This is a genomic window from Vibrio sp. 1151_11 (genome assembly GCF_029478525.1).
In the GTDB taxonomy this organism is placed as follows: Bacteria; Pseudomonadota; Gammaproteobacteria; order Enterobacterales; family Vibrionaceae; genus Vibrio; species Vibrio anguillarum.
In genome coordinates this window covers 1-57,671 of the sequence record NZ_SHMN01000022.1, presented here as the reverse complement: position 1 = coordinate 57,671, position 57,671 = coordinate 1, and the positions used below count along the sequence as shown (strand labels likewise).

Sequence of the window (57,671 nt, the reverse complement as noted above, 5' to 3'; positions counted from 1 at the left end):
GTCTGATGGTGATGTTCGTACTCTTGTGAACAACCTTCGTGGTGGTTTACCGATTGCAACTCCAGTATTTGATGGTGCGTCAGAAGCATCAATCAAAGAACTATTAAGCCTAGCCGACCTACCAACTTCTGGTCAGCTAACACTGTTTGATGGTCGTACTGGTGATGCATTCGAGCGTCCTGTAACTGTCGGTTACATGTACATGCTCAAACTGAACCACCTTGTTGATGACAAGATGCACGCTCGTTCAACAGGTTCGTACAGCCTAGTAACTCAGCAACCACTTGGTGGTAAAGCTCAGTTCGGTGGTCAGCGTTTCGGTGAGATGGAAGTGTGGGCACTAGAAGCATACGGTGCTGCATATACACTACAAGAAATGCTTACTGTTAAGTCAGATGACGTTAACGGTCGTACGAAGATGTATAAGAACATCGTTGATGGTAACCATAGCATGGAACCTGGCATGCCAGAGTCTTTCAACGTATTGCTGAAAGAGATCCGCTCGCTAGGTATCAACATCGAGCTAGAAGACGAAGAGTAATCTTGGCGGTAAACCCTCTGGATTATCCTGGTAGAAAGGCGCTCGCCGAGCGCCTTTTAACTCCTTACAGGAGCTGATTGTGAAAGACTTATTAAACTTTCTAAAAGCACAGCATAAGACCGAAGAATTTGATGCAATCAAAATCGGTCTATCTTCACCTGACATGATTCGTTCATGGTCTTTTGGTGAAGTTAAAAAACCTGAAACGATCAACTATCGTACGTTCAAGCCTGAACGTGATGGTCTGTTCTGTGCGCGTATTTTTGGTCCAGTCAAAGACTACGAATGTCTTTGTGGTAAATATAAGCGTCTGAAACACCGTGGCGTGATCTGTGAAAAATGTGGCGTTGAAGTTACACAAACTAAAGTTCGTCGTGACCGTATGGGCCACATCGAGCTTGCATCACCGGTTGCTCACATCTGGTTCCTAAAATCGCTACCGTCTCGTATCGGTCTGCTAATGGATATCCCTCTACGTGATATCGAACGTGTTCTTTACTTCGAAATGTATGTAGTAACAGAGCCGGGTATGACGGATCTAGAAAAGAGTCAGATGCTTACTGAAGAAGAGTATCTTGACCGTCTAGAAGAGTGGGGCGATGAGTTCACGGCGAAGATGGGCGCAGAAGCGATCAAAGACCTATTGGGTTCAATGGATCTTGTCGCTGAAACAGAGATGATGCGTGAGGAGTTACAAACCACTAACTCTGAAACTAAACGCAAAAAACTGACTAAGCGTCTGAAGCTTGTTGAAGCGTTTATCAGCTCAGGTAATAACCCTGAGTGGATGATCCTGACTGTGCTTCCGGTACTTCCGCCAGATCTACGTCCTCTAGTACCACTAGATGGCGGTCGTTTTGCGACATCTGATCTGAACGATTTGTACCGCCGTGTGATCAACCGTAACAACCGTTTGAAGCGCCTTCTAGAGCTAGCAGCTCCGGACATCATCGTACGCAACGAAAAGCGTATGCTGCAAGAGTCTGTTGATGCGCTACTTGATAACGGTCGTCGCGGTCGTGCGATCACAGGTTCTAACAAGCGTCCTCTGAAATCTCTTGCTGATATGATCAAGGGTAAACAAGGTCGTTTCCGTCAGAACCTACTTGGTAAACGTGTAGACTACTCAGGCCGTTCTGTAATCACAGTAGGTCCATATTTACGTCTGCACCAGTGTGGTCTTCCTAAGAAGATGGCACTTGAGCTATTTAAACCATTTATCTACAGCAAGTTAGAAACTCGCGGCATGGCCACGACGATCAAAGCAGCTAAGAAAATGGTTGAGCGTGAAGAAGCGGTTGTTTGGGATATCCTAGACGAAGTGATTCGTGAACACCCAGTACTACTAAACCGTGCACCAACACTGCACCGCCTTGGTATTCAAGCGTTCGAACCTGTACTGATTGAAGGTAAAGCGATTCAACTGCACCCACTTGTGTGTGCGGCGTATAACGCGGACTTCGATGGTGACCAAATGGCGGTTCACGTGCCTCTAACTTTAGAAGCACAGCTTGAAGCTCGTACACTGATGATGTCGACGAACAACATTCTGTCGCCAGCATCAGGTGATCCGATCATCGTACCTTCACAGGACGTGGTCTTGGGTCTGTACTACATGACTCGCGAAAAAATCAACGCGCAAGGTGAAGGTATGTACCTGGCTGGCCCTAAAGAGGCTGAGAAGGCATACCGTACTAAGACAGCGGCGCTACACGCACGCGTTAAAGTACGTATCACTGAAACCGTTGTTGATGAAGATGGTTACAGCACGACTGAGACTAAGATGGTCGATACGACTGTCGGTCGTGCCATGCTATGGCAAATCGTGCCTAAAGGCCTGCCATACAGCATCGTGAACCAGAAGCTTGGTAAGAAACAGATCTCAAATCTATTAAACGAAGCGTATCGTAAGCTTGGTTTGAAAGATACGGTCGTATTTGCTGACCAAATCATGTACACCGGTTTTGCTTATGCAGCACTGTCAGGCGTGTCAGTTGGTATCGACGACATGGTTGTACCAGCAGCAAAATACACTGAAATTGCTGAAGCTGAAGAAGAAGTACGCGAAATCCAAGAACAGTTCCAATCAGGTCTTGTTACGGCGGGTGAGCGTTACAACAAAGTTATCGATATCTGGGCGTCTACCAACGACCGTGTTGCGAAAGCGATGATGGATAACCTATCTTCTGAAACCGTGATCAACCGTGATGGTGTAGAAGAACAACAAGAATCGTTTAACAGCATCTATATGATGGCTGACTCGGGTGCTCGTGGTTCTGCTGCTCAGATTCGTCAGCTTGCAGGTATGCGTGGTCTGATGGCGCGTCCAGATGGTTCAATCATCGAAACGCCTATCACAGCAAACTTTAAAGAAGGCCTGAACGTACTACAGTACTTTATCTCTACCCACGGTGCACGTAAGGGTCTAGCCGATACTGCACTTAAAACAGCGAACTCAGGTTACCTGACTCGTCGTTTAGTAGACGTTGCACAAGACGTTGTGGTGACAGAGCATGACTGTGGCACTCAAGAAGGTGTCGACATGATGCCTCATATCGAGGGTGGTGACGTTAAAGTTTCTTTAACTGAACTGGCTCTTGGTCGTGTGGTGGCTGAGGATGTGATGAAGCCAGGCACTGAAGAAGTACTTATTCCACGTAATACTCTGATTGATGAGAAGTGGTGTCAGATTATCGATGAGAACTCTGTCGATAATATGAAAGTACGCTCAGTGGTAACCTGTGATGCGGACTTCGGCTGTTGTGCGCTATGTTACGGTCGTGACCTTGCTCGTGGTCACCTAGTGAACCAAGGTGAGGCAGTCGGTGTTATTGCTGCTCAATCTATCGGTGAGCCGGGTACACAGTTAACGATGCGTACGTTCCACATCGGTGGTGCGGCTTCTACTGCTGCGGCAGAGAACAGCATCCAAGCGAAGAACAAAGGTTCTGTGAAACTTCACAACGCTAAGTTCGTTATCAACAAAGATAAGAAGCTGGTTATCACATCTCGTGCATCAGAGCTGACTATCATTGACGAATTTGGTCGCACGAAAGAAAAACACAAACTGCCTTACGGCTCTGTGTTGAGTAAAGGTGATAACGACGCGGTTGAAGCTGGTCAAACAGTGGCTAACTGGGAAGCGCACACCATGCCAATCATCACTGAAGTGGCTGGTCGCATCCAATTCGTTGATATGATTGATGGTGTAACGGTTTCTCGCCAAACAGATGACCTAACGGGTCTATCTTCAAGCGAAGTAACCGAAGCTGCCGCTCGTCCAGCAGCAGGTAAAGATATGCGTCCAGCTATCAAACTTGTTGATGCGAAAGGTAAAGATGTCATGATCCCTGGTACTGATATGCCAGCTCAATACTTCTTACCGGGTAAAGCGATCGTTAACATCGAAGATGGTGCTGAAGTTGGTATTGGTGACACATTAGCGCGTATTCCACAAAAATCTGGCGGTAACCGAGACATCACGGGTGGTCTACCTCGCGTAGCTGACTTGTTTGAAGCTCGTCGACCAAAAGAGCCTGCGATTCTTGCTGAGCACACAGGTACTGTGAGCTTTGGTAAAGAAACCAAAGGTAAACGTCGTCTAATCATCACTCGTGAGGGTGACGAAACTTATGAAGAAATGATTCCTAAGCATCGTCAACTTAACGTGTTTGAAGGTGAGAAGATCGAACGTGGTGACGTTATTGCTGATGGTCCTGAGACTCCGCACGATATCCTACGTTTACGTGGTATCCATGCTGTAACGTCTTACATCGCTAACGAAGTTCAAGAAGTTTACCGTCTGCAAGGCGTTAAGATTAACGATAAGCACATTGAAACTATCGTTCGTCAAATGCTACGTAAGTGTACGATTACTCATGCTGGCGACTCTGAGTTCCTAGCGGGTGAGCAAGTTGAATACTCACAAGTGAAAGTTGCAAACCGTAACCTAGAAGCCGAAGGCAAACAGCCTGCTCGTTTCGAGCGTGAGCTACTAGGTATTACTAAAGCATCTCTAGCGACTGAATCGTTCATCTCTGCGGCATCGTTCCAAGAGACAACTCGCGTACTAACAGAAGCGGCTGTTTCTGGTAAACGAGATGATCTTCGCGGTCTGAAAGAAAACGTAATCGTTGGTCGTCTGATCCCAGCGGGTACAGGTTTCGCTTACCACCAAGAGCGTCAAGCTAAACGTGCGGCACAGCTAAAAGGCCCGTCTGCTGAACAAGCGACAGATAACCTAGCGGCACTGCTAAACGCAGGTTTCTCTTCTGAAGAGTAATCTCAGCGCTGATTAAAAAAGGCACCTTCGGGTGCCTTTTTTGTTGCGCTTAATTAATCTACGCGAATGATTACAGCAAAATATTCAATATTAAGCACCAGGAGGGATAGCCAAGCTGTCCGCGATAAGTTGAATCAAACTATCTTCCACTCCAAAACGCACCTCAATAATTTCACCAATTAGCGAAAGGTCGTTGTCAAAGTTTTCGAGATCATCCTCATCACTCACTGCCGCGTATTTATCTGTAAAATTGAGTAACGGCTCGGTAGTAACAATAATTTTTCCATAAGTCTGATTAATTTCATCGGTGGCTTCAAAGCCAGTTGCACGCCACCTATCCATCACCATATCGTAGATTTTGAAGTGACCTTCGGAAATATAATCCACCAGTTGTTGGCAAAAACGTTGCAGCTCTTCTGGCGAGGGAAGCCCGTTAACATTCGTTTTGGCGGTGCAAGGTTGCAGCGCGGCTAATTTGCAATACTCTACAATTAAGGTTTGTCGCGTGTTTAACCAGTGATCAATAACGTCACTGTAACCGCCCCATTGCTCTTGTGTGCGTTTTAGTTTTTTTAGCATGACCATGCCCTCATGATCGGGTCACAAAGCTGGTGACCGTTTCCTTTGCGTAGGGTTGCACTTCGTAGATACAACTCATTGTCCTTACTAGAATTTATAGAACTAAATTTGGAACGTTACAAATTCTGGTATGAATTTAGATTGCCAGTAAAATGGGGTAACTGCAAGAAGAGAGGTCGCAACATGTTGAAAAATAGTGATACAAAAATCGCTTATTGGTGTGTAGTTTCCGGAAGTGAGATCTGGACCATAAATGGTGAGTTACCGCTAGGATCTGCGGGCGAATATTCCCTGCCTTTAGAAAAAGCGGTGGTGGTAGATAGTTGTGATGGTTACCCAGTGATGTGGGTTAATGATGCCGATCTTGATGGCGAGCGAGAAATGACTTCATTACGCGAATTGTTGCATCTCAAACCAGAACTGTTTTTGGCGATCAGCAAGGCGCTTCAATATGGTCACATGAGCCAAACGTTACGTTTTTGTCCACAATGTGGCGGGCGAAATTACCTAAACCATAACCAATTGGCGATGCAATGTTCTGAGTGTCGAACGTTACATTATCCGCGTATCTTTCCTTGCATTATTGTCGCGGTACGAAATCAGGATAAAATTTTATTGGCCCAGCACCCAAGGCATCGTAACGGCATGTATACCGTTATTGCTGGTTTTTTAGAGGTCGGGGAGACGTTAGAGCAGTGCGTGGCACGTGAAGTGCTTGAAGAAACGGGGATTCATGTGAAAAATATTCACTATTTTGGTAGCCAGCCTTGGGCATTTCCATCGAGTATGATGATGGGCTTTGTGGCGGAATATGACTCTGGCACGATAAAACCCGACTATAGTGAATTGAGTGATGCGCAATGGTTTTTAGCAAGTGCTTTGCCTCCCGTTGCGCCCGAAGGGACGATAGCCAGAGCATTAATAGAGCACACGTTAAGCGAAATCGAGAAAGATTCACTGCCGCATTGCTAAAAAAAACCCTCCGGTGAAGGAGGGGGTAAGTAAGATGTCGTTATGAGATGCCGAGTACAGAGTACTCAGTTTATAATTATAGTTTTCGCTAGCGAACAAATTTTTAACACCGTTAAAGGTTGCTTGCAAATTAACCATTGATTTAAAAGTTAATAACATGATCTCGCTTGCAAAGCACACCGTTTTTGGCGCTTATTCAGTGCTAGAATAACGCCACAAAAAATAACAAGCTTTAAATTGGAAGACGGAATGACTGAATTAAAAAATGATCGCTACTTGCGTGCACTGTTAAAACAACCTGTCGATTGCACCCCTGTATGGATGATGCGCCAAGCAGGACGTTACCTGCCAGAGTATCGCGCAACGCGTGCCGAAGCAGGCGATTTTATGGCGCTGTGTAAAAATGCTGAGCTAGCTTCTGAAGTGACATTACAGCCATTACGTCGCTTTCCATTAGATGCCGCTATTTTATTTTCTGATATTTTAACCATTCCTGACGCCATGGGATTGGGTTTGTATTTTGAAGCGGGAGAAGGGCCAAAGTTTGAACGCCCGATCACTTGTAAAGCCGATGTCGATAAAATTGGCTTACCGGATCCGGAAGGCGAACTGCAATATGTGATGAATGCCGTACGCCAGATCCGCAAAGATCTACAAGGTGAAGTTCCATTGATCGGTTTTTCAGGCAGCCCATGGACACTCGCGACTTATATGGTGGAAGGTGGCAGCTCAAAAGCCTTCACTAAGATCAAAAAAATGATGTACGCCGATCCTAGCGTGCTGCACGCCTTGCTCGATAAACTGGCAGACAGTGTTATTGAATACCTCAACGCACAAATCAAAGCGGGTGCTCAGTCTGTTATGATTTTTGATACTTGGGGCGGAGTACTGACGCCGCGCGACTACAACCTCTTTTCACTACAGTATATGCACAAAATCGTGGATGGTTTAATTCGTGAAAATGAAGGTCGCCGCGTACCCGTCACTCTGTTTACCAAAAACGGTGGCATGTGGCTGGAGCAGATTGCTGCAACGGGTTGTGATGCTGTAGGGCTTGATTGGACCATCAATATTGCCGACGCCAAAGCGCGTATCGGTGACAAGGTGGCGCTGCAAGGTAATATGGACCCATCCATGCTTTATGCTCCGCATGATCGTATTCGCCAAGAAGTGGCGACCATTCTTGAAGGGTTCGGTCATGGTGGAACGGGCCATGTCTTTAACCTCGGACACGGTATTCATTTAGATGTGCCACCGGAAAATGCGGGCATATTTGTTGATGCGGTGCACGCCTTGTCTAAACCGTACCATCAATAATAGGTTTGCGGTGCCTTATCGCCGATAATGCACCGTTTCTCACTCTCATCCTGTTATTTGATAGGAGCAGGTTCACAGAGGTAAAGAGGTAATAAGACAAGATGAAGACCAAAGATAAGATCGTTTATGCTGCATTAGCGCTGTTTAATGAACATGGTGAAAGAACGGTGACCACTAACCATATCGCCGCACATATCGAAATCAGCCCAGGTAATTTGTATTATCACTTTCGTAATAAACAAGAAATTGTTCGTGATATTTTTGCTCTCTATTCAGCAGAGTTACTCGAACGTTTTCAGCCGATTGCGGCACAGCGCGAAAGCTTAACTCTGTTAAAGCATTATCTTGATTCGATCTTCACTTTGATGTGGAAATACCGTTTTTTCTATGCCAATTTACCGGAAATCCTGCAGCGTGATGAAGTACTACATGGTGAGTACATTCAAGTACAAGAAAAGCTGCAAACTAATCTCATTAATATTATGCACGCTTTTGTTGAGCTGAAATTGCTGTCTGTCGGAAAAGAAGAGATGCAATCTTTAGTGACCACTCTCCATATGACGGCCTCGTGTTGGTTGAGTTATCAGTCAGCGATGTTTTCCAAAACGCAGATCACCGAGCAAGTGATTCATCAAGGCATGCTGCAGATGATCGCAGTCGTTAAACCCAAAGCAACAGAACAAGGTCTTGAACAGCTTCTATTATTAGAGGAAGGTGTGCGGGCGATGCACGCATCATAATGTGTGCTTAGTTATAACCTTTGAGTATTGTTCTTAATCCTTTGAAGCTGTTAGCTTCTTAGCTATACATCTCTAAGGGTGGTGTTGATATGCACTATGACGTTTTTAACGGTGATGCTGATGGCATCATCTCTCTTCTTCAGCTGCGGCTTGCTTACCCTCGCACGACGACCCTAGTTACTGGGGTTAAGCGTGATATCAAATTGCTCCAGCGTCTTAATCTTCAATCCCGAGATAGTCTGACCGTGTTAGATATTTCGATGGAGAAGAATCAGCGACCTTTACAACAGGCTCTTGCGGCGGGGGTGACGGTGTTTTATGCCGATCATCACTATGCAGGCTCAATCCCCGAGACTCCGCTGCTTGACGCCCATATTGATTTGGACCCTAATACTTGTACGGCATTAATTATTGATCAGTGGTTAGGTGGTCCGTTCCATGAGTGGGCGATTGTGGCAGCTTATGGCGATAATTTGATTGCTAAAGCGGATACTTTAACGCGCAACGCGGGGCTAACTACCACTCAAGCTGAACAACTAAAAAACTTAGGCACCTTGATTAACTATAACGGTTATGGAGAGACGATAGAGCAGCTTCATTATCACCCCGCTGATTTGTACCAAGCCTTGCTAGTTTATCCTTCACCGTTTGATTTAATGAAGGATGACAACTCCCCTTTTTATCATTTGCAGCACGCTTATGAGCAAGATATGCAGCTTGCTCAGTCGTTAGAGCCTATCTATAAAAGTGCCTGTTTGAGCGTATACGAGCTGCCAGACTGTGCATCATCACAGCGAGTGAGTGGTGTGTTTAGTAATTGGCTAGCCAATCAAGCACCCGCCGCGGCACATATGGTTTTAACGGTAAATTCATCGGGTGGTTATACCGTTTCGCTACGAGCTCCATTAGCCAATAAACAGGGAGCGGATAGGTTATGCAGCGCCTTTGCAACCGGAGGCGGGCGAGAAGCGGCGGCGGGTATTAATTCGTTGGATAAAAGACAATTGACCCAATTCATTACTCAAGTAGAAGCGTACTATTCATCACACTAACGCTCGCCCGGATTGACAGGGTGATGGATGTGTTTTGCTAGCGACTGAGCCAGCGTGTTGGGTCTTCGGCTTTACTGTTGCGACGAATTTCGAAATAGAGCGCTGGCTGAGATTGACCGCCAGTGTCTCCCGCTAAAGCAATGGTTTCACCGGCGGTGACTTTATCGCCCTCTTTTTTGAGCAAACTTTGGTTAAAGCCGTATAAGGTCATATCGCCTTTGCCATGATCGAGCAAAACCACCAGCCCATAACCACGTAGATATTCAGCAAACACGACCGTGCCAGAATAAACCGCTTTGACGTTTTGACCATAATTGGCGTCAATGACTAGACCTTTCCAGTCAATTTGTCCACTTTGACGTGTACCAAAAGCATGCAGGATTTTACCTTTGACTGGCCAAGGTAGCTTGCCTTTTTGCGGTGCTAACCCATCCATTAGCACAGCGTTACGTTTTGCTGCTTTGGCGATTTCCGCTTGTAATCGCGTTTCATTGCGTTGCAATTCCGCTAAGTAGACTTTATCACCGGAAATGCTTTTTTGAATTTTACCCACTGTACTGCGTCGTTCTGACTGCGTTTTTGCCAATGTAGCGCGCTTTTGGGTCTGCTGTTCTAATAGAGAAGCGATTTGGTCTCGTTCAAGTCGCAGCTGTTTTTCACTTTCATTGAGTTCTTTTTGCGTAAGTTCAAGCTGTTGGATGGTTTGGCTGCGTGCCTTAGCTAAGTGTTGGTAATACTGGCTGATGCGATCTTCTTCCACGCCATTATTGAGTATGTTGGATGAGGCCGTCGCTCGCTGAGTGGCGTAATAGGTTTTGATCAGTTGAGCTAATTTGGCGGTTTGTTGTGTTTGTTGTGTTTCTAAGGCTGTGATCTTTTGCTTGAGTTTAGCGATATTAGCGTTGGCCACTACTAATTCTGATTTGGTGTTTTTGATCTGACTTTCTAGACTTGAAATACCCACTTCTTGCTTTTTAAGCGCATTTTGCAACGAATCGAGCTCTTTTTGTCGATTATTTAACGCTTGCTGCTGACGAGAAATTTCGCCTTTCACCCCTTTTAGCTCTTGTTGTGTGGCAGCCATTAACGGTGAGCTGGAGAGGCAAGCTAGCCCTAACACCATCACTAGGCTAAGTGCATGCCACCAAGTCGTTATAGTAATTAGGTGTGGTGAAGGCTTGTTTCTCATCCGTTTTCAAGTCTCTATCGACAAATTAGTGAGTCAGTATACTCAAAGCCATCCGCGAGGCGAAAGCCCTATGTCAAAACTTGCAATCAAATCGAGTTCTTGGGCGAAAAAAAGCCTCGATATTTATCGAGGCTCAACATCACGTGGTTGGTGAGTTATTTAAACAACACTTGACCAGACATTTCTGCAGGGATGTCCATGTTCGATAGAGCAAGCATCGTTGGTGCTAGGTCAGAAAGCTTACCACCATCTTTTAGCTTAAGATCTTTGCTACCGACGTAGATAAGCGGCACTGGCAGATTGGTATGTGCGGTATGAATGCCCCCTGTTTCTGGGTTCACCATCATTTCTGCATTGCCGTGGTCTGCTGTGATCAGTAGCTGGCCATCGACTTCTTTAATCGCTTCAACCACTTTTCCGATACACTCATCAAGCGCTTCGCATGCTTTCACGGCCGCTTCGTAAATACCAGTATGACCAACCATATCGCCGTTCGGGTAGTTACAGATAATCGCATCGTATTTACCCGATTTGATTGCCGCAACGAGTTTTTCAGTCAGTTCAGGCGCGCTCATTTCCGGTTGCAGATCGTAAGTTGCCACTTTAGGTGAAGCAACCAATTGGCGCTCTTCGCCTGGGAATTCGTTCTCAACACCACCGTTAAAGAAGAAGGTGACGTGCGCGTATTTTTCTGTTTCAGAGATGCGCAACTGAGTTTTGCCCGCCTTTGATAGCCACTCACCGTAGGTGTTTTCTAGTGATGCTGGTGGAAATGCGCACAGCAGAGGAATGTCGGCGGCGTATTGGGTTAGCATTACAAAGTCAATTGCTGGGAACTTTGCACGTTCAAACCCGTTGAAATCTGGTATGAAGGCACGAGTAATTTCACGTGCACGGTCGGCGCGGTAGTTCATGAAAATCACGGCGTCGCCATCTTCAATCGCAGCAGAGTCTTGGCCTTCAGCTTTGATTTCTGTCGCTTTAACAAATTCATCATTTTCTTCACGTGCGTAAGCGGCTTCAAGGCCTGCCACGGCGGAAGCAAAAGTAAATTCTGCTTTGGCTTCAACCAATAGGTCGTAAGCTTTTTGTACGCGTTCCCAGTTGTTATCGCGATCCATGGCGTAGTAACGACCAATCAGTGAGGCGATACGACCTTTACCTAATTTAGAAAATAGGTCTTGGAAGCGTTGCAATGAGGCTTCGGCACTGCGTGGTGGCGTATCACGGCCATCAAGGAAGCAGTGGAGGTAGATTTTCTCAGCGCCACGGGCAGCAGCCATTTCAACGGCAGCGTAGATATGATCTTCATGCGAGTGAACACCACCTGGCGACATTAGCCCCAATAGGTGAACCGCTTTGCCCGCTTTGATGGCTTTATCCATCGCGTTGACTAACACTTCGTTTTGTTGGAATTCACCATCAAGAATTGATTTAGTAATGCGTGTCAGGTCTTGGTAAACAATACGACCAGCACCGATATTGGTGTGACCGACTTCTGAGTTACCCATTTGACCATCCGGTAAACCTACATCCATACCAGAAGCAGAAATCAGAGTGTTTGGGTTGTTTGCAATTAAGCTATCCATGACTGGAGTATGTGCATTGCTGATTGCGTTGTGTGCGTTATCTTCACGGTAACCCCAACCGTCAAGAATTACTAAAGCCATTGGCTTCTTAGCTGACATAGTTATGACCTCGTCAAATTCAAAGTAACTTAAACAGAAATTAGCGTAATTTTACTACACTTTGAAGCGATTGCAGTAGGTTAAGATCAATGATTCTCCCTATCAATGCCTATAAAGGTAGCCTATTGATCAACATCGGTGCCTTTTTAGCGCCATTTAATAAACTAAAATTCCCGTCCCAAGCACGGCAAACAGTGCGCCGCACCAAGCGAAGCGGTTGGGCCGCTGTTTGGTATACATCCATAAAATAGGCAACAACATGATGGGCGTGGTTGAGGAGAGCAAGGCCACCATACCCACGTTGCCTTCACGCAGTGCGTAGAGAATTAACGTCATTCCGACCGCCATCGCAAGAAAACCGTTGATGGCGGTAATGGTAAAAATGGGCAGCGTAATGGCTTGAGTGGCGCGTGCTAATTTTGCACCAGTAGCCAACAGTAAGCAGTGTGCGGTGAAGGCGGTGAGCATTCGAATTGCGGAAGCGGCGATGGGGTCGATCCCCGTTTGCATCACAGGTTTGGCGATGATCCCACCCAATGCTTGGCATAGAGCCGCGATAAGGCCAAGTGTAATGCCAACCCATACTCGGCCTTTAATTGCTTCCAATGCATTATGATTTTGCCCTCGGCGGCCAAAAAAGATGGCCGTTAGAACGCCTGAAAAGACAAAAGTCGCGCCCACTAGCTCTGCATGGCTCATGCTTTCGCTGAATAAAAAATAGCCGAGAATGGCCGAAAAAACGGCATGGCAGGAAAAGAGTAAACCGGCTTGTCTTGGCCCCATGCGATTTAAACACGCAAACAGCGCCGTATCGCCAATGAATATGCCAATCAACCCCGAATACATCATGGGTGTTACCATCTCGCTGTTTACCGTTGCCCAGCCGCCAGTTGCCAACGCCATGCTCACTAAAATGAGAGAAGTACAGCCCATCCGCCAACGGCTATAAGCAAAGGTTCCTAAATGGCGAGCGGGAGTAACAGACAGTAAACTGGCTACTGCCCAAAGAAACGCGGCAGCAAGCGCGAGCCATTCGTAGCCCATGTAAACATCCTTGAACGAGGGAAGGATCTCAATATGCCTTAAGCGCTAGGGGAAAACAAAGGGAATTTATGGGCTTGCCTCAATGTGATTAAAAGAGGCAAGCCAAGAGGATTTACACTTTGAAGCGGCGAATATCGTTACGCATGGCTTCTGCCGATAAATGCATTTCATGAGCGCTGTGGCTGCTCTGCTGAGTTTGACTAGCAAGGTCATCAGAAGCGTCTTTGATACCTTGTGTATTGCGGCTAATGTCTTCGCTGACGGCTCGCTGCTCTTCAGCGGCACTGGCAATTTGCAAGGCCATATCATTGATCTCGGTGATGGCTTGCGTGATCCGCACTAAACTGTCGTGAGCTTGTTCGGCATAGTCAACACTGTGGTCGGCCAGTTTGGTGCTGGCTTCCATATTCTCGACCGCATGTTGAGTATTGCGCTGCAAGGTTTCAATCATGGTGCGGATCTCTTCCGTTGAGCCATGTGTACGTTGGCTTAGCACACGAACTTCGTCGGCGACCACAGCAAAACCACGGCCTTGGTCACCTGCGCGGGCCGCTTCAATCGCTGCATTGAGTGCTAACAGATTGGTTTGTTCGGCAATACTTTGAATGGTGGATAGGATCTGGTTGATACTTTGAGCATTGCTCTCCAACTCTCGGATCACTTTGGCCGCACTATCGACCTGATTGGCTAAGTGAGTAATGGAATCTCGATTCTTTTTGATAACCGCCTGCCCGTCATCACAAGCTGAGGCCGATGCTTGTGACGCGCTAGCAGTTAGTTCGGCATGGCTAGCCACCTCAGCGGCGGTAGCCGACATCTCGTGAATCGCGGTGGCTATTTGGTTGACATCATTTTGTTGGTGCTCAACTCGCATGGAAGCTTGAGCAGAAAGGTCATTGGCATCTTGTGCTTGCTGGGAAAGTTGTTGGCTACGGCTGACGATCCCTTTCAGCATCTCCTGCATTTGACTTAAAAAGAGATTCACTTTCTCGGCCAATTCACCGATTTCATCCATGCGTCGAATGTCGATGCGTTGGGTGAGGTCGCCTTCTCCTTGCGCTAATTGCGCTAAAGCGTTCGACAATACCTGCAGTGGTTGCAGTAAGCGGGTTACAACCCAAGTGCTGATGCTGGCGATAATAATGTAGAGTACTAAAGAGGCAATGGCGGTAAAGGTGATCTGCTCAGAAACCGAGGCGTAGGCCATCTCTTTATCCACCACAATGCCCAGTAACCAATCGGTATTTGGTATTTGTGAGACGTAAATTAATTTGTTGCCTTGCTTTGGCCAAACAATAGTATCAACGCGATTCTCTTTAGCTAAGCTGGCCATATGCTGGGAATCTAATTCGTTGTTTAAATTGGTTAAAGGTTTTTGGCTTAAGGCTTCATCTTGATAGGCGACAATATTGTTATTGCCATCAACCAGAAACGCAAAGCCTTGGTTATCGAGTTTAACACTCAGTACCTCTTTAATGAGATTGGTTACGGTTAAATCGGCGGCGAGTACACCTTGCTTTTGACCTTTAAAGGCTTTGGCGAAGCTGACTACTATGCTGCCATCAAAATCTTGGTAGGGTTCGGTAATTATAAGCCCGGATTGTGCCATTGCATCTTTATACCAAGGGCGCGTTCTTGGATCATAATCACTTGGCCAATCTTCGGTTTTATCACCATAAGCGATGGTGCCATCACTGAAGCCAGCATAGACAGAAAGAAAATCACCGCCTTTTTTGGTGACCAGTAGCGCTTGATCTGCGTTGTCATTACTGGCGATAAAAGATTCATTGGCCAACATCATATTGCTACGGATCCCGAGCCAATCACTGATATAACGGCTGGTGGCGAGACTGACATTTTCCATTTCACTATTGATGGCGTGAGTCGTCTCCTGTTGCAGTTGGCTGACGGAGATCCAAGCTTGTACGCCACTGACTATCGCAATGATAATGGCGATCGCCACTTGAATTTTAAATTTGATGGTATGTCTCATGGGTTATGCCCCTAGAACGGTTTGACAACAGCGTGTCGATAGATCAGAACGGAAAAAAAGATGAATTAACGGCACCCGTGCTTATTTGCAGCCAAATGATGAGGTCTTTTCATGGTTCTTCAGATAAATGAATAACTAAAACAGGCTAATCCTACGAAAATATGATGTTAATTAATATGATCGCGCTCGATTATTACTCATCCAGTTGAGTCATTTTTGCTGAGTTTTAGATAGAGATGATTCATCTTGCGACCTGCATTCAGTCTTGACGCTCAATACAAGCCGCAGTCACCAAAGGTTAGGTCAGTAATAGCGCGGCAGCATAGACAATGCACAAGCCAACAACGCCAATAATCAGACCTGTTTTGGCCATGTCTTTACTCTCAATAAGCCCGGTAGAATAGGCCAGTGAGTTCGGCGGTGTTGAGACAGGTAAAATCATACCCAGTGAGGCAGAAAAGGCGACAACCACTAACAAACTTTGTATACCACCAATACTGGCCAAGCTTTCCATGGATGTGCCAATCGCGGCGGCGATCGGCATGAGTAAGTTAGCGGTTGCGGTATTGGACATGAAGTTTGCCATGAGCCAACAAACGAGCGACAGGGTGATGACGACCGAGATAGGCGATAGAGAACTGTAATCAATCGCGTGAGCTAATGCTGAAGCGAGCCCTGTTTTATCTAGCCCAATGCCAATCGCTATCCCGCCAGCCACTAGCCACAAGACGTCCCAGTTGATCTGTTTCAGTTCCTCTTTACCCATAATGCCGGTGAGTGTAAAAACCGCCAAAGGAATAATAGATACCACATAGGTGTTCATGCCGTGTAGAGAGGTGGTCATCCACAGCACTATGGTGGCAGCAAAAGTAATGTAGACCACGATTGCACGCCAATTTTTTTGGAATGTTCCGTTTAGTTTTAGCACCATCTGTTTTTCTGAAGAGGGGAACAGTTTTTGTAGCAAAAACCAAGCTAACGTGAGCTGAATAATCACAAACGGCAAGCCCATCATCATCCAAGAAAAGAAATCAATGCTATTGCTTCCGGTGAGATATTGCAGCGCGATCGCATTGGGTGGCGTACCGATAGGCGTGGCAATACCACCGGTGTTCGCTGCAATCGGAATGCAGAGCACTAAGGCCTTGATGCCTAAATCCCCTTTTGGAGCGGAAGCGACGATCGGCCCGAGCAGCGCCAGCATCATCACAGTAGTCGCGGTATTGGACATAAACATAGAAAATACCGCAGTGATCAACATTAGCCCCAGCATAATAAAGCGGGGTTGAGTACCAAAAGGTTTGAGTAAAACTCGGGCTAAGTTGTTGTCCAGTTCATATTTAGAAGCAGCAATCGCCAGTGCAAAGCCGCCCATGAACAAGATAATAATCGGTGAAGAGAAAGCGCTGAAAATATCGGTGTACTTCATCAGCTCGCCGATATCATGTCCAGCGGGTGGCGAACGAAAGAGATGCAAGCCTTTATCTGAAATCATCACCAATTCGAGCGCAATGATCAAAATGGAGGTGGCAAATACAGGAACTGGCTCTAATACCCAAAGCAGAGCAGCCAATAAAAAAATAGCCAGTAATCGATGTTGAATTAAGGTTAAGTCATCAATCGGTATTGCATCAATGGGCATCAGTAAAACACCGATGGGCAGCAAAAAGCAGATCGCAAGCTTTATCAGCATTCCCGTATTCATGGTAGGCATATCACATGACCTTCATTAGGTTAACTTGAAGTAACTAGCGTAAATGATATGTGAATGAAGGTCTTAGACGCGGCTTGAAATTTTGAGTTTTAGCGAAGGAATATGCAGCAGCTTTGTTTTTTATCAATAAAGAAAAAAGCGAAATATCTAGAGGCGTTAGCTCTGAACATGCAGAGCTAACGCATTTTGCAGGGAACATTAAGAGATGGCGATTAACGTTGCTGTGCGTATGGAGTACCCATAATCGTTGTAGCATTGTGTTGCATAGACTCATCAAAGCGAATTTTATCTTTTGCAAACAGGTTGATCACCGTTGAGCCTAGCTTAAAGCGACCCATCTCTTGTCCTTTTTTCAGTACAACAGAGGTATTGCCTTGGGCTGGATAATCCCAGCGATAAACGGTATTGCCGCGCGGAGGCGTGACAGTACCTGACCAAACTAGCTCAATACTGCCAACAATGGTCGCTCCGACAAGCACTTGTGCCATTGGGCCAAACTCAGTATCAAAAATACACACCACGCGCTCATTGCGAGCAAACAGGTTCGGTACATTTTCGGCGGTTAGTGGGTTAACCGAGAAAAGATCGCCCGGAACATAAATCATTTGACGTAACACGCCATCGCAAGGCATGTGTACGCGGTGGTAGTCGCGAGGTGATAAATAAAGCGTGGCAAATTCGCCATCTTCAAACTCTTGCGCCAGTTTGGCATCACCACCGAGCAATTCTACCGCTGTAAAATGGTGGCCTTTCGCTTGGATCAGCTTGCCATCTTGAATCGGCCCGAATTGACTAACGCAAGCATCGGCCGGATGGGTGATTAAGCTATCACCGTCACTGATTGGCCGAGCATCGGCTTTCAATTCACGAACAAAGAATTCATTGAATGTTTTGAAATGGCTAGGATCTGAATGCAGAGCTTCATCCATGTTGACATTATATTGTTTAATAAACCAACGAATGACTGCAGTGGTTAGACCGCCAGCTTTCGCTGATGCGAGTTTACCCATCAGGCGTGTTAAGCCATGTTGTGGGATCCAGTATTGCAGTCCAACTTTAATTTTATCCATTGTCTCTGATTCCAATGTTAACTGTATGTTCTTCACTTTGGGCGCGAGATGTTACTGAAAAACTCTCACCATGTCAGCAGTTAGTCACCATTGCTTACGGATTATTCGATGGCGACAGATAAAAAATTTATCGATCAAGTCTGCGGACATTTGCCGGGGTAAAACTCGATGCTATTTATAAATCCGCTTTTTTGTTACGCGAATATTGGCGGTTAGCTTTGTTTTCCGACATGCTTTCTAAAATTCGGTGGTAGTTCTCAAAGCGCGTGTTACTAATATCACCTTTTTCCACGGCTTCACGTAGTAAGCAACCCGGATCGTCAGCGTGTTTACAGTCTCTAAACTTACAGCCGCCTAAGAAGGGACGAAATTCGACAAAGGCTTCAGTGATCGCTTCAGCTTCCAAGTGCCATAAACCAAATTCACGCACTCCCGGCGAGTCGATCAAATCACCGCCTGTAGGGATATGATACAAGCGAGCCGCAGTGGTGGTATGTTGACCAAGTCCAGATGCTTGAGAAACTTCACCTTCTTCAATTTCATCTTCCAAATTTGGCATTAATGCGTTCACTAGGCTGGATTTACCGACGCCAGATTGACCAACAAATATGTTGATCCGTCCGCCAAGTTCCGCTTCTAACTCAGCAATCCCTTCACCGCTTTTTTTGCTGACAAAAAGCACTTTGTAGCCAATGCGTTCGTACACACGTAACGACTCTTGATATTGGTTACGCAATTCATCGCTGAGTAAATCAATCTTATTCAGTACCACTAGCGGCGCAATATTCACGGTTTCTGAAGCGATCAAATAACGGTCGATGATATTGAGTGACAGTTCCGGTAGTACGGATGACACAATGACCATCTGATCAATGTTTGCCGCGACTGGTTTCAAACCGTCGTAATAATCTGGACGAGTCAGAACCGATTTGCGCGGTTCAACCGCTTCGACAACGCCAGATATACCCGCCATCGATTCGAGTCCAGGGCGCCAAATAACACGATCTCCTGAGACCAGCGTTTCAATGCCTCGGCGTAAATTACAGCGGTGGATGGTGTGAGTCTCTAAATCTTCAACATCGGCATGTTGGCCAAAACGAGTAATCACTAACCCAGTTTTTGCGGTGCCGAGCATGGCTTCATCCCACGAAACTGTGTCCTCTTTTTTGAGTCGTTTACTCTGATTATTACGAACGCGTCGTACTTGACCTTTCGTCAGCTTCTTTTTCTTTGCCACGATTATCTACTTCATGATTATGATACGTTTTGATCCAACGTTGAGATTTTACTCAAAATCATACCGTTTGGATCCAATGTCCAAAGGTATCTTGGGGATCTGAATTTGGGTATAGTACCTTTTTTATCTGCAAACCAATATAGGCAACGTATTTATGTCTTTTAGCGATCAAAACTTGATTTGGGTTGATCTTGAGATGACAGGCTTAGACCCTGAAACTCACAAAATTATCGAGATTGCCACCATTGTAACTGATAGTGAGTTGAACATTTTGGCTGAAGGCCCAGTGTTGGCTGTTCATCAATCAGAAGCTGAATTGGCTAAAATGGATGAATGGTGCACCACCACACATACCAAAAGCGGTTTGGTCGAGCGAGTACGTCATGACTCAGTGACACAACAAGAAGCGGTTGAACAGACCATTACGTTTTTGGAAAAGTGGGTGCCTAAAGGTAAATCTCCGATTTGTGGCAACAGTATTGGGCAAGATCGCCGCTTCCTTTATAAACATATGCCTGAGCTGGAAGCCTACTTCCATTACCGTTATGTGGATGTCAGTACGCTAAAAGAGCTGACTCGCCGTTGGAAGCCAGAAGTATTGGATGGCTTTTCTAAGCAAGGTAGCCACCTGGCTTTAGATGATATTCGTGAGTCTATTGCTGAGCTTCAGTACTACCGTAAGACCATATTCAGTATTTAATTTTCAGAACGGCATTTTTGGTGATGGCGTGTTAACCAGTTTTTGTGATTAATACGCCATATTTGCGTTCTTTTTCGTCAAAAAAAAAAAAAAAAGATTTTTTGCCAGTAAGAGCTTGCATCATAAGAAAATGCTCTTATAATTCGCAGCCCTGAACAACGGAAACGTTGTGAATGCGACACTAGCTCAGTTGGTAGAGCGCAACCTTGCCAAGGTTGAGGTCACGAGTTCGAACCTCGTGTGTCGCTCCAAATTCTTTTCGAAGAAAAGAATAGCGCCGCACAACCTAGTTAAGGTTGAGGTCACGCCTATTTGTTTAAAGAAAGTGAACCTAGTGTGTCGCTACACTTTCTCTTGTTAGAAAGTGAACAGGTTTAAGTTTTCATCGTACTTAACGGTGACACAATACGGACGCGGGGTGGAGCAGCTTGGTAGCTCGTCGGGCTCATAACCCGAAGGTCGTTGGTTCAAATCCAGCCCCCGCAACCAAATTTAGATTAAGCGTGAATACGATTAATCATTGCGACACTAGCTCAGTTGGTAGAGCGCAACCTTGCCAAGGTTGAGGTCACGAGTTCGAACCTCGTGTGTCGCTCCAAATTCTTTTCGAAGAAAAGAATAGCGCCGCACAACCTAGTTAAGGTTGAGGTCACGACTCTTTGTTTAAAGAAAGTAAACCTCGTGTGTCGCTACAAATTCTCTTGTTAGAAAGTGAACAGGTTTAAGTTTTCATCGTACTTAACGGTGACACAATACGGACGCGGGGTGGAGCAGCTTGGTAGCTCGTCGGGCTCATAACCCGAAGGTCGTTGGTTCAAATCCAGCCCCCGCAACCAAATTCAGATTAAGCGTAAATACGATTAATCATTGCGACACTAGCTCAGTTGGTAGAGCGCAACCTTGCCAAGGTTGAGGTCACGAGTTCGAACCTCGTGTGTCGCTCCAGATTCTTTTCGAAGAAAAGAATAGCGCCGCACAACCTAGTTAAGGTTGAGGTCACGACTCTTTGTTTAAAGAAAGTGAACCTTGTGTGTCGCTCCAAATTCTCTTGTTAGAGAGTGTAAGTTTTCACCGTACTTAACGGTGACACAATACGGACGCGGGGTGGAGCAGCTTGGTAGCTCGTCGGGCTCATAACCCGAAGGTCGTTGGTTCAAATCCAGCCCCCGCAACCAAATTTAGATTAAGCGTAAATACGATTAATCATTGCGACACTAGCTCAGTTGGTAGAGCGCAACCTTGCCAAGGTTGAGGTCACGAGTTCGAACCTCGTGTGTCGCTCCAAATTCTTTTCGAAGAAAAGAATAGCGCCACGCAACCTAGCTAAGGTTGAGGTCACGCCTTTTTGTTTAAAGAAAGCGAACCTCGTGTGTCGCTCCAAATTCTTTTCGAAGAAAAGAATAGCGCTGCACAGCCTAGTTAAGGTTGAGGTCACGCCTCTTTGTTTAAAGAAAGTGAACCTCGTGCGTCGCTACAAATTCTCTTGTTAGAGAGTGTAAGTTTTCATCGTACTTAACGGTGACACAATACGGACGCGGGGTGGAGCAGCTTGGTAGCTCGTCGGGCTCATAACCCGAAGGTCGTCGGTTCAAATCCGGCCCCCGCAACCAAATTCAGATTAAGCGTAAATGCGATTAATCATTGCGACACTAGCTCAGTTGGTAGAGTGCAACCTTACCAAGGTTGAGGTAACGGTTATATGTCGCTCCAGCTTCTTTCAGAGTATTCTCTGAACTCAAACCAGTATTTGGTTTATGCTCTTTCTTTAATGCTGTGAAGCATAACTCCCTAAAATAAAAATAATCTGCAGTTCTAAGCGGATTTATTGCCGTCTTGATAACTTACGTGCTGAATTTCAATACACAGGTTAGTCTCTGTAGAATCTGGCTTTTCGTCGCTATTTATTCTTATTCATTAACAGAGTTATCCACAAAAATTAATTGTGGATAAGTTGGTGTATAACGTGTTTTTAGTGAAGTGCTGGTAAGTGTCAGTGAAAGATCTTTTAATGCGGCTCTGTTCTCTAATCTTGCTGTCTTTCTGTGTAACTGATTGTTTTTAAATTGATTTTTGTTATTTTGTTACCATTAGGTCAACTAACTGTATGATCATTAATATCAAGATCTTTGATCCTTGTCATTAATTGCTGATGTGGCTAACTTTTCTCAATTATAGAAAACAGTGTCGTGTTTAAAATTTTGTCCACAAATTGGTATTTTGAGATACATATCAAAGTCTGTGTTCATTAGTTATGCAATTACCTCATTTTTTACGCATCACGCGGTAACCCTTTCTCGACAATTCGAATTAAGCGCTGCTGCTTCTTATTGCGAGAGCATGCACTCGCTGGCTCCGATGATTTTCGTTTTTGTTCTACTAGCGCCCAATGTATATGTTCGTCTAATAAATCAGACAAGCCTAACCTCGTGTTTAGCGCTGCGATAATGCGTTGTGAATATGGCGCGTTTCCTAAAGCGATGGAAAGATTACGCAACCATTGCTGGTGGCCAATTCGGCGAATAGCCGAACCTTCCATATAACGTAAGAAGGTGGCCTCATCCCAAGCAAACAGTTCAACTAAGTCTGGTTCATCCAGTGCTTGACGGCGATGAAAATCACCTTGTTGAGTGAGGTCGGAAAAGCGATTCCAAGGGCAGACCAACTGGCAATCATCACAGCCGTAAATGCGGTTACCCATTGCCTTGCGAAACTCTTCAGCAATTACGCCATCACATTCTATGGTGAGGTAAGAGATGCATCGGCGAGCATCAACAACACCGTCTTCCACGATGGCTTGTGTAGGGCATGAGGTGATGCAGGCAGTGCATTTGCCACATTGATTACTGCTTGGTGTATCGACTGGCAGCGGCAAATCAATCAGTAGTTCACCAAGAAAAAACCAAGAACCACTCTCTTTATCAAGGATAAGCGAATGCTTGCCAGTCCAACCAAGTCCAGCTTTTTGTGCTAAAGGCCGCTCTAATATTGGGGCGGAGTCCACAAAAGGGCGATAACCGAGTGCCCCCACTTCTTGTTCAATCTTTTCGCCGAGTTTTTTGAGCTGGTTGCGTACCAGTTTATGGTAGTCACGCCCCAGAGCGTAGCGGCTGATATAAGCGTAATTGGGATTATTCAAATCACTGGCAAACCGAGCATCTGGGGGTAAGTAATTCATGCGGGCGCTGATCACACGGACGGTGCCGGGAAGGAGTTCATGTGGCCTAGCTCGCATCATTCCATGGCGCGCCATCCAGTCCATTTCACCGTGAAATCCAGCATCCAACCATTTCTGCAAAGGCTCTTCGTGCTCAATGAGATCGATATCGCAGATCCCGACCTTTTCGAAGCCAAGTTCACGTGCCCAGATTTTAATTTTGTCTGCCAGTACTTGGTAGTCCATTATCGATGAGCTCGTTGCAAAAAGGGGCGAGGATCTTAACGGATCCTTTATTGAGGATCTAGGAAATGATCGTCTGTGATGTGGATTAAACTGACATAAAAAGCGAGTTTTTTCCTTTTACTTACAGAAGAGAGCTTGTCTCTCAATTCCAACCCAGTTTACTATTCGAGTTCTTTTGATTTTTATATAGTCAATTTTCGACACTTGAGAGCGGTAATTCATGAGTACTAAGATCTTTACCTTAAAAGACGAACAGCAAACGGTAAAATTAGGCGCAGCTTTGGCTAAGCGATGCTCTGCGCAAACCACGCTTTATTTGCATGGTGATCTCGGTGCTGGAAAAACAACCTTCAGCCGTGGCTTCATCCGCGCATTAGGCCATGTTGGCAACGTCAAGAGCCCGACTTATACCTTAGTTGAGCCTTATCAACTAGCCGATTGGCAAGTATACCATTTTGATCTTTATCGCTTGGCCGATCCGGAAGAGTTGGAATTTATGGGTATTCGTGACTATTTCACACCGGATGCGATCTGCCTTGTTGAGTGGCCAGAAAAAGGCAGCGGTCTACTTCCAACCGCAGATATTGATGTTGAGCTACGCTACGATGGCGAACAAAGGCAAGCTTTTCTGAGTGCAAACAGCCCCTATGGATCCTCATTGCTGAGTCAGTTGGAGTTATGTTGAACATCATCCATTTGTTACGAACGATAACTCTATCGCTTGCGGTTTGGGGCGGTGCTTTATTTACTTCAACGACGCACGCGAATACATTAGAAGGCGTGCGCGTTTGGCCTTCTCCAGATGAAACTCGAGTGGTTATCGATCTCAAAACTGAAGCGGATTATAGCTATTTCACTTTAAGCAGCCCCGAGCGTTTGGTGGTGGATTTAAAAAACACCACGCTTAATACAAAATTGCCGCTTAAAGTCACGGATAGCCCTGTTCTCAAGCAAATTCGTAATAGCTCGCCTCCGGAGAAAGGGACGTATCGCTTGGTGTTTGAGTTACAGCGCAAAGTGAACCCTCAGCCATTTAAACTTGCGCCAACGCCGGGTGGTCAGTATGGGCATCGTTTGGTGGTTGATTTACCCCACAATTTGGATAGTGATAAGGCGACAGTAAAACCGGCCAGCCAAACTAAAGTCAGTCGCGACGCTTCGCAGTTATTAGGAACCGAGGATATCGTGGTGGCTATTGATGCTGGTCATGGCGGAGAAGATCCCGGCTCGATTGGCCCGACCAAAAAATATGAAAAAAATGCCACCTTAAGTATCTCCAAGAAGATCGCAGATCAAATTAACGCCGTACCGGGAATGAAGGCGGTCATGACACGCAGTGGCGATTACTTTGTCAATCTCAATAAACGTTCTGAAATTGCGCGCCGTAATAAGTCACACCTACTTGTCTCCATTCACGCCGATGCCTTTCATACCCCGCAACCCAGGGGGGGCTCGGTGTTTGTGTTAAATACCAAGCGTGCGAATACGGAAATTGCTCGCTGGGTTGAGAACCACGAACAGCAATCAGAACTGTTAGGTGGGGCAGGTGAAGTGCTGGCAAAAAACAATAGCGATCGAAACGTTAGCCAAACCTTGCTGGACTTGCAATTTAGTCACTCACAAAAAGAGGGTTACAAGGTGGCAACTCATCTGCTAGGCGAAATGGGAAAAGTAGCCCATTTACATAAAGCAGAGCCAGTCAACGCAAGTTTGGCAGTACTTAAGTCGCCCGATATTCCTTCGGTGTTGGTTGAAACAGGTTTTATTTCTAACCCTACCGAGGAACAATTGCTATTTCAGCGCTCGCATCAAGATAAATTGGCTCGCGCATTGGCAACCGCTATTGTCAAGTATTTTGAAGAAAACCCACCCGAGGGCACTCTGTTTGCTAATCGCGGTAAGACGCAAAAGCACAAAGTGCAGCGTGGTGAATCACTCTCGGTTATCGCTAATAAATATGGCACCTCGACTCAAGCATTAATCGCAACCAACAAACTAAAAAATGCCAATTTGTCGATTGGTCAAATCTTAACGATTCCGGCCACGTCAGCTCCGATTCGTGTTCCTGTGGTCAGCAACCCAGTAGAAACGGAAATTGTTACGCATGTGGTGAAATCTGGCGAGTATTTGGGCAAGATAGCGAGCACGTATAAAGTGAGTGTGGATGCGATTAAACGCGAGAATAACTTGCGTTCAGACACCTTAACGCTGGGGCAGAAACTGAAGATAACGGTGAGTTTGAAGGATAAGCCGCTGCGTAAGCATAAAGTTGAAAAAGGCGAGTTTTTGAGCAAAATTGCCAGCCAATATCAAGTGAGTCTGAATAGTATTCGCCAAGTAAACCAACTTCGGTCTGATCAGCTCGCCATAGGGCAAGTGTTGATCATTCCCAATAAGTAGTAATGAGTATGACGATTAAGATTCTACCCGCGCGTCTTGCTAACCAAATTGCCGCAGGTGAAGTGGTTGAAAGGCCGGCTTCTGTCGTTAAAGAGCTGGTGGAGAATAGCTTGGATTCGGGCGCCTCTCGTATCGATATCGATATCGAAAAGGGAGGTACGAAGCTTATTCGTGTGCGCGATAACGGGCAAGGGATAGTAAAAGAGGAATTGGCGCTCGCTTTAAGCCGCCATGCAACTTCTAAAATTCACACCTTAGATGATTTAGAGGCGATCGTCAGCCTAGGTTTTCGTGGAGAAGCGCTCGCGAGTATTAGCTCTGTCTCTCGGCTTACATTGGCGTCTCGTCCAGCCACGCAAGAACAAGCTTGGGCAGCATACAGTGAAGGTCGAGATATGGCGGTTAAGTTGCAGCCAACCGCACACCCGATTGGAACCTCTGTCGAAGTGCTCGATCTGTTCTTTAATACGCCCGCTCGGCGCAAATTTTTACGCACAGAGAAAACAGAATTTACTCACATTGATGAGCTACTAAAACGCATTGCTTTGAGCCGGTTTGATGTCACCATCAATGTGCGCCATAACGGCAAGATGGTACGTCAATATCGAGCGGCTAAAACGGCCGCTCAAGAGGAAAAAAGAATCGCGGCTGTGTGTGGCAACGCTTTTGTTCGCCATATGCTAAGCATTGAGTGGGAACATCAAGGGCTTCGCCTGCATGGTTGGATAACGACTCCAGAAGGCGCGCGCCAGCAGAGTGATTTGCAATACTGCTACGTTAATGGGCGGATGATGCGTGACAAGCTGATTAATCATGCTATCCGGCAAAGTTATGAAACCAGCCTGAGAGGCGATCAGTTCGCCACTTATGTACTCTTCATTGAGCTCGATCCCCATCAAGTGGATGTGAATGTCCATCCCGCGAAACACGAGGTGCGTTTCCATCAAGCGCGATTAGTGCATGATTTTATCTATCAAGCACTCAGTAGTGCACTGGCTGAAAGCAAACACATTGAAAAGCCGCAGCTCAAACCATCGGCTTTTCATCAGCCCGATGCGGCGACTGTGGATCGCATTGAGAATGACACTGCAATTGATAGTGTGTGCCAAGAAACTGAGGGGCATAACACCGTTCCAGAGCAAGTGTGGCAAGCGATTGACAACACTCCCGCTTATCCGCGAAAAGCTGAGCGAGAAAGCACAACCGCGCACGGCATAGCTGAAACGCCAAAGCGTAGCCATTGGCAGCAAAACGGCTCTCCATCTTCCTCTCGTGCGAAAGCTGAGCGCCAGCCAACGGCCTCACCTTCAAGCGGGGAAGTGAAGCTCTATCAAGAGCTGATGGCAACTCAACCACCGGCTTCTGCAGTCGAACTTTCTCCTATCGCACATCAAGATCAAGGTGAAATGCTGCAGCTCGAACAGTTGGGTAAAGCTATTGCAGTAATCAAAGGGCAGTACCTGTTAATGGGGTCCAAACAGGGCGTCGTATTGCTTTCTCTTATCAAAGGAGCATGGCTGAAAACTCGCGGCCAATTGCATACCGAACAAGGCGGCTTGAAAAGCCAACCTTTACTCGTGCCGCTCTCCATAAAGCTCTCAGCACAAGAACATCAAGCGTTAACGCATTGCCAGCCGATGTTGAATACGCTAGGGATTGAGCTTAAAGAACGTCATGGTTCAAGCATCATGGTGATGGGCGTACCTCAACCGTTGAGGCAACAAAACCTGCAAAACTTAATCCCAGATCTGCTATCTTACGTGTCCGCTAATGTTACGGCTGATGATGAACCTATTACGGTGGATCTTGTTGCCGATTGGCTGGCTGAACACATCACTGTGGTGAAAAGTGACTACACTTTGTCTGAAGCCATCCAAATGATTTCGGAACTTGAACAGCTTTGGCAAGGGCAGCTTCCTCTTCATGATGCGAGTTTTGTCCGCCCCGTTGATTTTTCCACCACCATAGCGGCCTTGTTGGCATAACGAATTAAAAGAATGATGAATCAAACACAACCATTGGCTCTGTTTTTAATGGGCCCGACCGCATCAGGTAAAACAGATTTGGCGATTCGTTTGCGCCAAAAATACCCAGTGGAAATCATCAGTGTCGACTCGGCGCTGATCTACAAAGGCATGGATATTGGCACCGCCAAACCTAATGCGCATGAACTGGCACTCGCTCCCCATCGTCTGATCGATATTTTGGATCCAAGTGAAGCCTATTCGGCGGCGGATTTTCGTCGCGATGCATTACTTGCAATGCATGATATTACCGCGCAAGGTAAAATTCCTCTGCTCGTTGGGGGAACTATGTTGTATTACAAGGCTCTACTTGAAGGGCTTTCGCCACTTCCTGCGGCTAACCCTGAGATACGGCAACAAATTGAGCAAGAGGCTTTGGAGCATGGTTGGGGTCAGTTACACGATCAATTACAAACGATTGATCCGGTTTCGGCGGCAAGAATTCATCCCAATGATCCACAAAGATTGTCACGAGCATTGGAAGTTTACCGAATTTCAGGTAAAACTCTTACAGAGTTAACTCAAACGAAAGGTGAAAGCCTGCCATTTCGAGTTAAACAGTTTGCTATAGCTCCCAAGGAAAGGGCTGAGCTCCACCGTCGAATCGAACTCAGGTTTGAAAAGATGATCGAAGCTGGATTTGAAGAAGAAATGAAAGCACTTTATGCTCGAAACGATCTTCATCCGGATTTGCCATCGATTCGCTGTGTTGGTTATCGACAGATGTGGGACTATTTGGATGGGAATTGTACGTTAGAGGAAGCGGTATATCGTGGAATCTGTGCAACCCGTCAATTGGCCAAGCGTCAGATCACCTGGTTACGCAGCTGGGATGATTTAACTTGGTTAGATAGCGAAAACATTGATCATGCAGTAGAAACTCTCTCAAATGCCATAGCATCTGATGGAGTTAGCTGTGTATAATGTGATCGCTTTTGCGTGATGTACCCTGTAAAGGATCCGTTACTTGATATTTGGCATTATCGCCGTCATAACAAGTAGCAACGGGGTTTTTATTCATTTAGCTCAGATGCAAAGGCCGCACCAATAATGCAGTGCACCACTAGCTAAATAACTACAACAAAATACAAATAAGGAAAATAAAATGGCTAAGGGGCAATCTCTACAAGACCCATTCTTAAATGCACTACGTCGTGAGCGCATTCCAGTATCCATCTACCTTGTGAACGGAATTAAGCTTCAAGGTCAGATTGAATCCTTTGATCAATTTGTGATCTTACTGAAAAACACAGTCAATCAAATGGTGTATAAGCATGCGATTTCAACGGTTGTTCCTGCACGTGCAGTGAGCCACCATACTGCTGAGCCACGCACTGGGTCTGATCGTCCATCAGACAAATCAGAAGAGTAATTCTCTGATTAGTATTATTTACTTACAAAGGAGTTGGTTGCTTGTTTGACCGTTACGAAGCCGGTGAGCGAGCGGTACTTGTTCATATCAACTTCACGCAAAAGGGTGAGTGGGATGATCTCAGCGAGTGTGAAATGCTGGTTTCTTCTGCTGGAGTGTCGACACTGCAAATTATTACTGGCAGCCGTCAAACTCCACACCCTAAATATTATGTCGGTGAGGGTAAAGCCCAAGAGATAGCGCATGCGGTTCAACTTGTTGAAGCGGATGTGGTGATCTTCAACCACGCCCTTTCTCCTGCCCAAGAACGTAATCTTGAACAACTATGCCAATGTCGAGTGATTGACCGTACTGGCCTCATCCTCGATATTTTTGCCCAACGAGCACGAACCCATGAAGGGAAGTTGCAAGTAGAGCTGGCACAATTGCGCCACATCTCTACGCGATTAATTCGTGGTTGGACGCACCTTGAGCGACAAAAAGGCGGTATAGGCTTACGTGGACCTGGTGAAACGCAGCTAGAAACCGACAGACGTTTATTGCGTGAGCGTATTAAAGCGATATTACGCCGCTTAGAGAAAGTCGCTAAGCAGCGAGAACAAGGACGCCGAGCTCGAAATCGAGCTGAGATTCCCACCATATCGCTAGTGGGTTATACCAATGCGGGGAAATCAACGTTATTTAATCGCATTACTGAAGCTGGGGTTTATGCAGCCGATCAACTGTTTGCAACCCTAGATCCTACCTTGCGGAAAATCGAATTGGCGGACGTTGGTACTGCCGTTCTCGCTGACACCGTAGGATTTATTCGTCATCTGCCGCACGATTTAGTTGCAGCATTTAAAGCCACGTTACAAGAAACTCAAGAAGCTGACATTTTGTTACATGTTGTTGATGCCAGTGATGAGCGTTTTCGTGAGAATATCAAAGCCGTCCATGATGTATTAGAAGAGATTGACGCCCATGAGGTGCCAACGCTTGTCGTCATGAACAAGATCGATAATCTAGAAGGCCAACAACCTCGCATCGAAAAAGATGATGAGGGAATACCGAGAACCGTGTGGTTATCAGCCATGGATGGACAAGGTATTGATCTGCTTTTCGAAGCATTGACAGAGCGATTAGCGAGTCAAGTCATTCAATATCAATTGTGTATTCCACCACTGCACCAAGGTCGCATTCGTAGTGCATTTTCACAAATGAAATGTATTCAACAAGAAGAATATGATCCAGATGGTAATTTGTTGATTAACATTCGTATGCAGCAAGTTGATTGGTTTAGACTAGAAAAAAGAGAAGAAGCAGTTTTGCGTGACTTTATAGTTACTTAAAGGACTGCTACAGTATAACGTCATATCAAATGATGGAGCTTTCTAATGGCGTGGAATGAGCCCGGTAATAACAACGGCAACAATGGCCGCGATAATGACCCTTGGGGTAATAATCGTGGTGACAAAAATAAAGGTGGCCGTGATCAAGGACCGCCAGATTTGGATGAGGTTTTCAATAAACTGAGCCAGAAACTGGGCGGACGATTTGGTAAGAAAGGCGGTAAAGGCCCTTCATTCTCTGGTGGTAGCGCAATTGGCTTTGGAGTCATTGCTGCAATCGCAGTTGCGGTGTGGTTCTTTTCTGGTTTCTATACGATTGGTGAAGCTGAGCGTGGCGTCGTGCTGCGTTTAGGTAAGTATGATCGCATCGTTGATCCAGGTTTGAACTGGCGTCCTCGCTTTGTTGATGAGGTGACGGCCGTTAACGTACAAGCGATTCGCTCACTACGTGCATCGGGTTTGATGCTAACCAAAGATGAAAACGTGGTCACTGTTGGCATGGATGTACAATATCGCGTGTCTGATCCATACAAGTACTTGTATCGTGTGACTAATGCTGACGATAGCTTACGCCAAGCAACTGATTCAGCATTACGTGCCGTGGTTGGTGATTCTTTGATGGACAGTATCTTAACCAGTGGCCGTCAGCAAATTCGTCAAAGTACCCAAACGACCTTGAATCAAATCATTGATAGCTATGATATGGGCTTAATGATTGTCGATGTCAACTTCCAGTCGGCTCGTCCGCCAGAGCAAGTGAAAGATGCGTTCGATGATGCGATTGCGGCGCGAGAAGATGAAGAGCGTTTCATTCGTGAATCTGAAGCGTATAAGAACGAAATTCTGCCTAAAGCAACAGGCCGAGCAGAACGTTTGAAGAAAGAAGCGCAAGGTTATACAGAACGCACGATTAACGAAGCATTGGGTCAAGTGGCACAGTTTGAAAAACTGCTTCCTGAGTATCAAGCCGCGCCAGATGTGACACGTAATCGTCTCTACCTAGATACTATGGAAGAGGTGTATTCAAACACATCTAAAGTGCTAATTGATTCAGAATCCAGTGGCAATATGCTTTATCTACCGTTGGATCGAATTACAGGCCAAGACAGTAAGAATGACACCAAACGTCAAGATAAATCATCATCAACCTATGATCAGATAGAGCTTGATTCACCAACCAGCAGTGATACAGGTAATACACCGTCTCGCTCTAGCAATACACGTCAAGGGAGATACTAGTAATGCGTAAGTTAATGATCCCAGTATTAGTGATTGCACTGGTATTGATGTTGATGTCGCTGTTTGTGATTCCTGAAGGTGAGCGCGGTATTGTTGTCCGTTTCGGTCGTATTTTGAAAGATAACAATGAAATTGCTCGAATCTACGAACCGGGTTTGCATTTTAAAATGCCACTGTTTGATCGAGTAAGAACGTTAGATGCGCGCATCCAAACAATGGATGGCCGCTCTGACCGTTTCGTGACTTCAGAGAAAAAAGATGTGATCATCGATACCTATGTCAAATGGCGTATTGAAGACTTTGGTCAATACTACTTGGCAACGGGTGGTGGCAATGCATTGACGGCACAAGCACTGTTAGAGCGTAAAGTGACAGACATTCTTCGTTCTGAAATCGGTTCTCGTGAAATCAAACAAATTGTTTCAGGCCCACGTAATAAAGATGTCTTGCCGGAAAGTGCTGATGATGAAGTCGTCACGACTGAGGCTGCGAAACAAGCATTGGAAATCGATGGTCAGCGTGACCAAGTGATGGAAAATGTGTTGGAAGATACGCGTAAAGGCGCACTGAAAGATTTAGGCGTGAGAGTGGTTGATTTCCGTATTAAGAAAATCAACCTCCCAGATGAGATCAGTGAGTCTATCTATCGTCGTATGCGTGCTGAACGTGAGTCAGTAGCTCGTAAACACCGTTCTCAAGGTCGTGAAAAAGCCGAAGTCATTCGCGCTCAAGCTGAACTTGAAGTGGCGACTATCTTAGCGGAAGCGGATAAAACGGCTCGCGTAACTCGCGGTGATGCTGATGCTAAAGCAGCGAAGATTTACTCAGATGTGTACAGTAAAGATCCTGAGTTTTACGGGTTCTTACGTTCGTTGAAAGCCTATGAGAAATCATTTAGCGAGAAGAGTGATATCTTGGTGCTTGATCCTAAGAGTGATTTCTTCAAGTACATGAATAACACCAAAGGTTTGACAACGAAATAATTGATCGTTGTTTATTCAAAGGCTCCTTCAGGGAGCCTTTGTCGTTTATTGGCTTTAAGAGAGAAGGCACTATGTCGAATTCAATCTGGCTTGCTGTGGGGCTGGTGTTAATTGCAGAAGGTATTGGACCGTTAATCGCCCCTAATGGCTGGAGAAAGATGGTGGCAGAGCTCAGCCAGCAGCCCGATCATCAACTGCGCCGCATCGGTGGTTGTCTCGTCGTTGCTGGGGGCATCATTGCTTACTACTTCGCACGATAGTGATGCACAATAGCGCGGTAACCGATTTATTATGATCAGTTTATCACTATCAGTATCATCACTATCAATAGTGAGGTGGTGGAGTCTCTTCTGATGGATCCGCTAAATGTGAGGCATCCATATTTTTGACTTTACCAGCCACATATTTCATTTGGTCTTGCATTTTCGTTAGCATGAGCTGCTGTGTTGATAATGCTTGATTGAGTTCATCAATGGTTTGTTCTTGGAAAGCAAGTTGGCATTCCAAGTCACTAACACGCTGTTCTAATTGCTGAATATACTTATCGTTCATAACTAATCGTCGAGTTTCCAAGCTTGAGCAATACCTGCAGAGCTTCCGGTAATAATTCGTTGCTGATGATCAAAGGCCGCATCATACACCACCGCAGTGGGTGGGCGAGCATCTTTTAGCGGTTCTACTTCGAATCCTTGCTGTTTTTTACCACTTTGAGTATCCCAAACCGCGACTTGGCTTGAAGGATTCCCTGTCACAAGCAACCTGCCATCATCGGAAAAACGCGCCGTAGAGAAAATCAATTGTCGTGAAAAACTGCGCAATTTCGCCTGTTCCTTACCCGAGGAGAGATCCCAAATAATGGATTGATTACCACCATCGGAGGTAAAGGCTAATTTTCCCTCTCGCTGCAGCGCTACTCGATTCACCCGCTGCTCATGTTCAAACGATCGTAAAATTTGCCCACTTTGCGTATCCCAAAGGTAGGCAAAATAATCATTACCTCCCGTCAGAGCAAAGCGGCCATTGGGCGATAGGGCGACAGAATTCACTTTTTCTCGATGAGCAAGGAACTCTAGTCGACGTCCAGTGACTAAATCGACGTAAATCGCTTTACCATTGGATAAACCGAGTAGAACTTGTTTTCCGTTATTGGCAATGTCAATGTCTCGGATCAGCCCATCGGAGATGGACCACAAACCTTGAGCTTGTGTCCAACCTAAGTCCCATACGGCAAAGTTAATTTGGCTAGCGGTCACGGCAAAACGGCCATTATCGGAGAGTCGAATATGAGAAACGGTATTGGCTTGTGGGTCTTGAGGTCCCAATTCGGCTAAGGTTTTGTTTTGTTCAAGATCCCATAGAACGAGTTGTCTTTGTTTGGAATAGAGTAGCGCAAAACGACCATCGCGGCTTAAACCGAAACTGGTCGAACCGTTTGGTTCTATATCCCAACGTTGTACATCGCTGTTAGAGAAAAAACAGCCATTTAACATCAAGATGACAATGCAACCTAGGATTGAATGAGAAATTATTCGCATCAAGTCTAATTATCCGCTTTGAGTGTAAAGACAATCTATCAACATATCGCTATATTGGTACAACTCTGTTTAGCGCACCAGTTTTTCACCGAAATTTGTGCGTAATAACAAAAGGTTTGCCTACAAATTGGAGAAATAAATGAAATCATTGTTTAAAGTGTCACTGCTTGCGGCAACCGTCATGCTTGCAGTTGGCTGCCAGAAAGATGAAGCCCCGAAAACTGAAGCAGCACCTGCAGCAGAACAAGTACAAACGGAAGCGGGGAAAACGGTTCACTTTAAAACAGAAGATGACAAAGCGGCTTACGCGATTGGCGTCTCTTTTGCAAATTACCTCAGCACCAGCATTGAAAAACCAGCCGAAATTGGTATCAATCTGAATAAAGATCTGGTTCTAAAAGGGATTGAACATGTCTTCGCCGGCAATGCTGAGTTGAGTGAAGAAGATACACGCGCAGCGCTAGAAGCTCTAGATAAACGCGTTTCTGAAACCATGCAAGCGAAAGCCGCTGAAAAAGCGGCTGCTGCTGAAAAAGCTGGTGACGAATTCCGCGCTGAATTTGAAAAACAAGATGGCGTAAAGAAAACTGAATCTGGCTTACTGTACCAAGTACTGACGCCAGCAAAAGGTGAGTCACCAAAAGAGACCGATACCGTTCAAGTGCATTACAAAGGGACACTGGCTGACGGTACTCAATTTGATAGCTCGTATGATCGTGGTGAGCCAGCGACATTCCCACTCAATCGGGTTATTCCTGGTTGGACAGAAGGTGTGCAACTGATGCAAGTGGGATCAAAATACAAGTTTGTTATCCCGCCGCAACTGGCTTACGGTGAGCAAGATACGCCGACTATTCCAGCAAACTCAACACTTGTGTTTGAAGTGGAGTTACTAAAAATTGATAACAGTAGCGATGCAGCTAAATAATATCAGCCATTGTTGAACCGTTGTAACCAGCTCAAAGGCCTGATGAATCAGGCCTTTTCTGTCTCTAACGACTCACGAATTAGTTGTCCTAAATCACTTGTTAGTGACTTAACAGAGTTTTCGATTAAAATTTTCTGATAAACTTACGTCAATTTGTTGATTTTTCGCTCTAAGGCTAGATAACAGTGACAACGACAGAAACTCTAAACGCGGATATGTTGCTTGAAATGGAATCCGTGCACGTGATGCCATTTAGTGATCACGATAAAATCATTCTTCGATCTTATGAAGCTGTGGTTGACGGTATCGCCAGCCTGATTGGCCCTTTTTGTGAGATCGTTCTGCACTCATTGGAAGATCTCAATACCTCGGCGATTAAAATTGCCAATGGTGAAAACACGGGACGTCAAGTGGGTTCCCCGATCACTGATCTTGCACTGCGTATGTTGAAAGACATTGAAGGATCGGAGCGTAACTTCTCACGATCGTATTTCTCTCGCGCCAAGGGTGGTGTGTTGATGAAATCGATTACGGTCGCGATTCGTAATGGTGATAACCGAGTCATTGGCTTACTTTGTATCAACGTCAATTTAGATGCTCCGTTCTCACAAGTTCTGCAATCATTCATGCCGACTCAGGAAGCTCAGGAAGCCGCCTCATCGGTTAACTTTGCCAGTGATGTAGAAGAGCTGGTGGATCAGACGGTAGAGCGTACCATCGAAGAGATCAACGCCGATAAATCAGTGTCTAACAATACCAAGAACCGTCAGATCGTGATGGAGCTGTACGACAAAGGCATTTTTGACATCAAAGATGCGATTAACCGCGTAGCTGATCGGCTCAATATCTCTAAACATACTGTCTATCTCTACATTCGCCAACGCAAGACCGGAGATGAATGTTAGTGGAGCCAGTATTGAGTTACACATTATTGGTCAATGGCTCAGTGTATGGCACACAGGCAGCGCGTAGTGCTTATCTGTTTGCCTGTGCATTGCTAGCAAAAGGGCATTCACTCAAGCAAGTATTTTTTTATCAAGATGGTGTTTTCAATGGCTCTGCGATCACCGCGCCTGCAAACGATGAGTTTCATCTTGTGAAAGCATGGCAGAAGCTGTCTACTGAACACCATGTACGCTTAGAAACCTGTGTTGCTGCAGCGTTGCGTCGTGGCATCATCAGTGAAAATGAAGCTCAGCAACACCAGCTCACTGCGTATAATTTGGCACAAGGTTTTGCACAAACTGGGTTAGGAAGTTTGGCTGAAGCGTTATTGACTCAAGATCGAGTGGTACAGTTTTGAAAAAAATCGGTTTTGTTTTTCATTCTTCGCCTCATTCTAGTTCGGCTGGAAGAGAAGGGCTGGATGCTGTACTGGCAGCCTCTGCCTATTGTGATGCGATCTCGCTCTTTTTTGTTGGGTTTGGCGTGACGCAAATCGTCGCCAACCAATTACCGCAACAACTGCTTAGCCGTGATTACATCAGTGCGTTTAAACTGCTTGAGTTATACGATATTGAACACCTTTATCTGTGTGAGCAAAGCGTTGAAGAGTTGGGGTTAGCATCAGCTCAATGGGTAATTGATGTTGAAAAAAAATCGCCTCAGCAAATCGCTCAGTTACTTCACGAGTGCGATCAAGTACTAACTTTCTAAGGTGTACCTATGCTGCATATTGTAAAAGACACGGCAAAACTGGCCTTAGCGCAGCGTTATTGTTTGGCTGAGGATAGTATTATCTTGGTTGAAGAAGCAGTTTATATGAGTAACCCTAGTGCGGGCTCTTTTTTACTACTCAACGATCTGAACAGGGTTTATGTCTTACTTGAGGATCTCTGCGCGCGTGGGGTGCAGGATCTCTGCTCAGTACAAATTACCAAAGTGGATTTCTCTGGTTTGGTTGAGCTTACTACTAATCATGAAAAATCAATCACTTGGTAGATTTTCTTATCACTATTACCCCTCTATTACCCACCCTTTACTTATGGTGGTTAAAAAAGATCTGTATATTTCTTGACACACCTCTCACTGCTGCATAGAATTTTGCGTCCCTATTTGTACTAAGTGCACTAGGGACTAGATTTTTCACAAAGCTTACTTTAAGTAAATTCAGGAGCTAGTTAATGGCAACTATTAACCAGTTGGTCCGCAATCCTCGTGTAAAGCAAGTTGTTAAAAGCAACGTGCCAGCACTAGAAGCGTGCCCACAAAAACGTGGTGTATGTACACGTGTTTACACTACTACACCTAAAAAACCTAACTCAGCACTTCGTAAAGTATGTCGTGTTCGTCTAACGAACGGCTTCGAAGTGACTTCGTACATCGGCGGTGAAGGTCACAACCTTCAAGAGCACTCAGTTGTTCTTATCCGTGGCGGTCGTGTAAAAGACCTTCCAGGTGTGCGTTACCACACAATCCGTGGTGCACTTGACTGTGCAGGCGTAAACGACCGTAAACAAGCTCGTTCTAAATACGGTGTGAAACGTCCTAAATCTTAATGGATTTCCGTTAAGTAAGGCCAAACACTAAATTATTTAATTTTTGAAGAAACTGAAAAGTTTTGGATAACCTGAAAAAGACAACGGAGAATATCCATGCCACGTCGTCGCGTTATTGGTCAGCGTAAGATCCTTCCAGATCCAAAGTTCAAGTCTGAACTGCTGGCAAAATTCGTTAACATTCTTATGGTTGACGGTAAAAAATCTACTGCAGAGAAAATTGTTTACACTGCACTAGACACTATGGCTGAGAAATCTGGCAAAGGTCACTTAGCTGTATTTGAAGAAGCTCTTGAAAACGTACGTCCAGCGGTCGAAGTTAAATCTCGCCGCGTGGGTGGTTCAACTTACCAAGTGCCAGTAGAAGTACGTCCGGTTCGCCGTAACGCACTTGCTATGCGTTGGGTAGTTGATGCTGCGCGTAAGCGTGGTGAAAAATCTATGGCTGCTCGCCTAGCTGCTGAAATGCTAGACGCGTCAGAAAATAAAGGTACTGCTGTTAAGAAACGTGAAGACGTTCACCGTATGGCAGAAGCGAACAAAGCATTCGCTCATTACCGCTGGTAATACCTTCTGTGCTGCGAGGTTCTCTCGCAGCACATTTTCATACTCTAAGGATTACCTTAGTAAGAGGATACAATCGTGGCTCGGAAAACTCCTATTGAGCGCTACCGCAACATCGGTATCTGTGCTCACGTAGATGCAGGTAAAACAACCACTACTGAGCGTATTCTGTTCTACACTGGCCTTTCTCACAAAATCGGCGAAGTTCACGATGGTGCTGCAACCATGGACTGGATGGAGCAGGAGCAAGAACGTGGTATCACTATCACTTCTGCTGCTACGACAACCTTCTGGCGTGGTATGGAAGCACAGTTCCAAGATCATCGCGTAAACATCATTGATACCCCAGGACACGTTGACTTTACAATTGAAGTAGAGCGTTCACTTCGTGTGCTTGATGGTGCAGTGGTTGTATTCTGTGGCTCATCTGGTGTTGAACCCCAGTCTGAAACTGTATGGCGTCAAGCTGACAAATACGGTGTTCCTCGCATGGTGTTCGTTAATAAAATGGACCGTGCTGGCGCAGACTTTTTACGCGTTGTAAACCAAATTAAACATCGTCTTGGTGCGACTCCTGTTCCTATTCAATTAAATATTGGTGCGGAAGAAGAGTTCAAAGGTGTCATCGACCTTATCAAGATGAAAGCCATCAACTGGAATGAAGCCGATCAAGGCATGACGTTTACTTACGAAGACATTCCAGAAGATATGCTTGAGTTGGCCGAAGAATGGCACAACAACCTAGTTGAAGCGGCAGCGGAAGCTAGTGAAGAGTTAATGGAAAAGTATCTTGAAGACGGCGAGCTGACAGAAGCGGAAATCAAACAAGCGCTACGGACTCGTACCATTAACAATGAAATCGTATTGGCCACTTGTGGTAGTGCCTTTAAAAATAAAGGCGTACAAGCGGTATTGGATGCGGTTGTTGAATATTTGCCTTCACCGGTAGATGTACCAGCCATTAAAGGCGTGGATGAAAACGAGAACGAAGTAGAACGTCACGCTGACGACAACGAACCTTTCTCGGCACTTGCATTTAAGATTGCCACTGACCCATTTGTTGGGACATTGACTTTCATGCGTGTTTACTCTGGTGTGGTGAACTCTGGCGATGCCGTTTACAACTCAGTGAAACAGAAAAAAGAACGTTTTGGTCGTATCGTACAGATGCATGCCAACAAACGTGAAGAGATTAAAGAAGTTCGTGCTGGCGATATTGCGGCTGCGATCGGCTTAAAAGATGTCACGACAGGCGATACGCTGTGTAACCCAGACCACAAAGTGGTTCTTGAGCGCATGGAATTCCCTGAGCCAGTGATTCAAATTGCGGTAGAGCCTCGCTCTAAAGCTGACCAAGAAAAAATGGGTATTGCGCTAGGTAAACTGGCGGCGGAAGACCCATCTTTCCGTGTCGAAACCGATAAGGAAACAGGTCAAACGTTGATCTCTGGTATGGGTGAGCTTCACCTAGACATCATTGTTGATCGCATGAAGCGTGAGTTCAGTGTGGACTGTAACGTTGGTAAACCACAAGTGGCTTACCGCGAAACTATCCGTGGAAAAGCGGAAGTAGAAGGCAAGTTCGTTCGTCAATCTGGTGGTCGTGGTCAATATGGTCACGTTTGGCTTAAGATTGAACCTGCGGAACTCGGTGAAGGCTTTGTCTTTGTCGACGAAATCGTTGGTGGTGTGATTCCTAAGGAATACATCAGCTCGGTTGCGAAAGGTATCGAAGAGCAAATGAACAACGGTGTGTTAGCTGGTTATCCGATTCTGGATGTGAAAGCGACATTATTCGATGGTTCATATCATGATGTCGACTCAAGCGAGATGGCGTTTAAGATTGCTGGTTCGATGGCGTTCAAGAAAGGTGCTTTAGAAGCGCTGCCTGTTCTTCTTGAACCAATGATGAAAGTTGAAGTAACTACTCCAGAAGATTGGATGGGTGATGTTGTGGGTGACTTAAACCGTCGTCGCGGCATGATTGAAGGTATGGATGAAGGCCATGCAGGCCTTAAGATTATCCATGCTAGAGTCCCTCTATCGGAAATGTTTGGTTATGCAACAGACTTACGATCTGCCACTCAGGGTCGCGCCTCTTACTCCATGGAGTTTGCAGAGTACGCTGATGTGCCAAAAAATGTTGCAGAAGCAATCATTGCAGAACGTGGTTAACTGTTATTTGTTTAATAACGAATCTATTGCGCTGATGAGAGTTGGCGCATAAAATAGCAATTTCTGGCGCGTCTTGAGCTATATGTGACTCAAGACGAATCATAACTAGGAAGGAACACGATCGTGTCTAAAGCAAAATTTGAACGTACGAAACCGCACGTAAACGTTGGTACTATCGGCCACGTTGACCACGGTAAAACAACTCTAACTGCTGCTATCTGTACTACACTTGCAAAAGTGTACGGTGGTGAAGCGAAAGACTTCGCATCTATCGATAACGCTCCAGAAGAGCGCGAGCGCGGTATTACAATCAATACTTCTCACGTAGAGTACGATACACCAGCACGCCACTACGCACACGTAGACTGCCCAGGACACGCTGACTATGTTAAAAACATGATCACAGGTGCTGCGCAAATGGACGGCGGTATCCTAGTTGTTGCTGCAACAGATGGCCCAATGCCACAAACTCGTGAGCACATCCTACTTGGTCGCCAAGTTGGTATTCCTTACATCATCGTATTCATGAACAAATGTGACATGGTTGATGATGAAGAGCTTCTAGAGCTAGTAGAAATGGAAGTTCGTGAGCTTCTATCTGAGTACGATTTCCCAGGTGATGACCTACCAGTTATCCAAGGTTCTGCACTAGGCGCACTAAACGGCGAAGAGCAGTGGGAAGCGAAAATCATTGAACTTGCTGAAGCGCTAGACACTTACATTCCAGAGCCTGAGCGTGCAGTAGACCAAGCATTCCTACTACCAATCGAAGACGTATTCTCAATCCAAGGTCGTGGTACAGTAGTAACTGGCCGTATCGAGCGCGGTATCCTACGTGTAGGTGATGAAGTTGCGATCATTGGTATCAAAGACACAATCACAACGACTTGTACAGGTGTTGAGATGTTCCGTAAGCTGCTTGACGAAGGTCGTGCAGGTGAGAACGTTGGTGCACTTCTACGTGGTACTAAGCGTGATGAAGTAGAACGTGGTCAAGTACTAGCGAAACCAGGTTCAATCACTCCACACACTAAGTTCGAGTCAGAAGTGTACGTATTGTCTAAAGATGAAGGCGGCCGTCATACTCCGTTCTTCAAAGGCTACCGTCCACAGTTCTACTTCCGTACAACTGACGTAACAGGCGATATCTCTCTACCAGAAGGCGTAGAGATGGTAATGCCAGGTGACAACATCCAAATGGTTGTAGAGCTAATCGCTCCAATCGCGATGGATGAAGGTCTACGTTTCGCGATCCGTGAAGGCGGTCGTACAGTAGGTGCTGGTGTTGTTGCTAAAGTTATCGCTTAATTTTCGATAATTTATGCACACACTGCATTAAAAAGGGAAGCTTAGGCTTCCCTTTTTGTTTGATGTGACCCTTAGTACATTTCCCTTGCTAATCCTGCTTCGTTTCTGTACTATTTGCCGTCCTTAATTCTCGGTCTTTTTTTTTCGTTCCTTGCTTCCTATGGACGACCGAGCCAAACCTGGAAGCTGAATAATCCGTAAGGAGCAACCGATGCGTCATTATGAAATCGTATTCATGGTGCACCCAGATCAAAGCGAGCAAGTTGCTGGCATGATCGAGCGTTACACTGGTTCTATCACTGAAACTGGCGGTACTATCCACCGTCTAGAAGATTGGGGTCGTCGTCAAATGGCTTACCCAATCAACAAGCTTCACAAAGCTCACTACGTTCTTATGAACGTTGAAGCTGACCAAGCTGTGATTGATGAGCTAGAAACTGCTTTCCGTTTTAACGATGCAGTTCTACGTAACATGATCATGCGTACTAAAGCTGCTATCACCGAGCCATCAATCATGCTGAAAGCTAAAGAAGAGCGTTCTAAGCGTGATGAAACTCGTTTCGATGCAGACGCTGAGTAATTGATTTGATGACCAATCGGATGGAGTTGAGTGGCACTGTCGCAAAACCTCCCATTCGAAGCCAAAGTCCTGCGGGTATTGAACATTGCCGTTTCTGGCTTGAACATCGCTCAACAGTGATAGAAGCTGATTTACCGAGACAAGTCTATTGTCGTATGCCGGTAGTCGTCAGTGGGCAAAGGTCAACGAATCTCACTCAACACTTAGTACAAGGCAGCACCATAACCGTAAGTGGCTTTGTCGCTTACCAAACTAGCCATAATGGCGTAGGTAAATTGGTGCTACATGCCGACCACATTACTCAAATTTAAGATCAGGAGATAGCCCATGGCTCGTTTCTTCCGTCGTCGTAAATTCTGCCGTTTCACTGCAGAAGGCGTACAAGAGATTGATTACAAAGATGTAGCAACTCTTAAAAACTACATAACTGAAGCTGGTAAAATCGTACCTAGCCGTATCACTGGTACTAGCGCTAAATACCAACGTCAGCTAGCTCGTGCAATCAAGCGTTCTCGCTACCTAGCTCTATTGCCATACACTGATAAACATCAGTAATTGGCACCGTTTATTAAGAAAGAGGATTAATCAATGCAAGTTATTCTACTTGATAAAATCGGTAACCTAGGCAGCCTTGGCGACACTGTAAGCGTGAAATCTGGTTATGCTCGTAACTTCCTTATCCCACAAGGTAAGGCTGTAATGGCAACTAAATCTAACGTTGAAATGTTTGAAACTCGTCGTGCTGAACTTGAAGCTAAAGTTGCTGAGCAACTTGTTGCATCTCAAGCTCGTGCTGAACAAGTTAACGCTCTTGAAGCTGTTGTTATTACTTCTAAAGCGGGCGATGAAGGTAAACTATTTGGTTCTATTGGTACTCGTGATATCGCTGACGCTATTACAGCGGCAGGTGTTGCAGTATCTAAGAGCGAAGTTCGTCTACCTGAAGGTGCTCTACGTAACGTAGGTTCTTTCGAAGTGAGCATCCAACTTCACTCAGAAGTGTTTGCAACTGCGAAAATTCAAATCGTTGCTGAGTAATTTCAGTCTTCGGATGAATTGAAAACACCAGCCTTGGCTGGTGTTTTTTTTATCTTCAAACTACCTAGAAACGAAACTGTAAACTAAATGAAGTGACGCTATCGGCTTTACTTAGTCCTGCTGGAACCTTATCGTGGTATTGGCGAGACAAGTTCACTTTCAACGCAATCGAATCAGTAATGTGATTGGTTAAAATGAGTTCGCTATCGGTTCTGATATTACTTTCTCCTGCGACAAGAGTCAGTTCAGAGGAGATGGTTAAATTATCGAAAGTTGCCCAAACACCTTTTAAGTTACCACGAAATATGACTTCTTCGACTGTATTTGCAAATACAATATCTGTACTTGATATCTCATCTAGGTTGGGTTTTTGGTAACGAAAACCGGGCCCTATTTCAATCTCTAATAGCAATATGTCGGTATTCATCAATTGGTAACCCATTCCACCAGATAGCGTGTAGTCTTTGAAATAGGCGCTGTATTTTGAATCAACACCGTTAAAGTTTGCGTATAGATAGGCTTTTGAAGCTAACTTATAGTCACTTTGCAGCGAATAGTTTGCCTGCCGCTTATTCTCTTTTCCATTTTTATCAAGACGATACAATTTCCACTCACCATTGGTTCGATGGCGACCTGTTATGTATTCTGTCTTGACTCGTGAATTCAATGACTCTGAATCAGTATTACCTGAGTGGGCTTGGTAACCTAATTCGACTTGGCTATTCCAAGGAGAAGGAACTTCGATTTCCGTATCGTTTTTAAGATCCTCATTAGCATAAGCTGCATTCATCGCGAACAGGCTAAAACTAAGAAACCAAATTTTGGACACGAAGTACCCCTAAAGTGAATAAAAATAGTGGGCGAAATAGTAGGTGTAGGGCGGTTCTGTTTGGTCAGCATGAGGTTAATTCTCTACGAGATAAACACAAAGTTTCGTTTACATAATTACAAATGATCTATTCTGGCTATAATGGTCGGTCATTAGATAGTATTGAGCGAAGTCATGGCTGCACCACGAACAGATCAACGAAATCGTAAACCGTTTGACGCACAAGTCGACGCAATTAAAGTTCCTCCACATTCGATCGAAGCTGAGCAATCAGTGATTGGAGGCTTGCTATTGGATAACGAACGTTGGGATACGGTGGCTGAGCGTGTGGTCAGCAAAGACTTCTATAGCCGTGCGCATCGTTTAATTTTTGATGCAGCTAAATCTATTTTGGAAGCCAGTAAGCCGCTCGATCTTATTACATTATCTGAGTATCTCGAGCGTCGCGAACAGTTGGAAGATGTCGGCGGTTTTGCTTATTTAGCGGATTTGGCGAAAAATACGCCCAGTGCGGCTAACATTAATGCTTATGCTGAAATCGTAGCGGAACGAGCATTGGTGCGTAACCTCATCGGTGTTGCCAATGAGATTGCGGATGCAGGTTATGATCCGCAAGGGCGCAGTTCGGAAGATTTGCTCGATCTGGCTGAAAGTAAAGTGTTCGCCATTGCTGAGGAGCGTACCAGCGAAAATGAAGGCCCGCAGAATGTCGATTCGATTTTAGAAAGAACTTTAGAGCGTATTGAACTGCTGTATAAAACACCACAAGATGGTGTCACGGGCGTGAATACGGGGTTTGCTGATCTCAATAAGAAAACGGCTGGTTTACAAGGTTCTGATTTGATCATTGTAGCTGCTCGCCCTTCTATGGGTAAAACGACGTTTGCCATGAACTTGTGTGAAAACGCGGCCATGGAGCAAGAAAAACCGGTTCTTATCTTCTCTCTTGAGATGCCAGCTGAACAAATCATGATGCGTATGTTGGCATCGCTTTCTCGCGTTGATCAAACCAAAATTCGTACTGGGCAGCTGGATGATGAGGATTGGGCACGAATTTCGTCTACCATGGGTATTCTCATGGAAAAGAAAAATATGTACATAGATGATAGCTCAGGCCTCACGCCTACCGAGGTTCGTTCTAGAGCTCGTCGTATTGCGCGCGAGCATGGCGGCTTGTCGCTCATCATGGTCGACTACTTGCAGTTGATGCGAGTTCCTTCGCAATCGGATAACCGTACTTTAGAAATTGCGGAGATCTCTCGCTCGTTAAAAGCGCTGGCTAAAGAATTGAATGTGCCCGTGGTGGCTTTATCGCAGCTTAACCGTTCGTTGGAGCAGCGCGCCGATAAACGCCCAGTCAACTCCGACTTGCGTGAATCCGGTTCGATAGAACAAGATGCCGATTTGATCATGTTCATTTATCGCGACGAGGTGTATCACCCTGATAGTTCGTTAAAGGGTATCGCAGAGATTATTATAGGTAAGCAACGTAACGGCCCGATTGGTTCTGTACGGTTGACCTTCCAAGGGCAGTATTCTCGTTTTGACAACTATGCAGGCCCTGCATTTGACGATGAGTAATTTGATGAGCTACATGAAAGCGGCAACCGCCTGCATCGATCTCGATGCGTTAAAGCACAACCTACAGCGAGTAAAACAGCAGGCACCAAACAGTAAAATTATGGCGGTGGTCAAAGCAAATGGTTATGGTCATGGGCTTCGGCATGTTGCGAAACATGCACTAGGCGCGGATGCATTTGGCGTGGCGCGCATTGAAGAAGCGCTGCAACTGAGAGCGAGCGGTGTGGTAAAACCTATCTTGTTGCTTGAAGGTTTTTATTCCCCGATGGATCTTGCTGTATTGGTGACCAATAACATTCAAACCGTTGTTCACTGTGAGGAGCAGTTAGTCGCCTTAGAGCAAGCTCAATTAGATGTCCCAGTCAATGTTTGGTTGAAAATCGATAGCGGAATGCATCGTTTAGGTGTGCGCCCAGAACAATACCCCGATTTTTTAGAACGTTTGCAAGCGTGTAAAAACGTAGTGAAGCCATTGCGTTATATGAGTCATTTTGGTTGTGCCGATGAACTCGATAAATCAACGACTTCTGAGCAAATTGAGCTGTTTTTAGCAATGACAAAAGGTCATGAGGGTGAAAGATCACTTGCTGCCTCCGCTGGTTTATTAGCTTGGAAGCACAGCCAGTTAGAGTGGGTTCGCCCAGGTATTATTATGTATGGCGTTTCTCCTTTTGATGATAACTCGGCGCAAGCGCTGGGCTATCAACCTGTAATGACATTAAAATCTCACTTGATCGCAGTGCGTGATGTTAAAGCGGGAGAGAGTGTCGGCTACGGTGCCACTTGGACAAGCTTACGTGACACTAAGGTTGGTGTTATCGCAATTGGCTATGGCGATGGTTATCCTCGTACTGCACCCAATGGAACTCCGGTTGTTGTCAATGGGCGTAAAGTGCCGATTGCAGGGCGAGTTTCAATGGATATGCTTACGGTCGATCTCGGTCCACAAGCCTGCGATAAGGTGGGTGATGAGGTTATTTTATGGGGAAAAGAGCTACCAGCAGAAGAAGTGGCCTCTCACATTGGCACGATCGCTTACGAGTTAGTGACGAAACTCACTTCTCGTGTTGAGATGTCGTATCAATAAAGCCAGAGTATGCACCCATTAGGTTTACCTGACCTAACTCAATATGAGAGCGGGTAAGCTGCGTCATAATGGCGCTCACAAAACGAATAACGACGTGTTGCCTTCCAAATATAGGCAGTCGATACCATTTTCTTTTTTTGCTCAATCGGGGATTCCATCATTTTGAAACAGAGTTTAGGAATGATAGGAATAAAACCTACTGTCACATCGGGATAGATACCATGTTGAAAAATATCAATCCAACGCAAACCAACGCTTGGAAAGCACTGACTGCGCATTTTGAATCAGCGCAAGATATGGACCTTAAATCGCTTTTTGCACAAGATGCACAACGTTTCGATAAATTCTCGACTCGTTTTGGTTCAGATATTCTTGTTGATTACTCAAAAAATTTGATCAACGAAGAGACCTTACAACATTTACAAGCACTGGCTAATGAGACTGAACTAAAGTCAGCCATCGACGCTATGCTGCAAGGCTGCGCGATCAACCAAACTGAAGGCCGTGCCGTACTGCACACTGCGTTACGCAACCGCAGTAACACACCGGTCATGGTTGATGGTGAAGATGTGATGCCAGCCGTGAATGCGGTACTTGAGAAGATGAAATCGTTTTCTGAACGAGTGATTTCTGGTGAATGGAAAGGTTACACTGGTAAAGCGATTACCGATATTGTCAACATTGGTATTGGTGGTTCAGACCTTGGTCCATACATGGTCACAGAAGCACTTGCGCCGTATAAGAATCATCTTAATCTTCATTTCGTTTCTAACGTTGATGGAACACACATCGTTGAAACGTTGAAAAAAGTCAATCCAGAAACCACGCTATTTTTAGTGGCTTCAAAGACGTTTACCACCCAAGAAACCATGACCAATGCACATACGGCTCGTGATTGGTTCTTAGCGGAAGCAGGCGATGAAACTCATGTTGCAAAACACTTTGCAGCGCTGTCGACTAATGCGAAATCAGTCGCTGAGTTTGGTATTGATACAGACAACATGTTCGAATTTTGGGATTGGGTCGGTGGACGCTACTCACTATGGTCAGCAATTGGTCTATCCATTGTATTGGCTGTAGGCTATGACAACTTTGTGGAACTGCTGTCCGGCGCGCATGAGATGGATCAACATTTTGTGGCGACACCTTTTGAGCAAAATATTCCTGTGATCCTAGCCTTGATTGGTATTTGGTATAACAACTTCCACGGCGCCGAATCAGAAGCGATTCTGCCTTATGACCAATACTTACATCGCTTTGCCGCTTATTTCCAACAGGGCAATATGGAATCAAACGGTAAATACGTAGATCGTAACGGTCAAGCGGTAACTTACCAAACGGGTCCAATCATTTGGGGTGAGCCCGGTACTAATGGTCAACACGCCTTTTATCAATTGATCCACCAGGGAACAAAATTGATCCCGTGTGATTTTATTGCGCCAGCGCTCAGCCATAACCCAGCGGGTGATCATCACCAAAAATTGATGTCGAACTTTTTTGCTCAAACAGAAGCGTTAGCGTTTGGAAAAACGCAGCAAACCGTTGAAGCTGAGCTAAAAGCGGCGGGCAAATCAGCACAAGAAATGGCGGCAATCGCACCATTTAAAGTGTTTGAAGGAAACCGCCCAACCAACTCAATCTTAGTTAAGCAGATCACGCCACGCACTTTGGGCAACCTGATTGCGATGTACGAGCATAAAATTTTCGTACAGGGTGTTATTTGGAATATCTTCAGTTTCGATCAATGGGGCGTTGAGCTTGGTAAGCAGTTAGCAAACCAAATTCTGCCTGAGTTAGCCGACGATGCTCAAGTGAGTTCACACGACAGCTCAACCAATGGTTTGATTAACGCGTTTAAGACATTTAAAGCGTAATGCGTCAAAACCTTACTTGGATGTGAGTAAGGTTTTATCCAAATAAAAAAGGTTGATACTTAACGGTATCAACCTTTTTTTCTTTAATGAAAGAGCTTACTCGAAACAGATTTCGATAAAAGCGTTACCCCACTGAGAGGTAAACGGCATGATAATAATTGCACCTTCGCATTTATGACGAATCGTGTGGCCTTTTCCTGAGACAACAACCGGAGTTGCCATATCAAAGTCAAAACCACTCTCGGCAAGAATACGTTTAGCTCCGCCTGTCACCATGTTGGTGATTTCGCCGACCATATCTGTCACTTCTTCATTGAGACCGTTGGGGCGTTCACCTAACATATTTTGCATGATTTCCAATGCTAGACTTTCATCAAAAGTAATAGACATGGAACCGCGGCTTTGACTACCAACCATACCAATCAAGCCAGAGACATCACCACGGGCAATCTCATCTTTCTTTACACGAGGTTTCTGTGGCTTCAACTCTAATGAAGCCATCGTTTTTAACACGTTCATTAAAGAAGCTAAAAACGGGTTTACAAATTCAGCGCGCATAACCTTCTTCTACTGTTTTTATACTTTCAGACTTGAGGAACACGTTTGGCAAACACCATGAGATTCAATAACGTGATTAACGATGTTAAAACCGTGTTTCTCAGCGTTGCTTGCTAGCAAGGCTATCAGACTATCATCTTGAAGTTCAATAACATTGCCACATTTGTCACAAATTAATAGGTGTGAAAAATGCTTATTAGCATTACAAGAGCAACATGAAATAAAGCTATTTGTTGACTCCACTCTATGAATAAAGCCTTGTTCTAACAAAAAGTCCAGAGCACGATACACCGTTGGTGGTTTCGCTTGGGGCTCGCTTTGCTTTAAATCTTCAAGCAATTCATAAGCACTGGATGCTTTTTTGCTTGAACAAATCAGTTCAAACACTCTCTTTCGTTGAGAAGTTAGTCGTACTCCTCTCGCTGCGCATAGTTCTTCTATTTGTTTCGTTAGCTTGTGGTCCAAATTCATCACCATAACCATTGGACTTTAATAATATACTATTTCCAGATTAATAGCCTTGTAGCCTACAACATTTTCTGGAGTTAGTTAGCGATGTGATCGTTGTTTGCAACGAAAATAGTACTTAAATTACCTTATATCGATGCAAAACGATACAGAAGAAGAACTGTTGGCGCTATAAACTCGAAGCGATTACAATGCCAAACTTTGTTTTTGGCTGTAAGTTTAGCCATTGAAACTGACTGAATTGGGATATCTAAATCATGACTCACCCTTGTAAGCTATCAGTAGCCCCTATGCTCGATTGGACAGATCGCCACTGCCGATACTTTCATCGCTTGCTGTCCTCGCAAACGTTACTGTATACCGAGATGGTCACGACAGGCGCGATCATTCATGGTAAAGGGGACTTCTTGGCTTACAACGAGGAGGAACACCCAGTAGCGTTACAATTGGGTGGTTCAAATCCACAAGATCTCGCTCATTGTGCCAAACTCGCCCAGCAGTATGGGTATGATGAAGTTAACCTCAATGTGGGTTGTCCGTCCGATCGCGTCCAGAATGGTCGTTTTGGTGCTTGTTTAATGGCTGAGCCGCAACTGGTGGCGGATTGCGTTGCAGCGATGAAATCAGTAGTTGATATTCCGGTAACCGTGAAGACGCGCATTGGTATTGATGACATGGATTCTTATGAATTTTTGACTGATTTTATTTCATTGGTATCAGAGAAAGGGGGCTGTGAACAGTTTACTATTCATGCGCGTAAGGCGTGGCTTAGTGGTTTGAGCCCAAAAGAGAACCGTGAAATACCGCCGTTAGATTACTCACGGGCATATCAGCTGAAAAAAGATTTCCCACATTTAGTCATTGCTGTGAATGGCGGTGTCAAAACCTTAGCTGAAGTCAGTGAGCATTTACAGCATCTTGACGGCGTAATGATTGGACGGGAAGCTTATCAAAGCCCTTATTTGTTGGCGGAAGTGGATCAGACCATTTTTGGTATGGATACGCCGATTAAAAAACGTTCTCAAATTATTGAAGAGATGTTTCCTTATATTGAACGTCAATTAGCTCAGGGGTCTTACCTTGGCCATATTACCCGCCATATGTTAGGTATGTTCCAAAATATGGCAGGTGCTCGTCAATGGCGACGTTATATCAGTGAGAATGCGCATAAGCCAGGTGCGGGAATTGAAGTCGTGCAAGCGGCATTAGCAAAAATTCCGAAAGAGTTGAATGTGTAAAAATTACCAACTTAAGTGGTGATTTTTACCAATAATAGAAAGGCTAAATGACTCGGTGTTATTTGGCTTTTTTTATTGAAATAAATATTGCTTTTCAAGTGCTTGATTGGCCAAGAAACTGTGATTTTTTTAGTCTTGACTTGAAATCAGAGGTGGTAATGACAAGTTGGCTCGATATCTGCTAGTGGTAAGAGAAACGGAGGAAAACATCATGTTTGAACTTATTTTCTTATTGGTTTTTATTGCAACTTTATTGGCGACAGGCATCACTTTGGCGACTGTGTTTATTGCGACGGTCATGGGCTTTATAGTATTGGCATTACTAGGCATGATTGGAGTGATGTTTAAGCTACTACCTTGGATCATTGTGATTGTTTTGGGGGTCTGGTTCTTCCGTCATGTGGTGTACACCCCTCGCTAATGTGGCAGTCAACGAAACGTTAACTCACTTCAGGAATATGCTACTATCGCGTTCAATTAAGAACATGAATTAGTAGCGAATAAATAGGGAGCAATAGGGATGAATAAACCAATTTGGTTAGCGTTGGTCAGTGTGGCAATGATGATGTCAACCGCATCGGTTCAAGCAGAATCATTTTATCGTGGAGAAGTTGGCGCTGACATGTGGTGGGGCAGCACTAAAATCGACAATACTCGTCGTGATGATGTGAAGACACCTTCAATCCACGTTGCTTTTGAGCATCAGCTACCTTATTTGCCCAATGCGAGTATTCGTTATACTACGCTTGAGGCGGATTATGCATCCTTTGATAAGTACGACTATACCTTGTATTACAATCTGTTAGAGCGACAGTTAATGTCGTTCGATGCGGGTGTTACATTCACTCAATATAGTGGTTCTCAGTATCAAGCACCAGATAGCTTGAAGTACAGTTTTGATAAGACGACTTTTAACTGGTATGCCTATGCCACAATTAAAATTCCCAATACCCAAGTTGATGTGATTGGGCAGTTTGATTTTGGTGATAGTGGCGGAATTAAAAGCGCAGATGTACTAGCGGGTTTGCAGTATTCCATACCTATTCGTGCTGGCAATGTCGCATTGCGTGGCGGCTATCGTGTGATTGATCTTGAATTCACCGAACTTGACCCAAAAACGAAAAACTCATTTGTCTTTGTTGATGGTTGGTTCTTAGGGGCTGAATTTCAATTTTAAGTATCGATTCGATACTTACGCGCTAAATGCATTTTCCATAAAACGCCACCTTTGCAAGGTGGCGTTTTTTATAACTGATAATTATATTATTGCGCAATTTCTTAGCAGAATAAGCAAAATGTACCATGCTTAATTCACGAGTGAATAATGTGAAAATGGTGTGGTGATGACGATTACCGAGTTAAGGGACTTGTATCGTGAGAACAAGCTTATCGAAGCCATTATTGAACCTTCTTTCCAAGAAGGGCATTGGATAGTCGAGTTTCGGCATTGCCGTGGTGGGTTCGTGCTATTAACCGATTCTCAGGGTGACGAATGCCAGTATACCGATCTGGATCTTGCCTCTAAATCGGCTATGGAGGTGGGTTTTAAGCAAGTTCGAGTCGAGTCTAAATGAGAGAATTAAGCGTAATGCCTACTTCCAAAAAGTTATAAAACATACTTATCTATTCTTTCTTGTTATTAAAGAGAGTGGTTAATCTATTGTCACGCAATGAATAGGGAAGTCGTGACCATGTCTTCAGGAAATACCATACCCCAAGAGCTAGCCAGTTTAGCTAGCCCACTCAATGACGCGCAACTGAACGGATTGCAGCGTACTATTTCAGAACTTTCCCCGCAGCAGCTTGCTTGGGTTAGCGGATATTTTTGGGGCCTCAGTCAGTCTCAAGCATCAAGCATTTCTACTTCCAGCTCACAAGCAGCCACTTTAGTATCAACGGAGCCTGCGACTCAATTAACCATTATTTTCGCTTCTCAAACAGGCAATGCAAAAGGCCTTGCTGAAGGATTGGAAAGAGAAGCTCAGGCTGCCGGTATCGCGGTTCAATTATTCGATGCGAGTGATTACAAAGGCAAAGATCTTGCGAAAGAAACGCATGTTATTTTTGTTGCATCGACCAATGGCGAGGGCGAAGCCCCTGACAATGCATTAGCGCTGCATGAATTTTTACAATCCAAGAAAGCGCCGAAATTACCTCACTTGCAATATGGTGTGATTGGCTTAGGTGACTCCAGTTATGAATTTTTCTGCCAAACGGGTAAAGATTTTGATGCATTTTTAGAGCAGCTTGGTGCCAAACGTTTTATTGAGCGAGTGGATTGCGACGTTGATTACGAACATCAAGCCGCCGAGTGGAAAGCCAAAGCATTAGCAGTGGTAAAAGAAGCTTTTGCAAGTACGCCTGCGCAAGTTGTGCAATTACCCGTGAGTCAAACCACGAGTCATCTATCTCAATACAGTAAGCAAAATCCTTACAGTGCGACTTTACTGACGAGTCAAAAAATTACTGGGCGAGATTCAGGAAAAGAGGTGCGCCACATTGAAATTGACTTGGGTGAGTCAGGTATAACGTATCAGTCTGGGGATGCGCTTGGAGTATGGTATGAAAACGATACAGAGTTAGTCAATGCCGTGTTATCTGCGACTGGGCTATCGGGTGTCGAAAGTGTTGACGTCGATGGCGAAAGTTTATCCATCCATAGTGCTTTAATGCATAAATATGAAATTACGGCTGCAAATCCTCAGATGGTGACCAAGTTTGCTGAGTTATCTGGTTGTACGAAACTGCTTGAGCTGGTGGAGGATAAAGAGAAGCTCAGATTGTACGCGAGCCATCATCAAGTGATTGATGTACTGCGAGAGAAGCAAACTAAACTGACGGCCCAAGCGCTACTCTCTTTATTACGTCGTTTAACGCCGCGTCTTTATTCTATCGCATCAAGTCAAAGCGAAGTTGAAGATGAAGTGCATCTTACCGTCAGCATTGTTCAGTATACACACCAAGATGAGCACCGTTTTGGGGGAGCGTCCAGTTATCTTGGCCAGCGCTTAGAAGAGGGCGACAAGGTAAAGGTTTTCATTGAACACAATAATAATTTCAAACTACCTCAAGATGATAACGTGCCTATTATCATGATTGGTCCTGGCACCGGAATTGCGCCATTTCGTAGCTTTATTCAAGAGCGTGATAACCGTGAAGCAAAAGGAAAAAACTGGCTGTTTTTTGGTGATCGTACATTTACTCAAGATTTTCTCTATCAAGTTGAGTGGCAAAAATATCTGAAATCCGGTGTGCTGAGTCGTCTAGATGTGGCGTTTAGCCGTGATCAACATGAGAAAGTCTACGTTCAGCATCGATTACTTGAACAATCCGAACTGGTCTGGCAATGGATTCAAAACGGTGCGTATCTTTATGTCTGTGGTGATGCAACGCACATGGCGAAAGATGTGCATGATGCACTAATTGTTATTGCACAGCAGCAAGGTGGGTTATCACGTGAACAGGCAGAGACATATATCAACGATCTGCGCAAAGCAAAACGTTATCAAAGGGATGTGTACTAATGAGCACCAAACAACAATCTAATCATCAAGAAGTATTAGGACAAGAGCTAGGCCCATTGTCAGATAACGAGCGCTTGAAACGTGAAAGTCACTTTTTACGTGGGACGATCGAGCAAGATCTGCAAGATCGCATCACTGGTGGCTTTAGTGCTGACAACTTTCAGTTGATTCGCTTTCATGGCATGTATCAACAAGACGATCGCGATATTCGTAACGAACGTGCAAAACAAAAGTTAGAACCTCTGCACAATGTGATGTTACGTGCGCGCATGCCTGGCGGGATCATCACGCCGAAACAATGGCTAGCGATAGATAAATTTGCAACTGAGCACAGCCTATATGGCAGCATTCGTTTAACCACTCGCCAAACCTTTCAGTTTCACGGGGTATTGAAGCCTAACATTAAATTGATGCATCAAACGTTAAACAGCATTGGTATTGATTCGATTGCCACCGCGGGTGATGTGAACCGTAACGTACTGTGTACGTCCAATCCTGTGGAGTCTGAACTGCATCAGGAAGCTTACGAATGGGCGAAGAAGATTTCGGAACATCTGTTACCTAAAACGCGCGCTTATGCCGAAATTTGGTTGGATGGTGAAAAACTAGAAACTACAGATGAAGAGCCGATTTTAGGTAATAACTACTTACCGCGTAAGTTCAAAACGACAGTGGTTATTCCGCCCCAAAACGATGTGGATGTACATGCCAACGATTTAAACTTTGTTGCGATTGCCGAACAAGGTCGGTTAGTTGGTTTTAATGTGCTGGTGGGTGGCGGCCTAGCCATGACGCACGGTGATACTTCTACTTACCCGCGTCGTGCTGATGATTTCGGATTTATTCCTTTGGATAAAACCTTAGAAGTCGCCGCCGCTGTGGTTACGACTCAGCGTGATTGGGGAAACCGGTCTAATCGTAAAAATGCAAAAACTAAATACACACTCGATAGAGTGGGCGTCGATGTGTTCAAAGCCGAAGTTGAAAAGCGTGCTGGTATTGAGTTTGCGGTCAGCCGCCCTTACGAGCTCACAGAACGTGGTGATCGGATTGGGTGGATTGAAGGCATCGATGGTAAGCATCATTTAACACTTTTCATCGAAAATGGTCGTTTACTCGATTTCCCTGATAAACCGCTAAAGAGTGGTGTGGCAGAAATTGCTAAAATCCACCAAGGTGATTTTCGTATGACGGCCAATCAAAACCTCATCGTAGCGGGAGTACCTGCTGTACAAAAAGCTACGATTGAGCAGATTGCGCGTCAGCATGGTTTGATCAATGACAATGTGAGTGAGCAACGTAAAAATTCGATGGCGTGTGTCTCTTTCCCTACATGTCCATTAGCTATGGCTGAGGCGGAACGTTTCCTCCCTCAATTTGTAACGGATGTAGAGACGATCCTACAAAAACATGCGTTACCTAAAGAAGAAAACATTATCTTACGTGTCACAGGTTGTCCGAACGGATGTGGCCGAGCCATGTTGGCTGAAATTGGTTTAGTTGGTAAAGCTCCCGGTCGCTACAACCTACATCTTGGCGGCAATAGAGCGGGCACACGTGTGCCTAAAATGTATAAAGAAAACATTACCGATAAACAGATCCTAGAAGAAATTGACCATCTAGTCGGCCGCTGGGCGCTAGAGCGTCAATCCAATGAGGGTTTTGGCGATTTCACCATTCGCACCGGCATTATAGAAGAGGTGATCATCTCTAAGAGAGATTTCTATGCTTGAAGTACCAGTAGTTCCTAAATTGTCCGAGTTATTGGCGCTAACTAAAGTAGAGCAAACGTTACGCCTTGCCCCATTAAATGCTTATCTCGAAACGTTAACAGCGCAGCAGCGAGTGATGTGGGCGATTGAGAATCTAGAAGGAACCCATGCGCTTTCTTCTAGCTTTGGCATTCAAGCCGCATTGATGCTGCATCTGGTTTCTAGCGTAAAAAGCGATATACCAGTGGTATTGACGGATACGGGCTATTTGTTTCCTGAAACATATCAATTTATTGACCAGCTCACGGAGCACCTAAATCTCAATCTGCATATCTTCAGCGCTACGATAAGTCCATCATGGCAGGAGGCGCGTTACGGTAAACTTTGGGAACAAGGTGTTACTGGCATTGAACAATACAATCACCTTAATAAAGTAGAACCGATGCGAAGAGCGTTAGATGAACTAAATATTGGTACTTGGTTTTCTGGCCTACGCCGAGAGCAATCACAATCGCGGGCGACATTACCTATTTTAGCGATTCAAAATGGTGTGTTTAAATTCCTACCTGTGATTGATTGGACAAATAAAGATGTACATTATTATCTGCAAGAAAATCACCTGCCGTATCATCCATTATGGGAGCAAGGTTACCTTTCAGTTGGTGACACTCATACCACTCGTAAATGGGAACCGGGAATGAATGAAGAAGAAACGCGTTTCTTCGGCTTAAAAAGAGAGTGTGGTCTTCATGAAGAGAATAACTAAGGAGATGATGCAGGTATTTAATCTTCTACATAGTGTAAAAAAGAAATGAGTGAAACGGAAAAAGCGTCTGAAGGCGCTTTTTCTACGTTTGAAAAGATAAAAATTACAGCCAATGTGCATAACTCTGTGGGTAACATGTTTACTTGATCTTAGTAAAATTGAATAAATAAGGCTTTGAGCAGTAATTTGGTGATTAAGCGCTATTTTTGCAATTTTTATAAAATAACGCTTGCCAACGTGACGGCGATCTCTATAATGCGACCTCACTGACACGGCACAGCCAGTAAGGGTTCAAGCCCAGTTAGCCAGCCAATCAGTAGGTCAAATCGGTAAGACGAAATAATTTAATAAAGTGTTTGACACTTTTCATTATCTCGCTAGAATGGCCGCCTCTTCAAAGGAAGCCTCGGCAATCCAGCGAAGAACGCTCTTTAACAATATAAACCTATCAATCTGTGTGGGCACTCGTTGATGATAATCAAAAAAGATTTATCAATGAACTGAGTGACCAATCAGAATCAAGTTTACTTGATTTTGGCAC

The 57,671-nt window shown here is 45.1% G+C and carries 53 protein-coding genes and 9 tRNA genes (1 of these 62 running past the window's edge); 48 read left to right on the top strand and 14 right to left on the bottom strand.

Going from position 1 to position 57,671, the window contains the following annotated elements; genetic code table 11:
* Window positions 1-541: the 3' portion of a DNA-directed RNA polymerase subunit beta gene (rpoB, locus tag EXZ60_RS15095; RefSeq protein ID WP_115339455.1), read on the top strand. The gene continues 3,488 nt to the left of window position 1, outside the view; the window shows 541 of its 4,029 coding nt (coding positions 3,489-4,029); its start codon lies off the left edge, out of view; it ends in the stop codon at window positions 539-541.
* 79 nt (window positions 542-620) lie between these two features.
* Window positions 621-4,823 (top strand): DNA-directed RNA polymerase subunit beta', encoded by a 4,203-nt coding sequence (rpoC, locus tag EXZ60_RS15090; protein ID WP_013857949.1) that lies wholly within the window; start codon window positions 621-623, stop codon window positions 4,821-4,823.
* Window positions 4,824-4,913: 90 nt separating this feature from the next.
* Here rpoC and EXZ60_RS15085 read toward each other — a convergent pair whose 3' ends face one another.
* On the bottom strand, window positions 4,914-5,408 hold the full coding sequence (locus EXZ60_RS15085; RefSeq protein WP_013857948.1) for an Rsd/AlgQ family anti-sigma factor: 495 nt from the start codon (window positions 5,406-5,408) through the stop codon (window positions 4,914-4,916).
* Between the two features lie 180 nt (window positions 5,409-5,588).
* Between EXZ60_RS15085 and nudC the strand changes: the two genes are divergently transcribed.
* The 4 genes from nudC to EXZ60_RS15065 all read left to right on the top strand — a co-directional run bounded on the left by nudC (window position 5,589) and on the right by EXZ60_RS15065 (window position 9,483).
* Complete coding sequence (gene nudC / locus EXZ60_RS15080; protein ID WP_170889804.1) at window positions 5,589-6,374, top strand: NAD(+) diphosphatase; 786 nt, start codon at window positions 5,589-5,591, stop codon at window positions 6,372-6,374.
* Between the two features lie 249 nt (window positions 6,375-6,623).
* Window positions 6,624-7,691, top strand: coding sequence for a uroporphyrinogen decarboxylase (hemE, locus tag EXZ60_RS15075; protein WP_010318957.1), 1,068 nt, complete (start codon window positions 6,624-6,626; stop codon window positions 7,689-7,691).
* Between the two features lie 101 nt (window positions 7,692-7,792).
* Complete coding sequence (locus tag EXZ60_RS15070) at window positions 7,793-8,431, top strand: TetR/AcrR family transcriptional regulator (protein WP_017043942.1); 639 nt, start codon at window positions 7,793-7,795, stop codon at window positions 8,429-8,431.
* Window positions 8,432-8,520: 89 nt separating this feature from the next.
* Complete coding sequence (locus EXZ60_RS15065) at window positions 8,521-9,483, top strand: acetyltransferase (protein WP_094128434.1); 963 nt, start codon at window positions 8,521-8,523, stop codon at window positions 9,481-9,483.
* A gap of 37 nt (window positions 9,484-9,520) precedes the next feature.
* Here EXZ60_RS15065 and EXZ60_RS15060 read toward each other — a convergent pair whose 3' ends face one another.
* From EXZ60_RS15060 to rsgA, 7 genes are all read right to left on the bottom strand, one after another.
* Window positions 9,521-10,606, bottom strand: a complete 1,086-nt coding sequence (locus tag EXZ60_RS15060; protein ID WP_228209352.1) for a murein hydrolase activator EnvC — start codon at window positions 10,604-10,606, stop codon at window positions 9,521-9,523.
* 221 nt (window positions 10,607-10,827) lie between these two features.
* A complete protein-coding gene (gene gpmM / locus EXZ60_RS15055; protein WP_258428592.1) occupies window positions 10,828-12,360 on the bottom strand; it encodes a 2,3-bisphosphoglycerate-independent phosphoglycerate mutase in 1,533 nt (510 codons plus the stop codon).
* A gap of 156 nt (window positions 12,361-12,516) precedes the next feature.
* Entirely contained in the window at window positions 12,517-13,404 is an 888-nt protein-coding gene (locus tag EXZ60_RS15050) for a DMT family transporter (RefSeq protein ID WP_105977185.1), read from the bottom strand.
* Window positions 13,405-13,516: 112 nt separating this feature from the next.
* A complete protein-coding gene (locus tag EXZ60_RS15045) occupies window positions 13,517-15,397 on the bottom strand; it encodes a methyl-accepting chemotaxis protein (RefSeq protein WP_019282806.1) in 1,881 nt (626 codons plus the stop codon).
* 298 nt (window positions 15,398-15,695) lie between these two features.
* Entirely contained in the window at window positions 15,696-17,111 is a 1,416-nt protein-coding gene (locus tag EXZ60_RS15040; RefSeq protein WP_064624225.1) for an SLC13 family permease, read from the bottom strand.
* Between the two features lie 212 nt (window positions 17,112-17,323).
* Window positions 17,324-18,181 (bottom strand): archaetidylserine decarboxylase, encoded by an 858-nt coding sequence (asd, locus tag EXZ60_RS15035; RefSeq protein WP_277435907.1) that lies wholly within the window; start codon window positions 18,179-18,181, stop codon window positions 17,324-17,326.
* 175 nt (window positions 18,182-18,356) lie between these two features.
* Window positions 18,357-19,418: a small ribosomal subunit biogenesis GTPase RsgA gene (gene rsgA, locus EXZ60_RS15030; protein ID WP_013857936.1), complete on the bottom strand. Its 1,062-nt coding sequence runs from the start codon at window positions 19,416-19,418 to the stop codon at window positions 18,357-18,359.
* A gap of 154 nt (window positions 19,419-19,572) precedes the next feature.
* On the opposite strand from rsgA, the gene orn reads away from it, so the two are divergent.
* From orn to EXZ60_RS14980, 10 genes are all read left to right on the top strand, one after another.
* Window positions 19,573-20,118 (top strand): oligoribonuclease, encoded by a 546-nt coding sequence (orn, locus tag EXZ60_RS15025; RefSeq protein ID WP_010318948.1) that lies wholly within the window; start codon window positions 19,573-19,575, stop codon window positions 20,116-20,118.
* 175 nt (window positions 20,119-20,293) lie between these two features.
* Window positions 20,294-20,369, top strand: a tRNA-Gly gene (locus EXZ60_RS15020).
* Window positions 20,370-20,530: 161 nt separating this feature from the next.
* Window positions 20,531-20,607, top strand: a tRNA-Met gene (locus EXZ60_RS15015).
* Window positions 20,608-20,640: 33 nt separating this feature from the next.
* Window positions 20,641-20,716: transfer RNA gene (locus EXZ60_RS15010), tRNA-Gly, on the top strand.
* A gap of 161 nt (window positions 20,717-20,877) precedes the next feature.
* Window positions 20,878-20,954 (top strand) — tRNA-Met (locus EXZ60_RS15005).
* Between the two features lie 33 nt (window positions 20,955-20,987).
* A tRNA-Gly gene (locus tag EXZ60_RS15000) sits at window positions 20,988-21,063 on the top strand.
* Window positions 21,064-21,216: 153 nt separating this feature from the next.
* Window positions 21,217-21,293 (top strand) — tRNA-Met (locus EXZ60_RS14995).
* A gap of 33 nt (window positions 21,294-21,326) precedes the next feature.
* Window positions 21,327-21,402, top strand: a tRNA-Gly gene (locus tag EXZ60_RS14990).
* A gap of 249 nt (window positions 21,403-21,651) precedes the next feature.
* Window positions 21,652-21,728: transfer RNA gene (locus tag EXZ60_RS14985), tRNA-Met, on the top strand.
* Between the two features lie 33 nt (window positions 21,729-21,761).
* Window positions 21,762-21,828 (top strand) — tRNA-Gly (locus EXZ60_RS14980).
* 559 nt (window positions 21,829-22,387) lie between these two features.
* On the opposite strand, the gene queG is transcribed toward EXZ60_RS14980, so the two are convergent.
* Window positions 22,388-23,518 carry a tRNA epoxyqueuosine(34) reductase QueG gene (gene queG / locus EXZ60_RS14975; RefSeq protein ID WP_277435906.1) on the bottom strand — a complete coding sequence of 377 codons (1,131 nt, stop codon included), beginning with the start codon at window positions 23,516-23,518 and terminating at the stop codon, window positions 22,388-22,390.
* A 220-nt stretch (window positions 23,519-23,738) separates the two neighbouring features.
* Here queG and tsaE point away from each other — a divergent pair, with 220 nt between their 5' ends.
* The 9 genes from tsaE to EXZ60_RS14930 all read left to right on the top strand — a co-directional run bounded on the left by tsaE (window position 23,739) and on the right by EXZ60_RS14930 (window position 33,127).
* Window positions 23,739-24,203, top strand: coding sequence for a tRNA (adenosine(37)-N6)-threonylcarbamoyltransferase complex ATPase subunit type 1 TsaE (gene tsaE, locus EXZ60_RS14970; RefSeq protein WP_010318946.1), 465 nt, complete (start codon window positions 23,739-23,741; stop codon window positions 24,201-24,203).
* The gene (locus EXZ60_RS14965) at window positions 24,197-25,918 is read left to right on the top strand and encodes an N-acetylmuramoyl-L-alanine amidase (RefSeq protein ID WP_277435905.1); all 1,722 of its coding nucleotides are present in this window, start codon (window positions 24,197-24,199) and stop codon (window positions 25,916-25,918) included. Before tsaE ends, EXZ60_RS14965 begins: the two co-directional genes overlap by 7 nt.
* 2 nt (window positions 25,919-25,920) lie before the next feature.
* Window positions 25,921-27,903 carry a DNA mismatch repair endonuclease MutL gene (gene mutL / locus EXZ60_RS14960; RefSeq protein ID WP_277435904.1) on the top strand — a complete coding sequence of 661 codons (1,983 nt, stop codon included), beginning with the start codon at window positions 25,921-25,923 and terminating at the stop codon, window positions 27,901-27,903.
* A 15-nt stretch (window positions 27,904-27,918) separates the two neighbouring features.
* Window positions 27,919-28,866 carry a tRNA (adenosine(37)-N6)-dimethylallyltransferase MiaA gene (miaA, locus tag EXZ60_RS14955; protein WP_026028407.1) on the top strand — a complete coding sequence of 316 codons (948 nt, stop codon included), beginning with the start codon at window positions 27,919-27,921 and terminating at the stop codon, window positions 28,864-28,866.
* Window positions 28,867-29,047: 181 nt separating this feature from the next.
* A complete protein-coding gene (gene hfq, locus EXZ60_RS14950) occupies window positions 29,048-29,314 on the top strand; it encodes an RNA chaperone Hfq (RefSeq protein WP_013857931.1) in 267 nt (88 codons plus the stop codon).
* A gap of 41 nt (window positions 29,315-29,355) precedes the next feature.
* Window positions 29,356-30,645, top strand: a complete 1,290-nt coding sequence (hflX, locus tag EXZ60_RS14945; protein WP_010318941.1) for a ribosome rescue GTPase HflX — start codon at window positions 29,356-29,358, stop codon at window positions 30,643-30,645.
* A 45-nt stretch (window positions 30,646-30,690) separates the two neighbouring features.
* Window positions 30,691-31,884 (top strand): FtsH protease activity modulator HflK, encoded by a 1,194-nt coding sequence (gene hflK, locus EXZ60_RS14940; protein ID WP_013857930.1) that lies wholly within the window; start codon window positions 30,691-30,693, stop codon window positions 31,882-31,884.
* Window positions 31,885-31,886: 2 nt separating this feature from the next.
* The gene (hflC, locus tag EXZ60_RS14935; protein WP_013857929.1) at window positions 31,887-32,867 is read left to right on the top strand and encodes a protease modulator HflC; all 981 of its coding nucleotides are present in this window, start codon (window positions 31,887-31,889) and stop codon (window positions 32,865-32,867) included.
* Window positions 32,868-32,938: 71 nt separating this feature from the next.
* Window positions 32,939-33,127: a DUF2065 domain-containing protein gene (locus EXZ60_RS14930; protein WP_017043313.1), complete on the top strand. Its 189-nt coding sequence runs from the start codon at window positions 32,939-32,941 to the stop codon at window positions 33,125-33,127.
* Between the two features lie 64 nt (window positions 33,128-33,191).
* Here EXZ60_RS14930 and EXZ60_RS14925 read toward each other — a convergent pair whose 3' ends face one another.
* Window positions 33,192-33,419, bottom strand: a complete 228-nt coding sequence (locus tag EXZ60_RS14925) for a SlyX family protein (protein WP_010318937.1) — start codon at window positions 33,417-33,419, stop codon at window positions 33,192-33,194.
* A 2-nt stretch (window positions 33,420-33,421) separates the two neighbouring features.
* Window positions 33,422-34,402 (bottom strand): lipoprotein, encoded by a 981-nt coding sequence (locus tag EXZ60_RS14920; RefSeq protein WP_026027456.1) that lies wholly within the window; start codon window positions 34,400-34,402, stop codon window positions 33,422-33,424.
* Between the two features lie 139 nt (window positions 34,403-34,541).
* Between EXZ60_RS14920 and fkpA the strand changes: the two genes are divergently transcribed.
* The 13 genes from fkpA (at window position 34,542) to rplI (ending at window position 43,493) form a co-directional block, all read left to right on the top strand.
* The gene (fkpA, locus tag EXZ60_RS14915; RefSeq protein ID WP_277435903.1) at window positions 34,542-35,330 is read left to right on the top strand and encodes an FKBP-type peptidyl-prolyl cis-trans isomerase; all 789 of its coding nucleotides are present in this window, start codon (window positions 34,542-34,544) and stop codon (window positions 35,328-35,330) included.
* A 185-nt stretch (window positions 35,331-35,515) separates the two neighbouring features.
* Window positions 35,516-36,235, top strand: a complete 720-nt coding sequence (locus tag EXZ60_RS14910; RefSeq protein WP_013857924.1) for a transcriptional regulator — start codon at window positions 35,516-35,518, stop codon at window positions 36,233-36,235.
* The gene (gene tusD, locus EXZ60_RS14905) at window positions 36,229-36,633 is read left to right on the top strand and encodes a sulfurtransferase complex subunit TusD (protein WP_194575135.1); all 405 of its coding nucleotides are present in this window, start codon (window positions 36,229-36,231) and stop codon (window positions 36,631-36,633) included. Before EXZ60_RS14910 ends, tusD begins: the two co-directional genes overlap by 7 nt.
* Window positions 36,630-36,986: a sulfurtransferase complex subunit TusC gene (gene tusC / locus EXZ60_RS14900; protein WP_170899783.1), complete on the top strand. Its 357-nt coding sequence runs from the start codon at window positions 36,630-36,632 to the stop codon at window positions 36,984-36,986. Before tusD ends, tusC begins: the two co-directional genes overlap by 4 nt.
* A 9-nt stretch (window positions 36,987-36,995) precedes the next feature.
* Window positions 36,996-37,271 carry a sulfurtransferase complex subunit TusB gene (gene tusB, locus EXZ60_RS14895; protein ID WP_010318931.1) on the top strand — a complete coding sequence of 92 codons (276 nt, stop codon included), beginning with the start codon at window positions 36,996-36,998 and terminating at the stop codon, window positions 37,269-37,271.
* Window positions 37,272-37,453: 182 nt separating this feature from the next.
* Window positions 37,454-37,828, top strand: a complete 375-nt coding sequence (gene rpsL, locus EXZ60_RS14890; RefSeq protein ID WP_010318930.1) for a 30S ribosomal protein S12 — start codon at window positions 37,454-37,456, stop codon at window positions 37,826-37,828.
* A 96-nt stretch (window positions 37,829-37,924) separates the two neighbouring features.
* Entirely contained in the window at window positions 37,925-38,395 is a 471-nt protein-coding gene (rpsG, locus tag EXZ60_RS14885) for a 30S ribosomal protein S7 (protein ID WP_013857921.1), read from the top strand.
* A 75-nt stretch (window positions 38,396-38,470) separates the two neighbouring features.
* Window positions 38,471-40,567, top strand: coding sequence for an elongation factor G (gene fusA / locus EXZ60_RS14880; RefSeq protein ID WP_094124958.1), 2,097 nt, complete (start codon window positions 38,471-38,473; stop codon window positions 40,565-40,567).
* A gap of 123 nt (window positions 40,568-40,690) precedes the next feature.
* Window positions 40,691-41,875, top strand: coding sequence for an elongation factor Tu (tuf, locus tag EXZ60_RS14875; RefSeq protein ID WP_013857920.1), 1,185 nt, complete (start codon window positions 40,691-40,693; stop codon window positions 41,873-41,875).
* 211 nt (window positions 41,876-42,086) lie between these two features.
* Entirely contained in the window at window positions 42,087-42,455 is a 369-nt protein-coding gene (gene rpsF, locus EXZ60_RS14870) for a 30S ribosomal protein S6 (protein ID WP_013857919.1), read from the top strand.
* Window positions 42,456-42,463: 8 nt separating this feature from the next.
* The gene (gene priB / locus EXZ60_RS14865) at window positions 42,464-42,766 is read left to right on the top strand and encodes a primosomal replication protein N (protein ID WP_026027846.1); all 303 of its coding nucleotides are present in this window, start codon (window positions 42,464-42,466) and stop codon (window positions 42,764-42,766) included.
* Window positions 42,767-42,782: 16 nt separating this feature from the next.
* Window positions 42,783-43,010: a 30S ribosomal protein S18 gene (gene rpsR, locus EXZ60_RS14860; protein ID WP_000090472.1), complete on the top strand. Its 228-nt coding sequence runs from the start codon at window positions 42,783-42,785 to the stop codon at window positions 43,008-43,010.
* Between the two features lie 33 nt (window positions 43,011-43,043).
* Complete coding sequence (gene rplI / locus EXZ60_RS14855; protein WP_013857917.1) at window positions 43,044-43,493, top strand: 50S ribosomal protein L9; 450 nt, start codon at window positions 43,044-43,046, stop codon at window positions 43,491-43,493.
* 64 nt (window positions 43,494-43,557) lie between these two features.
* Here the strand turns inward: rplI and EXZ60_RS14850 are convergent, their stop codons facing one another.
* Window positions 43,558-44,283, bottom strand: a complete 726-nt coding sequence (locus EXZ60_RS14850; RefSeq protein ID WP_212754942.1) for a DUF481 domain-containing protein — start codon at window positions 44,281-44,283, stop codon at window positions 43,558-43,560.
* A gap of 213 nt (window positions 44,284-44,496) precedes the next feature.
* On the opposite strand from EXZ60_RS14850, the gene EXZ60_RS14845 reads away from it, so the two are divergent.
* The 3 genes from EXZ60_RS14845 (at window position 44,497) to pgi (ending at window position 48,864) form a co-directional block, all read left to right on the top strand.
* A complete protein-coding gene (locus tag EXZ60_RS14845) occupies window positions 44,497-45,903 on the top strand; it encodes a replicative DNA helicase (RefSeq protein WP_013857915.1) in 1,407 nt (468 codons plus the stop codon).
* A 13-nt stretch (window positions 45,904-45,916) separates the two neighbouring features.
* Window positions 45,917-46,990, top strand: a complete 1,074-nt coding sequence (gene alr / locus EXZ60_RS14840; RefSeq protein ID WP_197056815.1) for an alanine racemase — start codon at window positions 45,917-45,919, stop codon at window positions 46,988-46,990.
* 221 nt (window positions 46,991-47,211) lie between these two features.
* Window positions 47,212-48,864, top strand: coding sequence for a glucose-6-phosphate isomerase (gene pgi, locus EXZ60_RS14835; RefSeq protein ID WP_029388348.1), 1,653 nt, complete (start codon window positions 47,212-47,214; stop codon window positions 48,862-48,864).
* Between the two features lie 96 nt (window positions 48,865-48,960).
* Here the strand turns inward: pgi and EXZ60_RS14830 are convergent, their stop codons facing one another.
* Together EXZ60_RS14830 and zur are read right to left on the bottom strand one after the other, a co-directional pair.
* A complete protein-coding gene (locus tag EXZ60_RS14830) occupies window positions 48,961-49,422 on the bottom strand; it encodes a chemotaxis protein CheX (protein ID WP_017043302.1) in 462 nt (153 codons plus the stop codon).
* 18 nt (window positions 49,423-49,440) lie between these two features.
* Window positions 49,441-49,899, bottom strand: coding sequence for a zinc uptake transcriptional repressor Zur (gene zur, locus EXZ60_RS14825; RefSeq protein ID WP_017043301.1), 459 nt, complete (start codon window positions 49,897-49,899; stop codon window positions 49,441-49,443).
* Between the two features lie 248 nt (window positions 49,900-50,147).
* Here zur and dusA point away from each other — a divergent pair, with 248 nt between their 5' ends.
* The 7 genes from dusA to EXZ60_RS14790 all read left to right on the top strand — a co-directional run bounded on the left by dusA (window position 50,148) and on the right by EXZ60_RS14790 (window position 57,130).
* The gene (gene dusA / locus EXZ60_RS14820) at window positions 50,148-51,128 is read left to right on the top strand and encodes a tRNA dihydrouridine(20/20a) synthase DusA (protein ID WP_094150244.1); all 981 of its coding nucleotides are present in this window, start codon (window positions 50,148-50,150) and stop codon (window positions 51,126-51,128) included.
* Between the two features lie 211 nt (window positions 51,129-51,339).
* On the top strand, window positions 51,340-51,549 hold the full coding sequence (gene pspG / locus EXZ60_RS14815) for an envelope stress response protein PspG (protein WP_026027454.1): 210 nt from the start codon (window positions 51,340-51,342) through the stop codon (window positions 51,547-51,549).
* A 99-nt stretch (window positions 51,550-51,648) separates the two neighbouring features.
* A complete protein-coding gene (locus EXZ60_RS14810; RefSeq protein ID WP_019282801.1) occupies window positions 51,649-52,305 on the top strand; it encodes a TIGR04219 family outer membrane beta-barrel protein in 657 nt (218 codons plus the stop codon).
* A gap of 166 nt (window positions 52,306-52,471) precedes the next feature.
* Window positions 52,472-52,702 carry a hypothetical protein gene (locus EXZ60_RS14805; protein WP_038149123.1) on the top strand — a complete coding sequence of 77 codons (231 nt, stop codon included), beginning with the start codon at window positions 52,472-52,474 and terminating at the stop codon, window positions 52,700-52,702.
* A gap of 96 nt (window positions 52,703-52,798) precedes the next feature.
* Window positions 52,799-54,652, top strand: coding sequence for an assimilatory sulfite reductase (NADPH) flavoprotein subunit (locus EXZ60_RS14800; RefSeq protein ID WP_094150240.1), 1,854 nt, complete (start codon window positions 52,799-52,801; stop codon window positions 54,650-54,652).
* Entirely contained in the window at window positions 54,652-56,385 is a 1,734-nt protein-coding gene (cysI, locus tag EXZ60_RS14795) for an assimilatory sulfite reductase (NADPH) hemoprotein subunit (RefSeq protein WP_017046208.1), read from the top strand. Before EXZ60_RS14800 ends, cysI begins: the two co-directional genes overlap by 1 nt.
* Window positions 56,378-57,130 (top strand): phosphoadenylyl-sulfate reductase, encoded by a 753-nt coding sequence (locus EXZ60_RS14790; RefSeq protein ID WP_017046209.1) that lies wholly within the window; start codon window positions 56,378-56,380, stop codon window positions 57,128-57,130. The genes cysI and EXZ60_RS14790 overlap by 8 nt, the downstream gene beginning before the upstream one ends.
* The last annotated feature ends 541 nt before the right edge of the window (window positions 57,131-57,671 follow it).

Excerpts from the sequence above, each read along its gene's own strand:
- EXZ60_RS14830 (WP_017043302.1), bottom strand. The coding sequence starts at position 49,422 with ATGCGCGCTGAATTTGTAAACCCGTTTTTAGCTTCTTTAATGAACGTG.
- rpsF (WP_013857919.1), top strand. The coding sequence starts at position 42,087 with ATGCGTCATTATGAAATCGTATTCATGGTGCACCCAGATCAAAGCGAG.
- EXZ60_RS14850 (WP_212754942.1), bottom strand. The coding sequence starts at position 44,283 with ATGAATGCAGCTTATGCTAATGAGGATCTTAAAAACGATACGGAAATC.
- miaA (WP_026028407.1), top strand. The coding sequence starts at position 27,919 with ATGAATCAAACACAACCATTGGCTCTGTTTTTAATGGGCCCGACCGCA.
- EXZ60_RS14920 (WP_026027456.1), bottom strand. The coding sequence starts at position 34,402 with ATGCGAATAATTTCTCATTCAATCCTAGGTTGCATTGTCATCTTGATG.
- hflC (WP_013857929.1), top strand. The coding sequence starts at position 31,887 with ATGCGTAAGTTAATGATCCCAGTATTAGTGATTGCACTGGTATTGATG.
- hflK (WP_013857930.1), top strand. The coding sequence starts at position 30,691 with ATGGCGTGGAATGAGCCCGGTAATAACAACGGCAACAATGGCCGCGAT.
- orn (WP_010318948.1), top strand. The coding sequence starts at position 19,573 with ATGTCTTTTAGCGATCAAAACTTGATTTGGGTTGATCTTGAGATGACA.
- EXZ60_RS15040 (WP_064624225.1), bottom strand. The coding sequence starts at position 17,111 with ATGCCTACCATGAATACGGGAATGCTGATAAAGCTTGCGATCTGCTTT.
- alr (WP_197056815.1), top strand. The coding sequence starts at position 45,917 with ATGAAAGCGGCAACCGCCTGCATCGATCTCGATGCGTTAAAGCACAAC.
- EXZ60_RS14845 (WP_013857915.1), top strand. The coding sequence starts at position 44,497 with ATGGCTGCACCACGAACAGATCAACGAAATCGTAAACCGTTTGACGCA.
- EXZ60_RS15065 (WP_094128434.1), top strand. The coding sequence starts at position 8,521 with ATGCACTATGACGTTTTTAACGGTGATGCTGATGGCATCATCTCTCTT.
- EXZ60_RS15070 (WP_017043942.1), top strand. The coding sequence starts at position 7,793 with ATGAAGACCAAAGATAAGATCGTTTATGCTGCATTAGCGCTGTTTAAT.
- dusA (WP_094150244.1), top strand. The coding sequence starts at position 50,148 with ATGACTCACCCTTGTAAGCTATCAGTAGCCCCTATGCTCGATTGGACA.
- EXZ60_RS14930 (WP_017043313.1), top strand. The coding sequence starts at position 32,939 with ATGTCGAATTCAATCTGGCTTGCTGTGGGGCTGGTGTTAATTGCAGAA.
- pspG (WP_026027454.1), top strand. The coding sequence starts at position 51,340 with ATGTTTGAACTTATTTTCTTATTGGTTTTTATTGCAACTTTATTGGCG.
- rpsR (WP_000090472.1), top strand. The coding sequence starts at position 42,783 with ATGGCTCGTTTCTTCCGTCGTCGTAAATTCTGCCGTTTCACTGCAGAA.
- EXZ60_RS14790 (WP_017046209.1), top strand. The coding sequence starts at position 56,378 with ATGCTTGAAGTACCAGTAGTTCCTAAATTGTCCGAGTTATTGGCGCTA.
- tusB (WP_010318931.1), top strand. The coding sequence starts at position 36,996 with ATGCTGCATATTGTAAAAGACACGGCAAAACTGGCCTTAGCGCAGCGT.
- cysI (WP_017046208.1), top strand. The coding sequence starts at position 54,652 with ATGAGCACCAAACAACAATCTAATCATCAAGAAGTATTAGGACAAGAG.
- hemE (WP_010318957.1), top strand. The coding sequence starts at position 6,624 with ATGACTGAATTAAAAAATGATCGCTACTTGCGTGCACTGTTAAAACAA.
- rpsG (WP_013857921.1), top strand. The coding sequence starts at position 37,925 with ATGCCACGTCGTCGCGTTATTGGTCAGCGTAAGATCCTTCCAGATCCA.
- pgi (WP_029388348.1), top strand. The coding sequence starts at position 47,212 with ATGTTGAAAAATATCAATCCAACGCAAACCAACGCTTGGAAAGCACTG.
- priB (WP_026027846.1), top strand. The coding sequence starts at position 42,464 with ATGACCAATCGGATGGAGTTGAGTGGCACTGTCGCAAAACCTCCCATT.
- fkpA (WP_277435903.1), top strand. The coding sequence starts at position 34,542 with ATGAAATCATTGTTTAAAGTGTCACTGCTTGCGGCAACCGTCATGCTT.
- gpmM (WP_258428592.1), bottom strand. The coding sequence starts at position 12,360 with ATGTCAGCTAAGAAGCCAATGGCTTTAGTAATTCTTGACGGTTGGGGT.
- queG (WP_277435906.1), bottom strand. The coding sequence starts at position 23,518 with ATGGACTACCAAGTACTGGCAGACAAAATTAAAATCTGGGCACGTGAA.
- EXZ60_RS14925 (WP_010318937.1), bottom strand. The coding sequence starts at position 33,419 with ATGAACGATAAGTATATTCAGCAATTAGAACAGCGTGTTAGTGACTTG.
- rplI (WP_013857917.1), top strand. The coding sequence starts at position 43,044 with ATGCAAGTTATTCTACTTGATAAAATCGGTAACCTAGGCAGCCTTGGC.
- EXZ60_RS14810 (WP_019282801.1), top strand. The coding sequence starts at position 51,649 with ATGAATAAACCAATTTGGTTAGCGTTGGTCAGTGTGGCAATGATGATG.
- EXZ60_RS14800 (WP_094150240.1), top strand. The coding sequence starts at position 52,799 with ATGAATAGGGAAGTCGTGACCATGTCTTCAGGAAATACCATACCCCAA.
- zur (WP_017043301.1), bottom strand. The coding sequence starts at position 49,899 with ATGGTGATGAATTTGGACCACAAGCTAACGAAACAAATAGAAGAACTA.
- EXZ60_RS14965 (WP_277435905.1), top strand. The coding sequence starts at position 24,197 with ATGTTGAACATCATCCATTTGTTACGAACGATAACTCTATCGCTTGCG.
- rpsL (WP_010318930.1), top strand. The coding sequence starts at position 37,454 with ATGGCAACTATTAACCAGTTGGTCCGCAATCCTCGTGTAAAGCAAGTT.
- EXZ60_RS15060 (WP_228209352.1), bottom strand. The coding sequence starts at position 10,606 with ATGGTGTTAGGGCTAGCTTGCCTCTCCAGCTCACCGTTAATGGCTGCC.
- EXZ60_RS14805 (WP_038149123.1), top strand. The coding sequence starts at position 52,472 with ATGACGATTACCGAGTTAAGGGACTTGTATCGTGAGAACAAGCTTATC.
- mutL (WP_277435904.1), top strand. The coding sequence starts at position 25,921 with ATGAGTATGACGATTAAGATTCTACCCGCGCGTCTTGCTAACCAAATT.
- hfq (WP_013857931.1), top strand. The coding sequence starts at position 29,048 with ATGGCTAAGGGGCAATCTCTACAAGACCCATTCTTAAATGCACTACGT.
- EXZ60_RS15050 (WP_105977185.1), bottom strand. The coding sequence starts at position 13,404 with ATGGGCTACGAATGGCTCGCGCTTGCTGCCGCGTTTCTTTGGGCAGTA.
- EXZ60_RS15045 (WP_019282806.1), bottom strand. The coding sequence starts at position 15,397 with ATGAGACATACCATCAAATTTAAAATTCAAGTGGCGATCGCCATTATC.
- tusD (WP_194575135.1), top strand. The coding sequence starts at position 36,229 with ATGTTAGTGGAGCCAGTATTGAGTTACACATTATTGGTCAATGGCTCA.
- asd (WP_277435907.1), bottom strand. The coding sequence starts at position 18,181 with ATGGATAAAATTAAAGTTGGACTGCAATACTGGATCCCACAACATGGC.
- EXZ60_RS15085 (WP_013857948.1), bottom strand. The coding sequence starts at position 5,408 with ATGGTCATGCTAAAAAAACTAAAACGCACACAAGAGCAATGGGGCGGT.
- tsaE (WP_010318946.1), top strand. The coding sequence starts at position 23,739 with ATGAGTACTAAGATCTTTACCTTAAAAGACGAACAGCAAACGGTAAAA.